The 54197-nt window shown below is 70.7% G+C and carries 58 protein-coding genes and 2 pseudogenes (2 of these 60 cut by a window edge); 34 read left to right on the top strand and 26 right to left on the bottom strand.

Going from position 1 to position 54197, the window contains the following annotated elements; translation table 11 throughout:
* On the top strand, positions 1-250 hold the 3' portion of the coding sequence (locus RCO28_RS19245; RefSeq protein WP_374991196.1) for an MFS transporter. It extends 1103 nt beyond the left edge of the window; 250 of the gene's 1353 nt are visible here — the last part of the coding sequence; the start codon falls outside the window, past its left edge; its stop codon occupies positions 248-250.
* Here the strand turns inward: RCO28_RS19245 and RCO28_RS19240 are convergent.
* The 3 genes from RCO28_RS19240 to RCO28_RS19230 all read right to left on the bottom strand — a co-directional run bounded on the left by RCO28_RS19240 (position 240) and on the right by RCO28_RS19230 (position 4144).
* Complete coding sequence (locus RCO28_RS19240; protein WP_308942387.1) at positions 240-842, bottom strand: flavin reductase family protein; 603 nt, start codon at positions 840-842, stop codon at positions 240-242. The two genes, RCO28_RS19245 and RCO28_RS19240, sit on opposite strands and share 11 nt — an antisense overlap.
* Before the next feature lie 101 nt (positions 843-943).
* Positions 944-1666, bottom strand: coding sequence for an enoyl-CoA hydratase-related protein (locus RCO28_RS19235; protein WP_308942617.1), 723 nt, complete (start codon positions 1664-1666; stop codon positions 944-946).
* A 186-nt stretch (positions 1667-1852) separates the two neighbouring features.
* Positions 1853-4144: an acetate--CoA ligase family protein gene (locus RCO28_RS19230; protein WP_308942386.1), complete on the bottom strand. Its 2292-nt coding sequence runs from the start codon at positions 4142-4144 to the stop codon at positions 1853-1855.
* A 219-nt stretch (positions 4145-4363) separates the two neighbouring features.
* Here RCO28_RS19230 and RCO28_RS19225 point away from each other — a divergent pair, with 219 nt between their 5' ends.
* Genes RCO28_RS19225 through RCO28_RS19215 form a run of 3 tightly spaced genes read left to right on the top strand, consistent with a single transcriptional unit; the run spans position 4364 to position 5807 of the window.
* Complete coding sequence (locus RCO28_RS19225; protein WP_308942385.1) at positions 4364-4816, top strand: DoxX family membrane protein; 453 nt, start codon at positions 4364-4366, stop codon at positions 4814-4816.
* Positions 4813-5238 carry a Zn-ribbon domain-containing OB-fold protein gene (locus RCO28_RS19220; RefSeq protein ID WP_308942384.1) on the top strand — a complete coding sequence of 142 codons (426 nt, stop codon included), beginning with the start codon at positions 4813-4815 and terminating at the stop codon, positions 5236-5238. The genes RCO28_RS19225 and RCO28_RS19220 overlap by 4 nt, the downstream gene beginning before the upstream one ends.
* A gap of 8 nt (positions 5239-5246) precedes the next feature.
* A complete protein-coding gene (locus RCO28_RS19215; RefSeq protein WP_308942383.1) occupies positions 5247-5807 on the top strand; it encodes a GNAT family protein in 561 nt (186 codons plus the stop codon).
* A gap of 27 nt (positions 5808-5834) precedes the next feature.
* On the opposite strand, the gene RCO28_RS19210 is transcribed toward RCO28_RS19215, so the two are convergent.
* From RCO28_RS19210 to RCO28_RS19190, 5 genes and pseudogenes are all read right to left on the bottom strand, one after another.
* The gene (locus RCO28_RS19210) at positions 5835-6509 is read right to left on the bottom strand and encodes a pyridoxal 5'-phosphate synthase (RefSeq protein ID WP_308942382.1); all 675 of its coding nucleotides are present in this window, start codon (positions 6507-6509) and stop codon (positions 5835-5837) included.
* A gap of 190 nt (positions 6510-6699) precedes the next feature.
* The gene (locus RCO28_RS19205) at positions 6700-8364 is read right to left on the bottom strand and encodes a transposase (RefSeq protein ID WP_308942381.1); all 1665 of its coding nucleotides are present in this window, start codon (positions 8362-8364) and stop codon (positions 6700-6702) included.
* A 147-nt stretch (positions 8365-8511) separates the two neighbouring features.
* Positions 8512-8886: a hypothetical protein gene (locus RCO28_RS19200; protein ID WP_308942380.1), complete on the bottom strand. Its 375-nt coding sequence runs from the start codon at positions 8884-8886 to the stop codon at positions 8512-8514.
* Between the two features lie 205 nt (positions 8887-9091).
* Positions 9092-9547 (bottom strand): annotated as a pseudogene (locus tag RCO28_RS19195) (serine hydrolase); the annotation flags it as partial.
* Positions 9519-10073, bottom strand: a pseudogene (locus RCO28_RS19190) (Scr1 family TA system antitoxin-like transcriptional regulator); the annotation flags it as partial. The pseudogenes RCO28_RS19195 and RCO28_RS19190, both read right to left, overlap by 29 nt.
* Positions 10074-10186: 113 nt before the next feature.
* Between RCO28_RS19190 and RCO28_RS19185 the strand changes: the two are divergent.
* Together RCO28_RS19185 and RCO28_RS19180 are read left to right on the top strand one after the other, a co-directional pair.
* On the top strand, positions 10187-10405 hold the full coding sequence (locus RCO28_RS19185) for a hypothetical protein (protein WP_308942379.1): 219 nt from the start codon (positions 10187-10189) through the stop codon (positions 10403-10405).
* Positions 10402-10608: a hypothetical protein gene (locus RCO28_RS19180; protein WP_308942378.1), complete on the top strand. Its 207-nt coding sequence runs from the start codon at positions 10402-10404 to the stop codon at positions 10606-10608. Before RCO28_RS19185 ends, RCO28_RS19180 begins: the two co-directional genes overlap by 4 nt.
* Before the next feature lie 116 nt (positions 10609-10724).
* Here RCO28_RS19180 and RCO28_RS19175 read toward each other — a convergent pair whose 3' ends face one another.
* Positions 10725-11906 (bottom strand): acetyl-CoA acetyltransferase, encoded by a 1182-nt coding sequence (locus RCO28_RS19175; protein ID WP_308942377.1) that lies wholly within the window; start codon positions 11904-11906, stop codon positions 10725-10727.
* Between the two features lie 148 nt (positions 11907-12054).
* Here RCO28_RS19175 and RCO28_RS19170 point away from each other — a divergent pair, with 148 nt between their 5' ends.
* On the top strand, positions 12055-13287 hold the full coding sequence (locus RCO28_RS19170) for an acyl-CoA dehydrogenase family protein (protein WP_308942376.1): 1233 nt from the start codon (positions 12055-12057) through the stop codon (positions 13285-13287).
* Positions 13287-13763, top strand: coding sequence for a nitroreductase family deazaflavin-dependent oxidoreductase (locus RCO28_RS19165; RefSeq protein ID WP_308942375.1), 477 nt, complete (start codon positions 13287-13289; stop codon positions 13761-13763). Before RCO28_RS19170 ends, RCO28_RS19165 begins: the two co-directional genes overlap by 1 nt.
* Positions 13764-14003: 240 nt before the next feature.
* On the opposite strand, the gene RCO28_RS19160 is transcribed toward RCO28_RS19165, so the two are convergent.
* Positions 14004-14651 carry a TetR family transcriptional regulator gene (locus RCO28_RS19160; protein WP_308942374.1) on the bottom strand — a complete coding sequence of 216 codons (648 nt, stop codon included), beginning with the start codon at positions 14649-14651 and terminating at the stop codon, positions 14004-14006.
* Between the two features lie 147 nt (positions 14652-14798).
* Here RCO28_RS19160 and RCO28_RS19155 point away from each other — a divergent pair, with 147 nt between their 5' ends.
* Both RCO28_RS19155 and RCO28_RS19150 read left to right on the top strand, forming a co-directional pair.
* Positions 14799-15599, top strand: coding sequence for a VOC family protein (locus RCO28_RS19155; protein ID WP_308942373.1), 801 nt, complete (start codon positions 14799-14801; stop codon positions 15597-15599).
* Positions 15600-15885: 286 nt separating this feature from the next.
* Positions 15886-18342 (top strand): PQQ-binding-like beta-propeller repeat protein, encoded by a 2457-nt coding sequence (locus RCO28_RS19150; RefSeq protein ID WP_308942372.1) that lies wholly within the window; start codon positions 15886-15888, stop codon positions 18340-18342.
* Here RCO28_RS19150 and RCO28_RS19145 read toward each other — a convergent pair.
* Entirely contained in the window at positions 18317-19129 is an 813-nt protein-coding gene (locus RCO28_RS19145) for a hypothetical protein (RefSeq protein WP_308942371.1), read from the bottom strand. The genes RCO28_RS19150 and RCO28_RS19145 overlap by 26 nt on opposite strands.
* A 291-nt stretch (positions 19130-19420) precedes the next feature.
* On the opposite strand from RCO28_RS19145, the gene RCO28_RS19140 reads away from it, so the two are divergent.
* Entirely contained in the window at positions 19421-19954 is a 534-nt protein-coding gene (locus RCO28_RS19140; protein ID WP_308942370.1) for a hypothetical protein, read from the top strand.
* Positions 19955-19973: 19 nt separating this feature from the next.
* Here the strand turns inward: RCO28_RS19140 and RCO28_RS19135 are convergent, their stop codons facing one another.
* The 3 genes from RCO28_RS19135 to RCO28_RS19125 form a co-directional block, all read right to left on the bottom strand.
* Positions 19974-20753 (bottom strand): enoyl-CoA hydratase/isomerase family protein, encoded by a 780-nt coding sequence (locus RCO28_RS19135; RefSeq protein WP_308942369.1) that lies wholly within the window; start codon positions 20751-20753, stop codon positions 19974-19976.
* On the bottom strand, positions 20750-21208 hold the full coding sequence (locus tag RCO28_RS19130; RefSeq protein WP_308942368.1) for an OB-fold domain-containing protein: 459 nt from the start codon (positions 21206-21208) through the stop codon (positions 20750-20752). The genes RCO28_RS19135 and RCO28_RS19130 overlap by 4 nt, the downstream gene beginning before the upstream one ends.
* A 93-nt stretch (positions 21209-21301) precedes the next feature.
* Complete coding sequence (locus RCO28_RS19125; RefSeq protein WP_308942367.1) at positions 21302-22456, bottom strand: lipid-transfer protein; 1155 nt, start codon at positions 22454-22456, stop codon at positions 21302-21304.
* Positions 22457-22623: 167 nt separating this feature from the next.
* Here RCO28_RS19125 and RCO28_RS19120 point away from each other — a divergent pair, with 167 nt between their 5' ends.
* On the top strand, positions 22624-24231 hold the full coding sequence (locus RCO28_RS19120; RefSeq protein WP_308942366.1) for a FadD3 family acyl-CoA ligase: 1608 nt from the start codon (positions 22624-22626) through the stop codon (positions 24229-24231).
* A gap of 62 nt (positions 24232-24293) precedes the next feature.
* On the opposite strand, the gene RCO28_RS19115 is transcribed toward RCO28_RS19120, so the two are convergent.
* Complete coding sequence (locus tag RCO28_RS19115; RefSeq protein WP_308942365.1) at positions 24294-24911, bottom strand: hypothetical protein; 618 nt, start codon at positions 24909-24911, stop codon at positions 24294-24296.
* Between the two features lie 216 nt (positions 24912-25127).
* On the opposite strand from RCO28_RS19115, the gene RCO28_RS19110 reads away from it, so the two are divergent.
* Positions 25128-25481, top strand: a complete 354-nt coding sequence (locus RCO28_RS19110) for a hypothetical protein (RefSeq protein ID WP_308942364.1) — start codon at positions 25128-25130, stop codon at positions 25479-25481.
* 32 nt (positions 25482-25513) lie between these two features.
* Here RCO28_RS19110 and RCO28_RS19105 read toward each other — a convergent pair whose 3' ends face one another.
* From RCO28_RS19105 to RCO28_RS19090, 4 genes are all read right to left on the bottom strand, one after another.
* Entirely contained in the window at positions 25514-25891 is a 378-nt protein-coding gene (locus RCO28_RS19105) for a VOC family protein (protein WP_308942363.1), read from the bottom strand.
* 49 nt (positions 25892-25940) lie between these two features.
* The gene (locus RCO28_RS19100; RefSeq protein WP_282540048.1) at positions 25941-26132 is read right to left on the bottom strand and encodes a hypothetical protein; all 192 of its coding nucleotides are present in this window, start codon (positions 26130-26132) and stop codon (positions 25941-25943) included.
* 69 nt (positions 26133-26201) lie between these two features.
* On the bottom strand, positions 26202-26393 hold the full coding sequence (locus RCO28_RS19095) for a hypothetical protein (protein ID WP_308942362.1): 192 nt from the start codon (positions 26391-26393) through the stop codon (positions 26202-26204).
* Between the two features lie 10 nt (positions 26394-26403).
* Positions 26404-27255 (bottom strand): helix-turn-helix transcriptional regulator, encoded by an 852-nt coding sequence (locus tag RCO28_RS19090; protein WP_308942361.1) that lies wholly within the window; start codon positions 27253-27255, stop codon positions 26404-26406.
* Positions 27256-27531: 276 nt separating this feature from the next.
* On the opposite strand from RCO28_RS19090, the gene RCO28_RS19085 reads away from it, so the two are divergent.
* Together RCO28_RS19085 and RCO28_RS19080 are read left to right on the top strand one after the other, a co-directional pair.
* A complete protein-coding gene (locus RCO28_RS19085) occupies positions 27532-28035 on the top strand; it encodes an ATP-binding protein (protein ID WP_308942360.1) in 504 nt (167 codons plus the stop codon).
* A gap of 52 nt (positions 28036-28087) precedes the next feature.
* Positions 28088-28342 carry a hypothetical protein gene (locus RCO28_RS19080; protein ID WP_308942359.1) on the top strand — a complete coding sequence of 85 codons (255 nt, stop codon included), beginning with the start codon at positions 28088-28090 and terminating at the stop codon, positions 28340-28342.
* A gap of 113 nt (positions 28343-28455) precedes the next feature.
* Here RCO28_RS19080 and RCO28_RS19075 read toward each other — a convergent pair whose 3' ends face one another.
* Positions 28456-28626 carry a sigma-like protein gene (locus RCO28_RS19075; protein WP_308942358.1) on the bottom strand — a complete coding sequence of 57 codons (171 nt, stop codon included), beginning with the start codon at positions 28624-28626 and terminating at the stop codon, positions 28456-28458.
* A gap of 210 nt (positions 28627-28836) precedes the next feature.
* Entirely contained in the window at positions 28837-31776 is a 2940-nt protein-coding gene (locus RCO28_RS19070; RefSeq protein WP_308942357.1) for a BTAD domain-containing putative transcriptional regulator, read from the bottom strand.
* Positions 31777-32046: 270 nt separating this feature from the next.
* On the opposite strand from RCO28_RS19070, the gene RCO28_RS19065 reads away from it, so the two are divergent.
* From RCO28_RS19065 to RCO28_RS19030, 8 genes are all read left to right on the top strand, one after another.
* Positions 32047-33279 carry an amidohydrolase family protein gene (locus tag RCO28_RS19065; protein ID WP_308942356.1) on the top strand — a complete coding sequence of 411 codons (1233 nt, stop codon included), beginning with the start codon at positions 32047-32049 and terminating at the stop codon, positions 33277-33279.
* Between the two features lie 267 nt (positions 33280-33546).
* On the top strand, positions 33547-34488 hold the full coding sequence (locus tag RCO28_RS19060) for a TIGR03619 family F420-dependent LLM class oxidoreductase (protein WP_308942355.1): 942 nt from the start codon (positions 33547-33549) through the stop codon (positions 34486-34488).
* A gap of 9 nt (positions 34489-34497) precedes the next feature.
* A complete protein-coding gene (locus tag RCO28_RS19055; RefSeq protein WP_308942354.1) occupies positions 34498-35283 on the top strand; it encodes an SDR family NAD(P)-dependent oxidoreductase in 786 nt (261 codons plus the stop codon).
* Positions 35284-35413: 130 nt separating this feature from the next.
* Entirely contained in the window at positions 35414-36532 is a 1119-nt protein-coding gene (locus RCO28_RS19050) for an LLM class flavin-dependent oxidoreductase (RefSeq protein WP_308942353.1), read from the top strand.
* 256 nt (positions 36533-36788) lie between these two features.
* Positions 36789-38528: a D-aminoacylase gene (locus RCO28_RS19045; RefSeq protein ID WP_308942352.1), complete on the top strand. Its 1740-nt coding sequence runs from the start codon at positions 36789-36791 to the stop codon at positions 38526-38528.
* On the top strand, positions 38525-39994 hold the full coding sequence (locus RCO28_RS19040; protein ID WP_308942351.1) for an aldehyde dehydrogenase family protein: 1470 nt from the start codon (positions 38525-38527) through the stop codon (positions 39992-39994). The genes RCO28_RS19045 and RCO28_RS19040 overlap by 4 nt, the downstream gene beginning before the upstream one ends.
* A 242-nt stretch (positions 39995-40236) precedes the next feature.
* Positions 40237-41802: an APC family permease gene (locus RCO28_RS19035; protein WP_308942350.1), complete on the top strand. Its 1566-nt coding sequence runs from the start codon at positions 40237-40239 to the stop codon at positions 41800-41802.
* Positions 41803-41889: 87 nt separating this feature from the next.
* Positions 41890-42396: a hypothetical protein gene (locus RCO28_RS19030; protein ID WP_308942349.1), complete on the top strand. Its 507-nt coding sequence runs from the start codon at positions 41890-41892 to the stop codon at positions 42394-42396.
* 79 nt (positions 42397-42475) lie between these two features.
* Here the strand turns inward: RCO28_RS19030 and RCO28_RS19025 are convergent, their stop codons facing one another.
* Positions 42476-43144, bottom strand: a complete 669-nt coding sequence (locus RCO28_RS19025; protein ID WP_308942348.1) for a YdcF family protein — start codon at positions 43142-43144, stop codon at positions 42476-42478.
* Between the two features lie 163 nt (positions 43145-43307).
* Between RCO28_RS19025 and RCO28_RS19020 the strand changes: the two genes are divergently transcribed.
* The 7 genes from RCO28_RS19020 (at position 43308) to RCO28_RS18990 (ending at position 47498) form a co-directional block, all read left to right on the top strand.
* Positions 43308-44045, top strand: coding sequence for a GntR family transcriptional regulator (locus tag RCO28_RS19020; RefSeq protein ID WP_308942347.1), 738 nt, complete (start codon positions 43308-43310; stop codon positions 44043-44045).
* A gap of 184 nt (positions 44046-44229) precedes the next feature.
* Complete coding sequence (locus RCO28_RS19015) at positions 44230-44463, top strand: hypothetical protein (protein ID WP_308942346.1); 234 nt, start codon at positions 44230-44232, stop codon at positions 44461-44463.
* Positions 44460-44681 carry a hypothetical protein gene (locus RCO28_RS19010; RefSeq protein WP_308942345.1) on the top strand — a complete coding sequence of 74 codons (222 nt, stop codon included), beginning with the start codon at positions 44460-44462 and terminating at the stop codon, positions 44679-44681. Before RCO28_RS19015 ends, RCO28_RS19010 begins: the two co-directional genes overlap by 4 nt.
* Positions 44666-44995 carry a hypothetical protein gene (locus RCO28_RS19005; RefSeq protein ID WP_308942344.1) on the top strand — a complete coding sequence of 110 codons (330 nt, stop codon included), beginning with the start codon at positions 44666-44668 and terminating at the stop codon, positions 44993-44995. Before RCO28_RS19010 ends, RCO28_RS19005 begins: the two co-directional genes overlap by 16 nt.
* 31 nt (positions 44996-45026) lie before the next feature.
* Positions 45027-45308 (top strand): putative ATP-grasp-modified RiPP, encoded by a 282-nt coding sequence (gene tgmA, locus RCO28_RS19000; RefSeq protein ID WP_308942343.1) that lies wholly within the window; start codon positions 45027-45029, stop codon positions 45306-45308.
* Positions 45309-45319: 11 nt separating this feature from the next.
* Positions 45320-46276, top strand: a complete 957-nt coding sequence (tgmB, locus tag RCO28_RS18995; RefSeq protein ID WP_308942342.1) for an ATP-grasp ribosomal peptide maturase — start codon at positions 45320-45322, stop codon at positions 46274-46276.
* Complete coding sequence (locus tag RCO28_RS18990; RefSeq protein WP_308942341.1) at positions 46269-47498, top strand: methyltransferase; 1230 nt, start codon at positions 46269-46271, stop codon at positions 47496-47498. Before tgmB ends, RCO28_RS18990 begins: the two co-directional genes overlap by 8 nt.
* Before the next feature lie 92 nt (positions 47499-47590).
* Here the strand turns inward: RCO28_RS18990 and RCO28_RS18985 are convergent, their stop codons facing one another.
* Positions 47591-48616 (bottom strand): phospholipase, encoded by a 1026-nt coding sequence (locus RCO28_RS18985; RefSeq protein WP_308942339.1) that lies wholly within the window; start codon positions 48614-48616, stop codon positions 47591-47593.
* Between the two features lie 268 nt (positions 48617-48884).
* Between RCO28_RS18985 and RCO28_RS18980 the strand changes: the two genes are divergently transcribed.
* Positions 48885-49961, top strand: coding sequence for a metallophosphoesterase (locus tag RCO28_RS18980; protein ID WP_308942338.1), 1077 nt, complete (start codon positions 48885-48887; stop codon positions 49959-49961).
* A 38-nt stretch (positions 49962-49999) separates the two neighbouring features.
* The gene (locus tag RCO28_RS18975; RefSeq protein WP_308942337.1) at positions 50000-50635 is read left to right on the top strand and encodes a hypothetical protein; all 636 of its coding nucleotides are present in this window, start codon (positions 50000-50002) and stop codon (positions 50633-50635) included.
* Between the two features lie 55 nt (positions 50636-50690).
* Here RCO28_RS18975 and RCO28_RS18970 read toward each other — a convergent pair whose 3' ends face one another.
* Complete coding sequence (locus RCO28_RS18970; protein WP_308942336.1) at positions 50691-51026, bottom strand: putative quinol monooxygenase; 336 nt, start codon at positions 51024-51026, stop codon at positions 50691-50693.
* A gap of 84 nt (positions 51027-51110) precedes the next feature.
* Between RCO28_RS18970 and RCO28_RS18965 the strand changes: the two genes are divergently transcribed.
* A complete protein-coding gene (locus RCO28_RS18965) occupies positions 51111-51341 on the top strand; it encodes an antitoxin (protein ID WP_308942335.1) in 231 nt (76 codons plus the stop codon).
* On the top strand, positions 51338-51736 hold the full coding sequence (locus RCO28_RS18960) for a type II toxin-antitoxin system VapC family toxin (RefSeq protein WP_308942334.1): 399 nt from the start codon (positions 51338-51340) through the stop codon (positions 51734-51736). Before RCO28_RS18965 ends, RCO28_RS18960 begins: the two co-directional genes overlap by 4 nt.
* Before the next feature lie 21 nt (positions 51737-51757).
* On the opposite strand, the gene RCO28_RS18955 is transcribed toward RCO28_RS18960, so the two are convergent.
* Together RCO28_RS18955 and RCO28_RS18950 are read right to left on the bottom strand one after the other, a co-directional pair.
* Complete coding sequence (locus tag RCO28_RS18955) at positions 51758-53260, bottom strand: CehA/McbA family metallohydrolase (protein WP_308942333.1); 1503 nt, start codon at positions 53258-53260, stop codon at positions 51758-51760.
* Between the two features lie 120 nt (positions 53261-53380).
* Positions 53381-54197, bottom strand: the 3' portion of a protein-coding gene (locus tag RCO28_RS18950) for a radical SAM protein (protein WP_308942332.1). It continues 524 nt past the right edge of the window; only the last 817 of its 1341 coding nucleotides appear in the window; its start codon lies beyond the right edge, outside the window; it ends in the stop codon at positions 53381-53383.

Here is a 54197-nt window from a genome sequence, read left to right as displayed (position 1 = left end):
CCTCGACTGGGTCGCCACGGTCCCGCCCACGATCGCCCTGTGCCGCGAGCACTACGGCGACGACTCGGCGATCGTCTTCGGCTGGGTCCTCGCCTCACACCAGATCGGCGCCGCCGTCGTCGCCTTCGCCGGCGGTCTCGTACGGGATCTGACGGGCTCGTACGACGTGGTCTGGTACGCGTCGGGGGCGCTGTGCGCTGCGGCGGCGCTGATGGCGGTGGTGATCAGGAGGGGAGCTCCTACTCGCTGAATCCCCCGAACCGCCCCCGGTGGAACAGCAACGGCTCGCCGCCCTCCGCCACCGCGTCAAGCGCGTCCACCCGCCCCACCACGATCAGGTGATCGCCCCCGGTGTGCACCGCGTGGATCGTGCAGTCCAGCCACGCCGGTACGCCGCTCAGGCGGGGCGCGCCGGAGACCGGGGCCGGGCTGTGGTCGACACCCGCGAACTTGTCGCCACCGCTCACCGCGAAGCCGCGGCACAACTCGCCCTGCTCCGTGCCCAGTACGTTCACGCAGAACGCGCCCGCGCGGGCGATCCGCGGCCAGGTCGTCGACGTACGCGCGACCATGAACGCGATCAGCGGCGGGTCGAGGGAGAGGGAGGCGAACGACTGGCAGGCGAAGCCGGCGGGTCCCTCGGCGTTCTCGGTGGCGCGCGCCGTGATCACGGTGACGCCGGAGGCGAAGTGGCCGAGCACGCGCCGGAATTCGCCCGCGGCGAGCGGCAGCCGCTCGTCGTCGCCGACGGCGCGCAGATCGGGTCGCGGGTGCGCGGGGGCGGGCTCGGCGACCGTGGCGGCGCCGACGGACCTGAGGTATCGGACGGCTGTCTCGGCCATCCCTGCGTGTCCCATCACATCGCCCATTGAAACTGACGATGCGTCAGAAGTGAAGGTGTGTGCGGGCGTACGTACCGAACGTACCGGGCTCACGCATGTCTTCAGCGGCCCCGGTACTCCGGTGTGCGGCGCTCCACGAAGCTCGTCACGCCCTCCTGCGCGTCCGCCGTCGTCATGTTGATCTCCTGCGCCGCCGCCTCCGCCGCGAACGCCGCGCTCCGGTCGACGTCCAGGGAGGCGTTGACCAGCTGCTTGGTCAGAGCGAGGGCGCGAGTGGGGCCCTGCGCGAGGCGCTCGGCCCAGGCGCGCGCCGTCTTCTCCAGCTCGTCCGCCGGTACGACGCGGTTGACGAGCCCGAGCCGCTCCGCCTCCGTGGCGCTCACCGCGTCCCCGAAGAACATCAGCTCCTTGGCGCGCCGGGGGCCGATGAGGCGGGGCAGGAGGTAGGCGCCGCCGCCGTCGGGTACGAGGCCTCGGCGTACGAACACCTCGATGAACCTGGCGTGTTCGGCGGCGATGACGAGGTCGCAGGCGAACGCGAGGTGCGCGCCGATGCCGGCCGCGGTGCCGTTCACTGCGGCGATCACCGGTTTCTCGCAGTCCAGGATCGCGGAGATGAAGCGTTGGGCGCCGTTGCGGATGGTGCGGGCCACGTCGCCGGGCACGCGTTCCTTCGCGGCCGACCCGCCGCCTCGTAGGTCCGCGCCTGCGCAGAAGCCTTTGCCGGTGGCGGTGAGGACGACTGCGCGGACGTCGGGGTCGGCGGAGGCGGCGTCGAGGAGAGCGATGATCTCCTCCCGCTGCTCCCAGGTGACGGCGTTCATCGCTTCGGGGCGGTTCAGGGTGATCCAGCGGATGTTGTCGGTGGTGGTGTGGAGGATGTGGGGTTCTGTCACCGGGGCTCCTGTGAGTTGTCGGGTGCGGGTGGGTGCGCCTGCGGCGGGCTTGTTCCCCTACCCGCCCCTTCCCGAAAGTCCTGCCGGACGGGCCTCCTCAATCGCCGGAGGGGCTCAAATTGAGCCCCTCCGGCGATTGAGGAGCGGGGGGCCGGGGGCGGAGCCCCCTGGGGGGCAGGTGCAGACCGCCAGGGCGTCCAAGGCGACCGCGCCCTGGCCGCGGGGGAGGACCATCAAGGGGTTGATGTCCAACTCGGAGAGATCCTCGCCCAGTTCGAGCGCCATCCGCTGCACCCGGAGCACCACCTCGACGAGGGCGTCGACGTCCACCGGTGGCCCGCCCCGTACGCCGTCGAGCAGCGCGTGCCCCCGCAGTTCCGACAGCATCGCCCGCGCCTGGTCCTCCCCGAAGGGCGGCACCCGTACCGCCGCGTCGTGCAGGACCTCGACCAGGACGCCGCCGAGGCCGACCGTCACCGTCGGGCCGAACAGCTCGTCCCGGGTGACGCCGACGACCATCTCGACGCCCCGCTCCACCATCTGGCAGACCAGCACGCCGTCCAGGTCGATGCCCTCGTAGCGGGCGATGTCGGTCAGCTCGCGGTAGGCGTCGCGGACCTGGCTCGCGGAGGTCAACCCGACCTTGACCAGGCCGAGTTCGGTCTTGTGGGCGATACGCGCGCCGGAGGCCTTCATCACCACCGGGTAGCCGACCTGCCCGGCCGCCCGTACCGCCGCCGCCGCGCTCGTGACGAGCTGCTCGCGCGGCACCCGTATCCCGTACGCCCGCAGCAGCTGCTTCGCCGCGTGCTCGCTGAGCTGCTGCCCGGGCCGCATCAGCGCCTGCGCCTTGCGGTACGAGGGCGACGGGGTGCGGGGCGCGTCCGCGAAGGGGGAGCGGTAGTCGGCGGTGAAGCGGTGGTGGTCCAGGTAGGCGCGTACGGCCGTGATGCAGTTGGCGAACGTGCGGAACGTGGCCACGCGGGACGAGCCGAGCAGGGTCTCGCGGTACGCGGCCTCCGTGCCGACCGGTGAGCCCCAGACCACGCACACCAGCTTGTCGGTGCGCTCGGCCGCGTCCACCAGGTCCTGGGCGAGCTTGTCGCTCATGGGCGGGAAGGGCCCGGTGATGGGGCAGATGAGCACGCCCACGTCCGGGTCGTCGAGGATCGCGTCGATGATCTTCGGGCCGCGCCAGTCGCCGACCGGGTGGCCGCCGTTGTCGACCGGGTTCGCGACGTTGAGATACGACGGGATCCACTCGTGCAGCTCGTCCTGCTTGGCCTGGGAGAGGGTCGGCAGGTGCAGGCCCGCCTCCGTCGCGAGGTCCGAGAAGTGGGCGCCGGTGCCGCCGGAGATGGAGTACACGACGACCCCGTCCGCCTGCGGCTTGCGGGCCCGCGCCAACAGGGTCGCCGTGTCCTGGAGTTCGTCGAGTCCGTCGACCCGGATCACCCCGAACTGCCGCATCGCCGCGTCCACCACGGTGTCGGCGCCGGTGAGCTTGCCCGTGTGCGAGGCGGCCATCCGCGCGCCGGTCTCGGTCCGCCCCACCTTGACCGCCACCACCGGCACCCCGCGCCGCGCCGCGTGATCGGCGGCGAGCAGGAAGGACCGGCCGTCCTTGAGCCCCTCGACGTAACAGGCGATGGCGCCGACCTCGGGCCGGTCCGCGAAGTACGAGAGGAAGTCGGCGGTCTCCAGATCGGCCTCGTTGCCGGTCGGGGCCCAGTGCGAGAGGCGTACGCCCAGCTCCTGGAGGGTGAAGACCGGCCGGCCCTGGTGCCCGGACTGGGTGATCAGGGCGATCGCCGGTCCGTCCAGGTCGTCGCGGAACTCCTCGAAGGCGTTGAGGTTGGTGTTGGGGCCGAGGAGCCGTATCCCGGAGCGCTCGACGGCGGCGGTGAGGCGGGCCTGCGCCTCGGCGCCCTCCTCGCCGGTCTCGGCGAACCCGGAGGCGAAGGCGACCGCGAACTTCACCTTGGCCTCGGCGAGCTGCTCGACCACGGGCAGCGGGTCGCCGACCAGCAGCACGGCCAGGTCGACCTGCTCGGGCAGCTCGGCGACGGACGGTACGCAAGGCAGCCCGAAGACGGTCTCGCGGGTCGGGTGCACGGGGTGGATGCGGGCGCCGACCCGCTCGGCCCAGGCGAGCAGCTGCCGCGTGATGCCGGTGTTCGGCCGCCCCTCGGCATCGGACGCGCCGACGACGGCCACGGACTCGGGCCGGAAGAAGCGGTCCAGGTCGGGTACGTCGGCGTGCAGGGGGCGGCCGCTGACGTCGACGTCGAGGGGGCTGTCGGGGCGCGCGGTGCCGTGCACGGCCGGCGCTGGGCGCTCGCCGCAGGCCACGACGCGGGCCGGGCGGGGGTCGGTGGTGAGGGTGCCGTGAGTCGATCCAAGCATCGCTGAGGCCCGCCTCCTGGGTGCGCGGTGTCGATTCATGAGCTGACGCTCTGTCAGATTACCTAAGTTGACACCGTGTCAGGAACCTCTGTGCGGTGCGTAAATCGGGGGCCGGGGTGGAGCCCCAGTCCGACCTCGCCTCTTGCGCACGTCCCCCGCCGTACGTAGAACTGTCGTACCGAACTGACGTGCCGTCAGAAATTGATGAGGGGACGGGACATGCAGACGATCTGGATCGGTGGCGCCGAATGGCTCGCCGTGCTCCGCATCGGGCTCGGCCTGTGGTGGCTGGAGAGCTGGCGGCACAAGGACAGGAAGGGCTGGTTCGAGCGCGGTACGGGGATCGCCTGGGCCGCCGACGTCGCGGGCAAGCACAAGTGGGGGGCCGTGAAGAGCGGCTTCGAGACCGTCGTCGCGCCCCGGCCCAAGCTGATGGCGTACGTCGTCGTCTACGCCGAACTCGCCCTCGGACTCGGGCTGATCCTCGGCGTGCTCACGCCGATCGCGCTCGTGGGAGGGCTGCTCCTGAACCTGCTCTACCTCGTCCTGATGATCCACGACTGGGCCGAGCAGGGGCAGAACGCGATGATGGCGCTGATCTCCCTCGTCGCCCTCCTCGGCATGTCCTGGCAGACCTGGTCACTCGACTCCGCGATGGGACTGTTCCTGTGACTTCCGAGACGGCACCCGCCCCCCGCTTCGACCTGCCCGAGCCCGACGCCTTCACGCAGGCCTACTGGGACGCGGCCGCCGAGGGGAAGCTGCTGCTCCGGCGCTGCGGGGCGTGCGGGCGTACGCACCACTACCCGCGCGAGTTCTGCCCGTACTGCTGGAACGACACCGAGGTGCGCTGGGTCGAGGCGGAGGGCGCCGCCACGCTCTACACCTGGTCCGTCGTGCACCGCAACGATCTGCCGCCCTTCGGTGGCCGCACGCCGTACGTCGCCGCCGTGGTCGACCTGGCCGAGGGGCCGCGGATGATGACCGAGGTCGTGGAGTGCCCCGAGGAGCGGCTGCGGGTCGGCATGGAGCTCCGGGTGGCCTTCCGTGCCGAGGGGGAAATGGTGGTGCCGGTGTTCCGGCCGCGGGGTTGAATGGCCCGGTGACCTTCCGCCTGAACAGCACCGAACTCCGCGGCGAGGGGCTGCTTTTGCGCCCCTGGGACCCGAGCTCCGACACCGACGTGCCCGCCTATCTGCGGGGTGTCTCCGACCCCGATTTCCGGCTCTTCAACAACCCGCTGCGGCACGTCGACGACCTCGACGCGGCCCGGCTGGCGCTGCGGGAGCGGGCCCGGCAGTGGGAGGCGGGCACGGAGGGCGGGTTCTGCGTCACCGACGCGGACGACGGTACGGTCCTCGGCCACGTCAGCCTCAAGTCCCTGTACTGGCCGTGCCGTTCGGCCGGGGTCGGCTACTGGGTGCTGCCCGAGGCCCGCGGCCACGGCGTCGCCACCCGCGCCCTCACCCTGGTCGCCGACTGGGCCTTCTCCCTCGGCCTGCACCGCCTCGCCCTCGACCACGCCCTCACCAACGCCGCCTCCTGCCGCGTCGCCGAACGCTGCGGCTTCACCTACGAGGGCACCCTCCGCGACGCCCACCGCCACGCGGACGGCACGTACCAGGACGCGCATCTGCATGGGCGGGTGCGGGCGGAGGGGTAGGGGCGTAGCCGCCGGAGGAAGGTGTCGCTAAGGCCACAGCAGCCCCGTGGACCAGACCTCGCCGTCCCGCTCGTACCGCAGGCGTACGTGGCGGCGCCGGGCGTCTCCCTGGAAGAACTCCAGCTCGTTCGCCGTGAGTTCGTACAGCGTCCAGGACGGGACCTCTGCCTCCGGCTGCCGCTGGGCGTGGTCCCAGGCCGCCTCGGACGCGGACGCCAACTCCGCCACGGAGCCCAGGGGTTCGCTCTGGTGGCCGACCAGGGCCGCCGCGAGTGCGCCCGTCGAGCGGGCGTGCAGGTCCGCGGTCGCCTCGGCGGGCGGGGCCGTCGTCACCGTGCCGCGGATGCGGATCTGGCGGCCGAGGGCGGGCCAGTAGAAGTGCAGGGCGGCCCGGGGGTGGGCGGCGAGCTGGCGGCCCTTGCGGCTGCCGGAGTGCGAGGCGAAGTGCCAGAGCCCGCCGGCCGCGCCGTGCAGCATGAGCGTACGGACGTCGGGCAGGCCGTCCTCGTCGACCGTGGCCAGCTGCATGGTGTGCGGCTCGGGCTGACCTGCCGCGCAGGCGTCGGCGAACCAGGCGTGGAAGAGTTCCGTGGGCTCGGCGGGCGCCTGCTCCGGGTCGAAGTGCGGGAGCTCCACGTCCCAGACGCGTTGGGCGCGCAGCAGGGACGGGAAGGCGGCGGAAGCCGGGGTCGCTTCGTTCATACGGTGATTGTCGCCGCCCCGGCCTCCGCGATGGCCGCCGCCCCGGCCTCCGCCCTCAGGCCTCCCCGAGGTACGCCGCCCCGGCCTCCGTGCTCTCAGACCTCCCCGAGGTCCGCCGAGTACCAGTGCTCGGGGCGCAGGTAGAACACCGTGTTCTCGCCCAGGCCGAGTACTGGAGGTACCGTTCCAACTAAGTGATCAGGAGTGAGTCTTGGACCCGTACCTGGTCGCTGCGGACATCCCGAACGGTTTTGGATGTCCGACTGGTCGCCCGCGTTCTCGTTCCCTCCGTCCGGGCGCGCAGCTCTTGGCTACGGTCCGTGACGGGGTGGCGGGTTTCCTCACGCCCCTGTGCTCCCGGTCCGGCCTGGACGGTCCGAGGCCCAGCACCATCACTCTGGTGATGCCGGGGCGGAGCCGTCCGTCGCCGGATCGGGCGCCCGAGGGCGCGTCGCCCGATCGCGATACCAGCGGCATCGTGACAGAACATCTTTCGCTTGTTGCTGATCAGCGGCTTACGCCAGTGCTCATCGCCCCACATCGACGTATACGCCGGGTCCACGGCGACGATCGCGAGACCCTGCTCGGCGGCCATCGACACGATGCGGGCCTTGAGCTTGCCCGTGGGTATGCCGGAGATCAGCTGGCGGAACCGCTTCTTGCGGCCGTGCTGCTCGCGGGTCTTCTCGGCGGCGAAGTCCAGGTCCTCGATCCCGATCGCCTTCGCACCGGTGCTCTTGGTCCAGTGCAGCAACTGGGTGAGGGCGTGCCTCACCTGGGCGTCGCGGTGACCTGCGGTGCCGGACAGGTCGTACCAGAACCGCTTGGGGTCGCCGACCGGATTTCCGTGCCGGTCAAGGTGGTAGGCGGCGAAGTGGTCGGCATTGGTGTCGACGCCGACCATGCCGCCTGCTCGTGCGGCGCCGAGCGGGATGGTCTTAACGACGGGGCGCTGCCAGGATGCGGTGAGGTACCAGCGGCCACGGCCAACGTCCAGGTGGATGCGGTAGGCCACCGCCCGGTTCTGCCCGATGCGGTCGGCCCACTCCTGTCCCCGGTGCTTGAAGGCAACATTGGAGGCGAGGACGTACCGGCCACGCGGGGCGTTCGCCAGATCGGCGAGCGGGGCGGGCAGCTTGATCGACACTTCGCCGTCCGGGGTGACGCGGATCGTCTCGTTCCCGAAACGCTTGCCGGACTCGCCGTCAGCGGCGAGGAACCAGCGCTCGGCCTCCCACTGCTCGCGCCACTCGGTCTCGGTGAGCTGCGCGGCGGCGAGGTTGTGCCGGTTGTTCATCAGCCGCCGGCCGCCGCGCACCACGCGCACCACTCCGGCTTCACGCTCAGTGCGGGCCGCCTCAAGGCGGTGCTCCAGCATGTGCAGGCGCCGGGACTTGTGGAACCACTCGCCCTTGGACCGGTAGCCGCCCGGAGCCCGCTTGGTGCCCTTCTCGCCGATCGGCTGGGACAGCCGGTGCATCAGCGTCCGGACACCGGCCTCAAGGTTCTGTATGTGCGCGAGCTGGCAGCGACGCGAGAGCGCCCACTGATCGTGCGTGGCCTTCGTGAGCGACCCGGCCCAGCGCGAAGAAGACTCGGCGGTCAGGCCCTGTTTCCGGGCCGCCCACGTGTCGCTGCTGTGGTCCAGGCCGTCAGCGCACCGGGCCTTGAGGTCCAGCGACGCTAGGTGTCCGAGGTGTTCGCCGACCAGGCGCAGAACCTTCTCGTCCTCCGCAGTGAGGTACTTGAGACGGTCACGCACAGCGACACCCGACGGCCCTATAGCCACGAACGGATCACCGATCGGCCGAAGCTGCTTCTTCGACGCAGCCAACACCAACACCTCCCATTCCATGAGGACTTGAACCATTCTATCGAGAAACCTACAGGTCACAGCATGAAACCAGATATCAAGACAGCCCTCCGAGGCATCCGAACTCACTCATACGACCTCAAGGACGCTTATGGGCACTCAATCCCAAGCAGTTCCCGGCCCCACGTCTCACGTGGACAGCGTGCAGCCGTGCGCCTTGGCGGAGCGGGCGGCGAACTCCGCGAGCGCGTCCTCGGGCAGGGGAGCCTCGGAGTCCCCCGCCAGCGGGGCCGCCACGAAGAACGCGGACCCGTGCTGTCCGGGACAGGACCCGCTCGTCCAGTGCAGGCCGTTCTCGGCGCCCTCAGGCCGCTCGGCGAACTTGGCGCGGTCGGAGACGCCCGTGTCCGTGTAGCCGTTCTGCACGAACGGGCCGTAGTACGCGGACAGCCGGTAGGAGAAGTCGCCGTCGGACACGACGAAGCAGTCCTCCACGGGGGCCAGCGGGTGGATCGGTCCGTCGTTCGGTGCGGATATCGGACGTACGTCGTCTTGAGAGCTCACCGGCTACCCCCGTGCCTCGTACGGCGTGCGCGGGGCGCGCCGCACTGTGTTCCTCATCGTCGTCGACCGAAAGTGATCGACGCGACGGAGCCGAGTCCTCCGGCGGAGGTGAGTTCCAGGGAGGGCAGCTGGAGCCCATATGACCGCCCGCGCAGGGGAGTTGGTTTCCGAGGGCGGCCACAGGCGGGCGCGCGCGTAAGCCCGCTCAGCCGTACAGGGCCACGCGGTACAGAGCCGCGAGCGCGGCGTCGATGGGGTGCGGCTGCGGCCTGCCCGAGTCGTCGAGCCGGTTCCACCGCTGCAGGTTCACGGCCACCGACAGTTGTCGCTCGCCGTCCGTGCTGGTCATGGACAGGGCACCGGCGCCCCAGGCGGACCCGCCGTGCCCCCAGAAGGCGCGGGAAGCGCTGGCAGCCGCGGAATTCCCGGAATCCTCGGCCGCCCCGGGAAGCACTATCGGGTAGAGGCCGAGCCCGTACTCGATCGTCTTCTGCTCCTGCGAGATCACCGGCACGGTCCGCTGCATCTGCGCCAGCGACGACGGGCTGACGATCTCGCCGGCGAGCAGCAGATCGTAGAAGCGGTTGAGGTCCCCGACGGTCGATATCAGTGAGGCCGAGGGACCCACCCAGGACATGTCGAAGGCGCTGTAGTCGCGCGGCGCCGACCCTTCTGCGGATGCAGCTCTCGTCCATGACACCCATGACCATCGGTGGTCGCCCCCGTTCAAGCGCTGCTTGACGCTCTGCGAGGAACGTGACGCGCTCGACCGCCTGTTCCGGGGAGATGGTGCCGCGCTGCACGGCGCTGTTGGCCAGCACTTGCGCGTACTCCCGTGTCTGCAACAGGCCTGGCACGATTCCGATTTGGTACAGCCGAAGCTCAACCGCCCGCCCCTCGTACCCCACGTACTCCGGAAATCCCTCCAGAAGTGACCCGTTCCGGAGTTCGCTCCACGCGCGTTCGAAGGATTCTGGGGTGGAGGTGTAGCCGAAGACGGAGTCGATGCTGCGCGAAAACCGCAGAGTTGGCGGCTTCAGACCAGTTTCGACGGCGGATATGTGTCTGCCCGAGTAGCCGATCTGCGCTGCGAGTTCGTCCTGCTTCCAGCCGCGCGCCTCACGTGACTTGCGCAGGCGAGCCCCGTAGGCCGCCGCCGGGCTCGCGTCGGGGATCAACTCTTTGATGTTCCAACGTGCCCTCCAGCAAGGAACGTTGAAGACACGTTGGACCCTAGGCCAGGCTGAACCCCTCGGTAGCGGAATCACTACAGAGAGGCAGAATTGTGTGCCCAGACCACATGACCACCCCAGCAATCGGTGCGCTCTTACGGGATATCCGGCGGGATCAGCTCGGCGAATTCCGGGGCGTCTGCAGTGGGCGTTGGTTTCTGCGGCCCGTACGGGGCGGGCGGGAGTGGGACGTCGACCCCGGAGACGTGCAGCCGGCCGAGCCCGCGGAGCGGCTGCGGGCCGAGAACGCGCGGGCCAACGCCCGGAGTCGGGGTGAAGTGCTGTGAACACGACCGGACTTGAGGATGTCGAAGCCGCACGGGACGAACTGGCCGCGGCCCTCGCGAAGGCGGGCATCACCCTGCCTTCACTGGGCCTCGACCCCCTGTCGTACGGGGGTGAACTGGCCGCGCCCCTTGTCGAGTTGGGGCGCTGCAACGCCCCCACCGCCCGCTCCCTCGCTGCCGCGCTTCGGCAAGGGCAACCCTGAGCAAGTGCTCCCCATGGCGACCGAATCGGGTCAGGGTCGCACCCCGCCGTCCTCACCACCCACCCCGCAAAAGTGATGACACACCGAGACATCAAAAATCCGACCCACCGCGCTCCTCAGCGCCCCAGCACCACCGTCCCCGACGAGCAGAACCACCCGCCCGTGCCGGAGGCGACCGCCAGGTGCGGAAGGCTGCCGTCCGGTTTCCTCACCTGGCCGTCGCCCGCCTCACCGCGCAGCTGCCGTACCGCCTCCACCAGCAGGAACAGGCCGCGCATGCCCGGGTGTTGGGCCGAGAGGCCGCCGCCGTCGGTGTTCACGGGCAGCTCGCCGTCCCGGGTGAGCCGTCCCTTCTCCACGAACGAGCCGCCCTCGCCCTTCGCGCAGAAGCCGAGGTCTTCGAGGGTCACGAGGGTCATGTACGTGAAGGCGTCGTAGATCTCCGCCAGGTCGATCTCGTCGGGGCGCACCCCGGCCCGTTCGAAGGCGAGGCGGCCGCTCACCGCCGCAGGGGAGACCGTGAAGTCGTCCCACTCGGACATCGTGGTGTGGGAGACGTGCTCGCCCGAACCCAGCACCCAGATCGGGGGGTTCGCGCAGTCCGCGAGCAGCTCCTCGGCGACGAGCAGCACCGCCGCGCCGCCGTCGCTCCGTATGCAGCAGTGCAGCTTCGTGAACGGGTCCGCGATCATCGGCCCGGCCAGGACGTCGTCCACGGTGATCGGATCGCGGTACAGGGCGTCGGGGTTGTGTGCCGCGTTGGCCCGCGCCTGCACGGCCACCTCGGCGAGCTGCTCGATCGTCGTGCCGTACTGGTGCATGTGGCGGCGCGCGGCCATCGCGTACTTGGAGATCAGCGTGTGCCCGTACGGCACCTCGAACTGGAGGGGGCCGCGGGCGCCGAAGGAGAGGTTGGAGGTGCGCCGCCTGGCCTTGATGTCGGCGCGCGCGGTCGAGCCGTAGACGAGCAGGACGGCGCGGGCGTGCCCGGCGGCGATCGCCTCGGCGGCGTGCGCGGCCATGACTTCCCAGGTGGAGCCGCCGACGGAGGTGGAGTCGACCCAGGTCGGCTTCAGGCCCAGGTACTCGGCGACCTCGACCGGTGCGAGCGTGCCGAGTCCGGCGGAGGCGAAGCCGTCGATGACGGAGCGGTCGAGCCCGGAGTCGGCGAGGGCGCGGCGGGCGGCCTGGGCGTGCAGGGCGTAGGGGGTGGCGTCGTCGACCTTGCCGCAGTCCGAGAGGGCGACGCCGGCGACGGCGACCTTGCGTGGAGAGGAGGCTGAGGGCGTGGATGACATGAATCTGACGGTACATCAGAAAGCGCACGCGGCAGCAGGGGTCCGACTCCCGTGCAAACCCTGTGCATCTCGCCTCGCCCGCCCTAACATGACGGCCCGTCAGATCGGAGGCCGGTGCCGTGCCGCCTCCGAGGGGAGGAGCCCGCCGATGGATGCCGCCTTCACCGCGGAGCAGGACGAGATCCGGCGCACGCTGCGCGAACTCGTCGCCAAGCGCTGCGGACCGGACGAGGTCAAGGCCGCGGTCCGTACGCCCCCGGGACACGACACCGCGCTCTGGCAGACCCTCGCCGAGCAGCTCGGCCTGCCCGGCCTCGCTCTACCCGAGACCTACGGCGGGGTCGGCTGCACGGCCACCGAGCTCGCCCTCGCCTGCGAGGAGACCGGCCGCGCCCTCGTGCCGAGCCCGCTGCTCGCCACGGCCGCGCTCGCCGCCCCGCTCGTCGCCCGACTCGGCACCGAGGAGCAGCGCCGCGCCTGGCTGCCCGACATCGCGGCCGGCCGCACCGCAGCGGCGCTCGCCGTCCCCGGCACCTCCCTGGCCACCGCGCTCGGCCTCGCCGGCGACCTCACCGGCGACTGGGCGGGCGGCGGTCGCGCCGGTGGCGTACAGGCGAGCTGCGACACCGAAGGCTGGCGGCTCTACGGGCAGGCCGAGCAGGTGCTCGACGGGCACAGCGCGGGCCTGCTCGTCGTCGCCGCCCACACCGGCGGCTTCGCCCGCTCCCGGACGCTGCTCTTCCTCGTACGCGCGGACGCCTCCGGGGTCGGCGCCGTACGGCAGACCACGCTCGACGAGACCCGGCCCCAGGCGCGGATCGAACTGCGGGACGCGGACGCGGAGTTGCTGGGGGTGGACGACGCGCAGGCCGTGACCGACGCGCTCGCCGCCACCGGTGACGCGGCGGCGGCCGTGCTCGCCGCCGAGGCCGCGGGGGCCGCCGACGCGGCACTCGCCAAGACCGTCGAGTACGTGCGGCAGCGCGAGCAGTTCGGGCGCGCGATCGGTTCGTTCCAGGCGGTCAAGCACCGGCTCGCGGACGTGTACGTGGCCGTTCAGGCGGCACGCTCGGCGGCGTACTACGCGGCGTGGGCGACGGTCGCCTCCGGCGGTGGCGGTGGCGGTGGCGGTGGCGGTGCGGAACGGGCTGGTGCGCTCGCCCTCGCGCAGGCGTTGGAGGCGCTGCGTACCGCCTCGTCGGAGGCGGTCCAGCTGCACGGCGGCATCGGGTTCACCTGGGAGCACGACGCGCATCTGTACTTCAAGCGGGCCGCGGGCGACGAGCTGCTCTTCGGGCCCGTGCACCGGCTGCGGGCGCAGGCGGCGGAGCGGGCGGGGCTGTTCGCGGCCCCGACCGCGGACGCGGAGGTGGCCGTCTGATGCCGCCCGGGATCCGGCTCGTCCAGAAGATCTCCTCGACGCGTGCCTTCGCGAAGGTCGCACCCCGGTTCATCCCCGCGATGGACCGGGCGGTGCACCGGCTCACCCGGGGGAAGGTGCTGCTCAGCGCGCAGATGCTGCCCGGGGTCGTACTGACGGCGCGCGGCGCGAAGACCGGTCAGTTGCGCCGTACGCCGCTGGCGTGCATGCCGGAGGAGTCCTCCGGCACGTGGCTCCTGATCGGCTCCAACTTCGGCCGTCCCGGGCATCCGGCGTGGACGGCGAACCTGCTGGCGCATCCGGAGGTGTCGATCAGCTGGAAGGGGGTGGACGTGGCGGTGACGGCGCGGCTCCTCGCGGGTGCGGAGCGGGAGGAGGCGTGGGCGGCCGCCCTGCGCTTCTGGCCCCCGTACGCGACGTACCAGGCCCGGGTGGACCGCGAGATCCGCCTCTTCCGCCTGGACCGCAGAGATTGATCCCCTCCCCGCCCCTTCCCGGCTGTGTCCGATATGCGGCTGGCGCCGCGTGGCCTGCCGGACGGGCCTCCTCAATCGCCGGAGGGGCTCAAAAGTGAGCCCCTCCGGCGATTGAGGAGCGGGGGTCCGGGGGCTGGCCCCCGAAAACGCCGAAGGCGACGAGCCGTTGGTCAGACGGCCGTCGCCTTCATGACAGGACTGGACAGGCAGGACGGGGTGGCAAGGGGAAGCCCCTTACCGTTACTTCGTCGGCTTCTTGCCAGTAATTCCCAAATGCACCAACAGCGCCAAGTTCGGCTTGAGTTCGGCCTGCTTCACGCCCCAGCTCTGAAACCCCTTCTGGTGCGAGGCGACCGCCGCGAGCATCGCGACCAGGGAACCCGCCATCGCCGCCGGGCTGACGTCCTTGTCCACCTTGCCCTTGGACTGCAGGTCCTTGACCGTGTCCGTAAGGGAGTTGGTGACGGAGTTCAGGATCTTCATCCTGATTTTGTAGAACCGTTTGTCGCCCTCGGCCGCCCCGAGATCCACCACGCGCAGAATCGCATCGTTCTTGCGCCAGAAATCCAGGAACCCGTCCACCAGTTCCTGCGCGGCCTGCCAGCCGGACTTGCCGACCCAGGACCGCTCCGCGAGGACATCCGTCAACCCCGCGCCCTCGGCGGCCATTTGCTCGGCGATCTCCAGGACCGCGCCCTCGACGTCGGGGAAGTACTGATAGAAGGTCGCGGGCGAAGTCCCGGCCTTGCGGGCGACATCGATGACCTTGACGTCCCGGTACGGCGAAGAACTGAGCATCTCGCTGAGGCAGTCGAGCAACTTCTGCCGCGTCGCCTGACCGCGTCGACCGGCAACACGGCCGTCGACGGTGCGTACTTGTCCTGTCATGCCGTCAGCTTACCGAGGGGTGATCGGAGCGCGATTCGGCCGACTGCAAATGGGGCGGATGGTCAGGAAGGTGCCGATTGGTTTTCCTGCGCGGTTTGCGTCGCACCCTTACTTTGAGGGGGAAAGCTCCCGAGAAAGGGCGGGCTCATGCCAGACACCCCGGTGGCCGGTTTCGCGGAGGGCGTCCCCTGCTGGGTGGACGCCCAGCTGTCCGACGTCGAGGCCGGCAAGCGGTTCTACGGCGAGCTTTTCGGCTGGACCTTCGACGACGCGGGTGCGGGCCAGGAGTACGGGCCCTTCGCGCGGGCGTACAGCGAGGGCCGTGCCGTCGCCGCGCTCGCGCCCAAGCGGGACGGCCGCATGCCGACGGTCTGGAACGTCTACTTCGCGACGCCGGACGCGTACGCCCTCTGCCGCCGGATCCGCGACGAGGGCGGGCAGGTCGTGAGTGAGCCTGCGCCGGCCGGGCCCTTCGGCACCGTGGCGCTCGCGGCCGACCCCGAGGGCGCCGTCTTCGGTCTCTGGCAGGGCGGCACGCACCCTGGCTTCGAGAAGCGGGGCGAGCCGGACTCCTTCTGCTGGACCGAGGTGTATTCGAGGGACAAGGGCGTCGTCGACCCGTTCTACGAGTCGGTCTTCGGGTACGGCGGCACCGACCTGGCCGACGCCGGAGAGGACTTCCGCACCTGGTCGCCGGCCGGCACCGTGCCAGGCCCGGACACCGCGATCGGCGGGCGTTCCATGGTCGCCGGGCAGTTCCCGGCGGAGATGCCCGCCCATTTCCTCGTCTATTTCAACGTCACGGACTGTGATGCCGTCGCCGAGGCCGCCGTGCGCCTCGGCGGGCGGCTGCGCGCCGATCCCTTCGACATCCCGTACGGGAGGATGGCCGCGATCGTGGACGACCAGGGCGCAGGCTTCGCCGTGCTCCAGGACCCGGTGACGTGATCCCGGGGGCGTGGTTACGGTCACGTACGGGCACCGAAGCGGATGGAAGGCCGTCGGAAAAGGCGCCGAGAATGACCTGATATCGCCTTGAATGAGCGAGACATCCCGGTTCGCCCTTGGGTTCGCAACCATCGCCCAGTACCGGAAGAATCGGGGTGCGTGCCGCCGCCGCGGCTCCTTGGTGAGACGCTGACCGGAAGCGGTTTGCACGCTCGGTCGGTTCGTACGCGACTCATGCGACGCATACGCGATACGTCGCGGTCTCGTACGGGGAGGTGGCAGGCAAGTGGTGGAGCAGCTGACGCAGCACGATCCGAGGCGGATCGGGCCGTTCGAGGTGCTTGGCCGGCTCGGTGCCGGTGGCATGGGGCTCGTCTATCTCGCGCGCTCGGCCTCCGGCCGACGTGTCGCGATCAAGACGGTCCGGACGGAGCTCGCCGAGGACCAGCTGTTCCGCGTCCGCTTCACGCGCGAGGTCGAGGCGGCCCGTGCCGTGTCCGGCTTCTACACCGCGGCCGTCGTCGACGCCGACCCGCGCGCGGCCGTGCCCTGGCTCGCCACCGCCTACGTACCGGCCCCCAGCCTCGAAGAGATAGTGAACGAGTGCGGGCCGCTGCCGGCCCAGGCCGTGCGCTGGCTGGCCGCGGGTGTCGCCGAGGCCCTGCAGTCCATCCACGGCGCGGGCCTGGTCCACCGCGACCTGAAGCCGTCCAACGTCCTCGTCGTCGAGGACGGGCCGCGCGTGATCGACTTCGGGATCGCGTCCGGCGTCTCCAACACCCGGCTGACCATGACGAACGTCGCCGTCGGCACGCCCGCGTACATGTCCCCTGAGCAGGCCAAGGACTCGCGCAGCGTCACCGGGGCCAGCGACATCTTCTCGCTCGGCTCGACCCTCGCCTTCGCGGCGACCGGGCACGCGCCCTTCCATGGCGCCAACCCCGTCGAGACGGTCTTCATGCTGCTGCGCGAAGGGCCCGACCTGGAGGGGCTGCCCGAGGAGCTGCGGCCGCTGATCGAGACCTGTATGCACATGGAGGCCGCGATGCGGCCCTCGCCCGCCGACCTCCAGGCCCAGCTCGCCCCGCACCTGTTCTCCTCCGGCTCCGACGACTCCGGCACCGCCTCTGCCTGGCTGCCCGAGCGGGCCGTCGCCCTGATCGAGAGCCGCCGCGGCGGCCGCCCGCCGGTCAAGCCCGCCGCCGGCTCCGGACGCAGCGCGGGCAAGGCCGCCGCCCAGGCGCCGCCCGCCCCCGCCCCGGCCCCCGTGCCCCCGCCGCCTTCGCGCGCGCCCGTGGCCGCGCCGCCCGCACAGGCCGCTCCCGCTCCCGCGCGGGGCGGCTGGGACGCGGGTGCGCCCGGCGCCGCCCCCACCCCCGGCCGCCCCGACTCCGGTCCGGTGCGGCTGCCCGGCGCCCCGGTGCCGATCGGTCCGGGGCCGCGGGTCGCCGACGCCCGCGCCGCCGCCGTAGCGCCTTCGCCCGCCGACGGCCTCGCCGCCTCCTGGGTGCGGGGCGGCGCCGGTGCCCCGGCCGACCAGCAGGAGATGGCCCGTCACGGAGGACTGGCCAACGGCACGCCGCGCCCGCCCGAGGTGCCGCCGCAGCACCAGCCGGACGCGCCCTGGAGGCCCTGGCGGTTCCGGATGTCCAACGACGTGTGGGGCACCCCGCACGTCGCGGGCGACCGGGTCTACGTCACGTCCTTCGAGGTGCACGCCCTCGATGTGTCCACCGGGCGGCGGCAGTTCAAGACCCGCGACGTCGCCTGGTCGATGGCCGTCGCCGACGGCCGCATCCACGCCTCCGACGGCCCCACCCTGTACGCGCTCGACGCCACCGACGGCACCGACCTGTGGCGCCGCCAGACCGACGCCTGGGTGTACGCGCTGCGCGCCGACCGCGGCACCGTCGTCACCGCGACCCGTGGCGGCGGCGTCCAGGCCGTCGAGGCCGCCAACGGCGAGACACTGTGGGAGATCACCGGCGTCCAGACCGACTTCGAGACCCCCGAGGCCGGCCCGGTCATCCATGACGGCACGGTCTTCGTCTGGCAGGAGGGCCGGCTGCGCGCCCTGGAGGCCCGCACGGGCACCGAGCGCTGGTCGTACCCCGTCGGGGACGCCGCGTCCTGCGGCGGAGTGCCGGTGCGGATCACGCCCGCCGAGGACGGGTTCGTGTATGTCGCCGCCGGGACAAGGGTGTTGGCGATCGACATCGACGGCGGGCACGTGCCCTGGCGCTTCGAGGCCCCGGCTGTCTTCCTCTCCCCGCCCGCGTTCGCGCCCGGCCCGGCGGTGACCGGCGGCGGCGTGTACCTCGCGGACTACCTCGGCACGGTGTACGCGGTGGACGCCTCCGACGGCCGCGACCGCTGGCGCATCGCGACCGAGTCCCGCTCGTCCGCCGAGCCGGTCCTGGTCACCGGCGGCCACGTCCACGTGGGCAGCGGCAACGGCCTCTACACCCTCGACGCGGTCACGGGCACGCCCAAGTGGCGCTTCCAGGCGGGCGGCGAGGTGGTCGGCTCCCCGGTCGCCGCCGACGGCCGCATCCACTTCGGCTCGGCCGACCACTGCCTCTACACGCTCGACGCGGTCGGCGGTCAGCTCCGCTGGAAGCTCGCCACGGGCGGCGAGATCACCGGCTCCCCGGTCGCGGAGGCGGGCGTCGTGTACGCGTGCAGCAAGGACCGCTGCGTGTACGCCCTGGACGCGGTCAAGGGGACGGGTTCCTCGAGGTAGGCCCGGAGGTGGGCCCGGACTCCGGCGGGGTGCCGGGCTGCCGGGGGTACGGGGCGGTGTCGCCGTGGGGGTCGGGGGCGTGCGGGCCCTGAGGGCCTGGGGTGTGCGGGCCCTGGGGGTGCGGGCCGCGGTCGTGCGGCTCGCGGTCGTGCGGCTCGCGGTCGTGCGGCTCGCGGTCGTACGCGTCGCGGTCGTACGGGCCGGGATCGTGAGGACCGGTGTCGTGAGGACCGGTGTCGTGAGGACCGGTATCGGGAGGGCCGGTGTCGGGAGGGCCGGTGTCGTGAGGGCCGCCGTCGTGCGGGCCCGAGTCGTACGGCGCCTGCCTGGGCCCGCGTTCCACGCGCCTGCGCCGGCCCGCCATCACGAGGGCGGCGAGCAGCAGGAGCACGCCGCCGACCAGCGCGTATCCCGCACCGGCGCCGAGGCCGTTGCCATCGCCGGCCACGCTCATCGAGCCCTCGGCCTGGCCCACGCGGACCATCCACAGCACGGTGAACGCGAGTGTGAGCAGGCCCGAAGCGGCCACCAGAAGACGTGAGCGCAGCACGACCCCGGCCAGCGCGAGCAGAGCCGCGAACGCGAAGGGCAGGAAGAGCGAGCCGAACAGCTGCGCCCCCGCCTCCGTCACGCCCGTACCGGTGAAGAGCTCGCCGATGCGGTAGTCCCGCCCGTGACGGCCGTCGTACCAGATACGGAAGGGGCTCCAGACGGCGGCCGTCGCTCCGGCGAGAGCGAGGATCGATCCGATCACGTTACGCAGCGTGCCCATCAGCGTGCGCCTCATCGGTGACCTCCAAGCCACGCAAGGGGGCTCTCGGTCCCGACGCTACGCCCGGTAGGCGCCCGGCGCCACGCGGCGACGAGGACCCCGGACGACCGCCTCGCAACAGCCGCGCACGGCACGTCTACAGCCTTGTAACGGACCGGCTCCCAGGGCCGATTGCGAGCCCGGACGGCCGTATAAAGACGGTGTAAGTGCCACTGCTAAGGTGACGTGCGCCCGTCAGAAACGGGCCCTTTCGCGCGCCATCAGTGCGCCGCCAACGTATGCACACACTTCGGGGGAGCAAAAAACATGAAGATGCGTCACGTACGCGCCGTGGCGGTGGCCGCCGTGGTCGTGGTCGCCCTGACGGGAGCCCGTCGCGGCGGTGACGGCGGAGGCTGCGACGACAACTCCTCGTCGAGCTCCAGCTCGTCCGGCGGTTACAGCTCGGGCGGCTCCAGCGACTACGACGACGATGACGACTACCAGTCGTCCACCGGCGACTACGGCAGCACCCCGTCCGCAGGGCCCACCACCGCGGCCGAGTCGGACATCCGCATCACCGACTGCGTGATCAACGGTGTGAGCTCCACCCAGGCCAAGATCACCTGGAAGTACACGATCACCAACGGTGACGCCAGCGGCTCCGCCGACTACAGCGGCACGATGATCTTCAACGACTCGTCCGGCTCGCGCGTCGGCTCCACGTTCTTCAGCCACGACGCCGTCGCCGTGGGCACGCCCTACGAGGGCACCGTCGAGGACGCCGTGTACGACTCCGACGTGGCCCAGCTCCAGGGCCGATGCGAGGTTAGCTCCGTCATCAAGTCGCCGTCCCTGTAAGGCGGTTGGGCCCGGCGGGTCAGCGGAGGCGGAAGTCGCCGCCGCGCCCGCCGAAGAGGCCCGCCTGCTGCTCCGGCGGCAGGTTGCCGAGCGCGACGAGATGCGGCGCGTGCGCGAGAGCCTGCGTGCGCGCCGCCTCCTTCGCCGCCCACACCGCCCGTACGGTGCCCTCCACGGCACCCGGCGGATACCCGGCGACGATCCGCGCGCACTCCACCGCGGCCGCTAACGCCCGGCCGTCCGGGGTCACTTCGCTCACCAGGCCGATCGCGTGCGCCCGCGCCGCCGACATCCGCTCGGCCGTCCCGAGCAGCGACATCCGCGCCACCTCGCCGAACGGCATCCGCTGCGCCATCGCGATCGACTCGTACGCGCTGACCATGCCGTACGTGGTGTGCGGGTCGAAGAACGTGGCGCGCTCGTCCGCCACCAGGAACTCCGCCTCGCCGAGCAGGTAGAACGCCCCGCCGCAGGCCATGCCGTTGACGGCGGCGATCACCGGCTTCCACAGGTCGTTGGCCTTGGGCCCGATCGCCACCAGGGGATCGTCGATGGAGTACGGCGAGGGCGGCTGGGGGACTTCGGCGCCGCGGTCGATGCCGGTGCAGAACGCCCGGTCGCCCGAGCCGGTCAGGACGATCGCCCGTACGGAGTCGTCGTATCTGAACTCCCGCCAGCTCGCGGTGAGTTGGGCTGCCGTGTCGAGGTCGATGGCGTTGTGGCGGGACGGGCGGTCGAGGGTGAGGACGGCGACGCCCGTCTTCTCGTCCCGCTCCACTCGCAGTCCGGGGGTAATCACGGCCGCTCCAGGACCCACTGCGGCAGCACCTGGCCGTCGACCTCACCGAAGACCACCTGCACCCGCGCCCCGATCCGCAGCCGCGCCGGGTCCACCGAGTTCAGCGCGGCCCCCGCCTCGCTCACCAGGTTCCCGACCAGCCGGATCCGCGGCGCGTCCGCCAGTTCGACGACGATCGCGTTGTACGGGGCGAGTTCCGCGTACGCGGGCAGCAGCGGGGGGTGCGGCAGGACGTACGACCAGATGCGGCCCTTGCCGCTCATGCGGCGCCATTCGCTGTCGAAGGACTGGCAGTGCGGGCAGCAGGGCCTGGGGGGAAAGCGGAGCTCTTGGCAATCAGGCCTTGCGCAGGCCTGTACGCGTAGCTCGCCCCTGGCGGCGTACTCCCAGAAGGGTTTTCCGTCGTCGTCCACGTGCGGGGTGAGGAGGTTGCTGGTCCGGGCAGCGTCTGCCATGTCGTTGTCCTTTGCGGAGTGCCGGTCTCGTCGTGGCTGGTCGCGCAGTTCCCCGCGCCCCTGCAGGGGCGCCCCGTGCGGGGGCGGCCCTGATCAGGCTCTGAGCAGTACCGCCGATGTCGGCACGCCCTCGCCTGCTGTGACCAGGCAGGTACCGGCATCGGGAACCTGGGCGGTGCTCACGCCCCGCAGCTGCTTCACGCCCTCGTTGATCAGGTTGAAGCCGTGTACGTACGCCTCGCTGAGGCCGCCGCCGCCGGTGTTCATCGGCAGCCGCCCTCCGATCTCCAGGGCGCCGCCCTCGGTGAACGCGCCGCCCTCGCCGCGGCCGCAGAAGCCGTACCCCTCCAGGGAGAGCGGGATGAGCGGGGTGAACGCGTCGTAGATCTGCGCGACGTCGACGTCCTGGGGCCCGAAGTCGGCCTGTTTCCAGAGGTGTCGGGCCGCGGTCCAGGCGGGACCGGTCAGCGGGTCGTCGTTCCAGTAGTTGACCATCCCGTGGTGCTGGGCGGGCAGGCCCTGGGCGACGGAGTGCACGTACACGGGCTTCTGTCGGCAGTCGCGGGCGCGCTCGGCGGAGACGATCACGCACGCCAACGCGCCGTCCGTCTCCAGGCAGTTGTCGAAGAGGCAGAGCGGCTCGCTGATCCAGCGCGAGGTCATATACATGTCGCGGGTCAGGGGGCGCTCGTACATCATCGCGGCCGGGTTCTGGTTGGCGCGGTTGCGGCAGGCCAGGGCGACGTTGAAGAGGTGGTCGCGGGTGGCGCCGTACTCGTGCATGTAGCGGCGGGCCAGCATGCCGATCTCGTCGGCTGGGCGGAGCAGGCCGAAGGGGCGGGTCCACTGGGCGGGCGTGGGGAGTTGGACGGCGGTGTTCTTCCAGGGGCGCGGTCCTGAGCCGCGCTTGCGGGAGCGCCAGGCCACGCCCACGTTCGCCTGGCCGGTGGCGACGGCCGCGGCGAGGTGCGCGATCGTGGCGCAGGAGCCTCCGCCGCCGTACCCGACCTTGCTGAAGAAGGTGACGTCACCGGCGCCGACGGCCTTGGCTATCTCGACCTCGTCGGTCTCCTCCATCGTGTACGAGGCGAAGGCGTCGACCTCCGACGGGGCGATCCCGGCGTCGTCGAGCGCGGCGACGATGGCGCGGGCCGCCAAGGTCTTCTCGGATTCGGGGAGTTGTTTCGCGAAGGGGGTCTGGCCAATCCCGACGATCGCTGTAGCGTCCTTGAGACTCGACGACGCCATCATCACCTCCGAGGGTTGCGTACGGCTGCCGCAGTGCTGACAGCCGCGAAGGCTACAGCTAATCTGACGGATAGTCAGCTACGAGTCGGCTACGAGTGTGCGGCTATGCGCGGCCACTTCCTTGCTACTCCCTTGCTGGTTCCTTGCTACTTCCTTGGAGGCTTGCGATGCGCGGCGACGACGGGTGGAGCACCGGGGGCACGGTTCCGGAGCTGGTGCGGGCGGCGGCGCGGCGGTACGCGGACCGGGAGGCGGTCGTCGAGGGCCGCACCCGGATCACGTACGCGGAACTCGGCGCACGCGTCGAGCACGCCGCGGCCGCCTGCGTGGCGAACGGCGTCGAACCCGGAGACCGGGTCGCGGTCTGGGCGCCCAACACCCTCGACTGGATCGTCTCGGCCCTCGGCGCCGTCACGGCCGGCGCGGTCCTGGTCCCGCTCAACACCCGCTTCAAGGGCACGGAGGCGGCGTACGTACTGGAGCGGTCGCGCGCGAAGCTGCTGTTCATCACGGGCACGTTCCTCGGCACGTCGTACGTGGCCTCGCTGCGCCGCGCGACGACGGAGGGCACGGGCCCGGGCCCGCTGCCCGCCCTTCCGCACCTGGAGCAGGTGGTGGTCCTCGCGGACGACGCTCCGGAGAACTTCCGTACGTGGAAGGACTTCCTGGCGAGCGGGGCGGAGGTGAGCGCGGACGAGGTCGCCGAGCGGGCGCGTGCCGTGCAGCCGTCGTCCCCCTCCGACATCATCTTCACGTCCGGCACCACCGGCCGCCCCAAGGGCGCCGTCATCACGCACGCGCAGACCCTCCGCTGCTACGACATCTGGAGCGAGCTGGCCGGGCTGCGCGAGGGCGACCGCTACCTCATCGTCAACCCGTTCTTCCACACCTTCGGCTACAAGGCGGGCATCATCGCCTGCCTGATGCGCGGTGCGACGATGGTGCCGCAGCCGGTGTTCAACGTGGACACGGTCCTCGCCAACATCGCCGCAGAACGCATCTCGGTCCTGCCCGGCCCGCCGACCCTGCACCAGTCGTTGCTGGACCACCCGGCCCGGGACGCACACGACCTCTCCGCCCTGCGCCTGGTGGTGACGGGCGCGGCGGTCGTCCCGCTCCAGCTGGTGGAACGTCTGCGCGCCGAACTCCACATCGGCACGGTCCTCACGGCGTACGGGCTCTCCGAGGCCGGCGGCATCGTGACGATGTGCCGCAGAGGCGACCCGGCGGAGGTCATCGCCCAGACCTCGGGCCGCGCGATCCCCGACACGGAGGTACGCGTCGTCTCCCCGGCGGGCGACCCGCTGCCGCCCGGCCGTCCCGGCGAGATCCTGGTCCGCGGCCACAACGTGATGAGCGGCTACTTCGAGGACCCGCAGGAGACGAAGAAGTCCATCACCCCGGACGGCTGGCTGCACACGGGCGACGTGGGCGTCCTGGACGAGGCGGGCAACCTGCGCATCACCGACCGCATCAAGGACATGTTCATCGTCGGCGGCTTCAACGCCTACCCGGCAGAAATAGAGCAACTCCTCGGCCTGCACCCGGACGTGGCCGACGTGGCGGTCATCGGCGTACCGGACGCTCGCCTGGGCGAGGTCGGCAAGGCCTACGTGGTGCGCCACCCGGGCGCCCTCGCCACGGCCGACGACCTGATCGCCTGGTCCCGCCGCGAGATGGCGAACTACAAGGTGCCGCGGGCGGTGGAGTTCGTGGGGGCGCTGCCTCGGAATGCGAGTGGGAAGGTGGTCAAGGGGGAGTTGCGGGGGCGGTGAGGGGGTGTCGCTGAGGGGTGTTGTAGACGGGCGGCGCGCCCCTCTCCCGCTCTTGCCGATGCTCAGCCGAAGTGGCGGACGAGCGTGGGGTGTTGACCTGAGTCCGGCTGCCGGGCCGGCGCGGGGACTGCCGGTGTGCGCACCGGGGCCGCGGGCGGCGCGGCCGTCACGGCAGGGGCGGCAGGCACAGCGGGTGCGGTATCGCGCTGCGGACGGGGCTGCGGGGCGGAGACCTGCTCCTGGTCGACTCCGGGCGGGAGGAAGCAGGGGGTGGTGACGTAGACGGTCATCTCGTCGTACGGGGGCTTCGATGCGCCAACGGACACGAAGTAGTTGGCGTCGCCTCCCTTCGCATAGAGCAGGATGTGCCGCCAGTCGCCCTCGCGGTAGTCGGTGACCTTGTAGCCCTTGGCCTCCAGCTTCTTCCGGAGCTTCTTCAGCCCTGAGTTGTACTCCGCGCGTGGGTGCGGGACAGCTGCCGAATAGCCGAGGTCGAACCGTCCGTCGTTGGCCTCATCGCCCTGCTTGCCCCTGCATTCCCGGAAGTTCTTGTTCACGGTCTCGGTGTCGACCTCGGAACCGAGCTCGTCTGCCAGCAGGTCGATCAGCGCGCGTACCTCGTACTCGGCCCTCGACTGGCTCTTCACGGGGAGAGGGTCGTTCTTTCCGCTGTCGGTCATGCATCCTGCAGTGGCGAGCAGCGCCAAGAGAGCCAGTACGGGCAGGGTTTTGCGGCGGCACTTCATGTGTGTGGGCATGGTTCAGCGGGCTCCCGCCCCGGGTGTGCTCCGGGGCTGTTAGTCGTTCTCTTGGTGCTGTCCCTCGCTGGGCGACTGGCCCGCGATGATCTTCCCCTGGTTGATGAGACTTTCGCTGCCCTGGTCCCAGTAGCCGGTGTGGCCTTCGGTGTCGACCTCGAAGACGCGTGCGCGGAACGCGCCGTCACCGCGGCCCACACCACCCTGGACGCGGCTCGCGGCCGCAAGGCGTACGCGGCGGGCCTGGACGAGGTGTGGGAGGCGGCGACCAGCGGCCGCGTCGAACTCCTCGTCGTGGAGGAGCACTTCCGCGCGACGGTCCGCGCGGGCGAGGGCCATCTCATCCCGGCCGGGGACGACGACCTCGACGCGGTCCAGGACATCGTGGACGACCTCGTGGAAAGCGTCCTGGAGGCGGGCGGCGAGGTCCAGTTCGTACCGGACGAGTCGCTGGCCGACGGGGGGCGGGTGGCGGCGGCGCTGCGGTACTAGGAGGACCTAGGAAGGCCCGGGGGAGTGGCCGCTCAACTCCCCTCCCGTTCCTGCACACTTCGCTCCACGCAGAACTCGTTGCCCTCGGGGTCGGCGAGGGTGACCCAGCCCCGGCCGTCCGCGACACGGTGGTCGGCGACCTGCCGGGCCCCGAGGGCGAGCAGCCGGGCGACCTCTTCGTCACGAGTACGGTCCTGGGGCTGCAGGTCGACGTGCAGCCGGTTCTTGACGGCCTTCGGCTCCGGCACGGTCACGAACAGCATCGGCGTCCCCGCCCACTCGACGAGCGCCTCCGGGTCCCCGGGAACGTCCTCGTCGGACACCTTCCCGCCCAGGGCTTCGGCCCAGAAGACCGCCTGGGCGTAGGCGTCGTGGCTGTCGTAGGTGAGGTGGCGCACGTGGGAGGTCATGGGGGGAGCTTCGTGCGGGTGGTGGGGAAAGTCCAGCGAGTTCCGCGCCTCAGAGCAGGTGATCCGCCTTGCCTGCCTTGATGTCGCGGATGAGGGTGCGGAGGGCTTCGCGGGTGTCGGTGAGGGGGTGGTCCTCCTGGCCTGCGACGGCTATGTAGGCGTTGCCTTGGGTGTCTGTGCCCAGGCGGAAGCAGTTGGCTCCTTCGCCGCAGAAGGGCTCATCCCAGTCGATGGCGGGCACTCTTCGACTCCTAGAGGTCGCGGCGGCGTTCAGCTTGGGTACGGTACTTCCGCTGCCGTGGCGGGGCCTTCAGAGCAGGTGATCCGCCTTGCCTGCCTTGATGTCGCGGATGAGGGTGCGGAGGGCTTCGCGGGTGTCGGTGAGGGGGTGGTCCTCCTGGCCTGCGACGGCTATGTAGGCGTTGCCTTGGGTGTCTGTGCCCAGGCGGAAGCAGTTGTTTCCTTCGCCGCAGAAGGGCTCTTCCCAGTTGATGTCAGTCACGGTGCTTTCCTCAGAGTGAGCGGGCGGTCTTGTGGATGAGGTCCCGGGAGGCGGCGGAGGACAGGCCGACCTGGTCCATCCAGGTCAAGTGGGCCCGGTACTTGGCGAGTTGGGCGTCCGCGTGCGTGAACTCGGGGCCGTGGGCGGAGTCCAGCTGCACGGTGTCCAGTTGTGGCGTCGCTCCGTCCGCGTAGAGAAGTGCATGTCCGGCCCCGGGGAAGCCGTCGGCGTCGAGCGGGACGACCCGTACGTCGACGGTGCTGCGCTCGGACTCCGTGCACAGGTGCTGGAGCTGCCGACGTGTCACCTCGGCGCCGCCGAAACGCATGAGCAGGGCGCTTTCGTGCACGTAGGCAACGTAGGTCAGCGGTTCCGGGCGGGCGAACACCCGCTGCCGGTCCATGCGGTGGGCGACGCGCAGTTCGACTTCGAGGCGAGAGAGGGGCGGGAGTACGGCGTTGAAGACCGCACGCGCGTACTCCTCGGTCTGTAGGAGGCCGGGCGCGTGCATGACCTGTGCCGTGCGTACGCGCTGCGCGTGCCACTCCAGCTCGGCGATGTCCAGAAGGCCGGCGGACAACGTGCCCCGGTGCTTCTCCCACCAGCCGCGTTCCTTGCTGGACGCCGTGGCGATGAGGGCATCGACGTAACGGTCGTCTGCGCAGGCGTAGTTAGCCGCCAGCGTCTGGATCCGGTCCGGTGAGATGGGGCGTACGCCCGACTCCATGTTGGCCAGCCTGGGACGGTCGATGCCGAGCAGGGCGGCCGCGTGCTCAGTGGTGGCTCCGGCCGCCAGGCGCATCTTGCGCAGTTCGGCGCCGATCCTCTTCTGGCGCTCCGTCGGCATGGACCTGGTTCCCATGACGCCCCCTCCCGTGTGCGGTGGCGTTCAGTCTGCCCCGAAGGGGAGGGGTGGTCCACCTTGATAGGGGTAAATATCCCCGAAGCGATAGACACGGTATCCCCTGGGTCCCTACGTTGAGTAACGCAACGCTCACGCAAGAAGTGGGTGGAAGTGCATCGCGCGAGCCTGCCCGCAGCTCCATCCCTGGGAGGGGCGGGCCCGCGCCAGGGAGACAGGCCACCGCCCCCGTAGCGACGTACGACGTCAACACCCCCACCGCACAAGGGAGTAACCATGCCCAGGACCGCCACCCTCGCGGGAGCATGCATCTCGCCGCACGCCGACGAATCCCTCACCGTGACGCCGCCCGCGCCCGACGAGCTCGCGTACAGCCTGACTCTGCCCGCCTCGCTCACCAGCCCGGCGATCGCGCGCGCCGCTGCTCGCTCGATGCTGCATGCCCACGGGTTGAACGACGAGGCCGACGCCGCTCTCCAAGCGGTCGGCGAACTCACGGCCTGCGCCTGCCGGTTCAGCGCGGGCGCCGAGATCTACCTCTCGCTGCGCCACGGCGGCAACACCATCCGCATCGCGGCCTACGACGGCCACCCACGCCACACCAATGCCCGCTTGGCCGCGGCGTGCGACGGTCGGCGGAGGTCGGCGCTGCGGCTGCTTGCCTGTGTCGTACGGGCGGGTGGTGGCGAGTGGGGCTTCGGGGAGTCCCGGGAACCAGGGGGCGGTACGCGGATGTGGGCACATCTGCCTGTGTCCTCGGCGTGTACAGGTCATCGATAGCCTTCTGAGGACGCTGATCAAGCAGAGTCTGCAACCAACGAGAGAGAAGGAAATGCCCCTCACGCCACTGGAACTGCTGCTCATCCTCTTCGTCGGCGGTGGAGTGGTGGTGCTCCTCGCCGTCGTCCTCGCGGTCGTGCTCGTCCGCCGCGCCCGACGAGTCCGTGGGGCTGGTCCGGGGGCAGGACTTCCGGTGGCACCTCAGCAGCAGCCTGGTGCTCCGTACCCGGGCCAGCAGTTCCCGCCTGCGCAGCCGCCGCAGGGGCAGGGGACGCAGTCGCCATTGCCGCCGTTCCAGGGGCAGTAGCCGTCTGACCTCTGTGGCACGAAATCAAGAGGTCGGTCGAGAAGCCGCGGACATGCCTCGGCCGCGACGGCTCCCCCTCCGCGCCGCCGCGGCCGATCCCCGTGGGAGCAGGACTACTTCGCGGGCTCGCTGCCTGCGTGGCTGTCCTGCGTGGTGATGCCGCCCGCGGGCTCGCTGCCCGCGTGGCTGTCCTTGGTCGTGATGCCGTCCACGGGCTCGCTGCCGGCGTGGCTGTCCTGCGTCGTGATGTCGGACTTCTTCTTGGCGGGCTTGTTCTCGCTCATGGTGAACTCCCCTGTTAGAGCGGCTTTGTTGGTGGCGAGGGCCCGCCCGGCAGCTCCCCCGAGGGCCGCCGGACGGGCGCATTTGGAATCGATCACCCTAACGGGGCGACTCCGGGCCAAGCCGTCTGCCCCCCGAGGCGACGGTTCGACGGGGAAGACGATGCCGTACGGCGATAAACGAATGATGAACGCGTCAGCCAGGGCCCTCGGTCAGGCCGCGACGGGCGTGAGGAGGCGACGCACCACTTCGGCCTCGGGTGAACCCGACTGTTCGTAGATCGAGAGGGCCTCGCGCCAGCAGGCCTTCGCGCGGTCCACCTGGGCCAGTTCGGACAGGGCGCAGCCCAGCACCGTCAGGACGTTGCCCTGCGCCCACTCGCCACCGATGCACCCGAGGGCCAGGCCCTGTTCGGCGTGCTGGGCGGCCTGAGCGGGGCGGTGCGCGGAGAGGTGGGCCTCCGCGATGCGGAAGTGTGTGGTGCCCTCCCACAGGCGCTGCCGGTTCTCCGTGAAAATGCCCAGTGCGTCCGAGAGATGACCGAGGGCCTCCGGCTGCCGGCCTGCCTTGGTCAGGGCGATCCCGAGGGCGAGGAGCCCGTTCGCGAGGCGGACCGTCAGGCCCAGCTTGTCGTAGATGCCGATGCCCTGCCGGGCCAGGTCGACGGCCTGGGTCGTACGGCCCATCGCGACGAGGATGCGGGACAGGTTGCACAGGGCGCTGGCCTCGCCCGGCTCGTTGCCGTCCGCGCGGAAGGCGCGGATGGCCTGTTGAAGGTGGGCTTCGCCCTCGGTGTGCTGCTTGCGGTAGATCGCGATGATGCCGCGCTCGTTGGGCGCGTTCCCGCTGGTCCAAGGGTCCTGCGCCACCCGGCCCAGCTCCGTGGCCCGCTCCGCCTCGGCGTCCGCCTCGTCGAAGCGGCCGGCCCGGCTGTGCACCTGGGTGAGCGTGGTGCGCGCCCGGCCCTCCGAGTGCAGGTCCTTGGCGGCGCTGGCGGCGTCGCACGCGGCGATCGTGGCGATCTCGTACCGCCGGGAGCTGACGCCCGACTCGGCGAGGTCCTTGGCCGCCATGAGCAGGTCGACGCCCCGGCGCAGCGAGCCGACGGTCAGGGACTGCTGTACGCAGGCGAGGATGCAGTCGGCTTCGTTGTGCAGCCAGTCCACGGCCTGGGAGTTGTCGCCGAACGCCAGGCCCGGGTACGTGGTGCGCTCCAGGTGGTCGACTGTGCGGTCGCCCGGCCGCTCCAGCGCGTACACCTGCGATGCCGTCGCCAGATAGAAGTCCAACACCCGAGAAAGCGCCAACTCCCGCTCAGTGGGCGGCTGTTCATCCCGTTCGGCGCACGCACGCGCGTAGAGCCGGACCAGGTCGTGGTAGCGGTAGCGGCCCGGGGCCGCTGATTCCAGGAGGGACGTGTCGACCAGGGCCTCCAGGAGGTCCTCCGTGTCCTCGACCGGCAGGTCCAGCATCGCCGCCGCCGCGGCGAGCGACAGATCCGGGCCGTCCGCCAGGCCGAGGAGGCGGAACGCGCGGGCCTGGGCCGGTTCCAGCTGGCCGTACCCGAGTTCGAAGGTCGCCTTGACGGCCAGGTCGCCGGCCTGCAGTTCGTCCAGGCGGCGGCGTTCGTCGGCGAGCTTGGCGGCGAGGGTCGAGACCGTCCACGTACGACGGGAGGCGAGGCGGGACGCCGCGATGCGGATGGCGAGGGGCAGGAAGCCGCAGGCCGCCACCACGTCCAGGGCCGCCTCGCGCTCGGACGCGACCCGCTCCTCGCCGACGATGCGCGTGAAGAGCTGCAGTGCCTCCTCCGGCGACATCACGTCCAGGTCGACCAGATGCGCCCCCGCCAGGTCGACCATCCGCACTCGCGAGGTGATCAGGGCCGCGCAGCCCTCCGTGCCGGGAAGGAGGGGCCTGACCTGGGCCGCGTCGCGGGCGTTGTCCAGGAGCACCAGGACCCGGCGGCCGTCGAGGAGTGAGCGGTACAGCGCCGCGCGCTCCTCAAGGGTGTCCGGGATCGCCGAGTCCGCCGTGCCGAGCGCGCGCAGGAACGCGCCGAGGACCGTCTCCGGCTCGGCGGCGCGCGCGCCCGCGCCCTGGAGGTCGACGTAGAGCTGGCCGTCCGGGAACTGGATACGGGCCGCGTGCGCGACATGCACCGCGAGCGTGGTCTTGCCGACGCCGCCGATGCCCGCGAGCGCGGAGACCGCCATCACCCGGCCCTCGGCGGAGGAGAGGACCTCGCTGAGTTCCTCGACGAAGGTGGAGCGGCCCGTGAAGTCCGGCACTGTGGCCGGAAGTTGGGCCGGGCGGACCGGGGTGGAGGCGGGTTCCGAAGGGGCCGCGGACGGCTCGGCGAGGCCCGGGTCGGCCTGGAGGATCCGCTGCTGCAGCTCGGACAGGCCGGGGCGCGGGTCGACGCCCAGCTCGTCGGCGAGGAGGCGGCGGGTGTCCGCGTACACCGCGAGGGCCTCGGCCTGGCGGCCGGAGCGGTAGAGGGCGAGCATCAGGAGTTCGCGCAGGCGCTCGCGGAGGGGGTGCGCGGCCGTCAGGGCCGTCAGCTCGGAGACGGCCTCGGCGTGGCAGCCCTGCTCCAGGTCCATGTCGAGCCGGGTCTCGACGAGTTGGAGGCGCCACTCCTCCAGGCGGACCCGCTGCGTGTCGGCGTACGGGCCGGGGACGTTGGCGAGGGGCTCGCCGTCCCAGAGGCTGAGCGCCTTGTTGATCAGGGAGCGGGCCTGGCAGAGGTCGCCCGCGCCGCGTGCCTTCTCGGCGTCGGCCCACAGCTCCTCGGCGAGCGCCAGGTCCAGGGCCCCGCCGGAGGCCGGGAGCCGGATCGCGTACCCGCCGGACTCGCTGGCGAGGACGCCGGGGAGTGCCTTGCGCAGGCGCGACGCGTACGTACGGACGGCGGCCAGGGCCTGCGACGGGGGTTCGTCGCCCCAGATCGCGTCGATGAGTTCGGCGGCGGTGGCGGTGCGGCCGCCGCGCAGGAGCAGGGCCACGAGCAGGGCGCGCTGCTGTGGAGATCCGGTGGCCAGCGGCTCCGAGCCGCGCCAGGCTCGGACCGGTCCGAGCACGCTGAAGCGCAGCGGCTGCGGCTGTGCCTCCGGGCGGCGCTGCCCGGGTACGCGCGGTACACCGTCCATCGTTGTCCCACCCGGTCCGAGTACTGGAATTTGCCCCCGCCAGTCTGCCTTGTCCAGGGCCGTTGCGTCAGCCGCCCGGAGCAGCTCTCACAGGGTCCGCACTCCCGCGCACGTGACGCGGACGTGCGGTGGGGCCCTGGCGTGGCCGGTTCTGATCGGTTCACACCAGCGCCTTCAGGCCGACTCCCCGGTCCTCGCTCCCGTCTCCGCTCCCGTTCCGGCGCGCACTACTAGCTGACGGTTCGTCAGATCAGCGCTACCGTGACGTACATGGAGACCCAGGAGACCTTCCCGAAGATCATCTCGGTGGACGACCACACGGTGGAGCCCCCCAACGTCTGGCGGGACCGGCTCCCGTCGAAGTACCGCGACATCGGCCCGCGCATCGTGCGCGCACCCCTGAAGGAAATGACCTTCATGGGCGGCAAGTTCGCACCAATCATGGGCGAGAAGGGCGACGACGGGCCGATAGGTGACTGGTGGGTGTACGAGGATCTGCACCGCCCCCTCACCCGCCTCGACACGGCCGTCGGCTACGACAGGGACGAGATCAAGCTCGAAGTCATCACGTACGAGCAGATGCGCCCGGGGTCGTACGACGTCCCGGCCCGGCTCGCGGACATGGACGTGAACCATGTCCAGTCGGCGGTCTGCTTTCCCACCTTCCCGCGCTTCTGCGGCCAGACCTTCACCGAGGCGAAGGACCGTGAGCTCGGACTGCTCGGGGTGCGCGCGTACAACGACTGGATGGTGGAGGAGTGGTGCGGCCCGCAGGCGAGGGGCCGGCTGATCCCGCTCACCCTCGTCCCGCTGTGGGACGCGCGGCTCGCGGCCGAGGAGGTACGCAGGAACGCCGCGCGCGGCGTACGGGCGGTGGCCTTCTCGGAGATCCCGCCGCACCTGGGCCTGCCGTCCATCCACACCGACGAGTGGGACCCGTTCCTGCAGGCCTGCGACGAGACCGGCACGGTCGTCGCGATGCACATCGGCTCCTCGTCCAGGATGCCGTCGACCTCCGCGGACGCGCCGCCCGCGGTCGGCTCCACGATCACCTTCGCCAACTGCTGCTTCTCGATGGTCGACTGGCTGATGAGCGGCAAGTTCGAGCGCTTCCCCAACTTGAAGATCATGTACGCGGAGGGCCAGATCGGCTGGATCCCGTACATCCTGGAGCGCGCGGACGTCGTCTGGGAGGAGAACCGCGGCTGGGGCGGGGTCGCCGACAAGGTCACGCGCCCGCCGTCCGAGCTCTTCGCGGAGCACGTCTACGGCTGCTTCTTCGACGACGCGTTCGGGCTGCGGAACCTCGACTCCATCGGGGTGGGGAATGTCCTGTACGAGACGGACTACCCGCACTCCGATTCGACGTGGCCGAAGTCCCGGGAGGTGGGGGAGTCGCAGATGGGGCACCTGGCGCCGGACGTGGTGGACCGGCTGGTCCGGGGCAACGCGATCGAGCTGCTCGGGCTGACGGAGTCCGGGTTGTGGGGGCCGTCGGCCTGAGCCCCGCAGGGGCGCGGGGTCGCGACATGTGCGGCTCCGCCGCGGGGCGAGACCTGCCACGGGCGGCCCGCTGCGGCCGGCGAGACAGAACTCGGCAGACGCGTCTGCCTACTCGCGGCTTCGTGGCCGGGTGCAGCGCCGCGTGGGCTGATCGCGCAGTTCCCCGCGCCCCTTTCGGGGCACCCAGACCCTTGCCTGATGGACCGTCAGCCCCGACGATGGGGCCCTCAATTCAGAGCTGACGGTTCGTCAGGAGGGGTCGTGGTCATGGCGCAAGCACCGCAGGGGCTCACGTACGGCATCCAGCTCCCCGTCCAGTCCCAGAGCACCCTCTACGCCGAACCCTGGGAAGCCGAGGCAGGGGCGGCCGACCTCGCCGAGATCGCGAGAACCGCCGACCGCAGCGGCTTCGCCTACATCGCCTGCTGCGAGCACGTCGCGATTCCCCGACGCCTCGCGGCAGCGATGAGCACCGTCTGGTACGACCCCGTCGCCACCCTCTCCTTCCTCGCCGGGGTCACCGAGAACGTACGGCTGCTCAGCCACGTCGCCGTCGTCGGCCTGCGGCACCCGCTCGCGAGCGCCAAGCAGTACGCCACGCTCGACCACCTCAGCGGCGGCCGGCTGATCCTCGGCGTCGGGGCCGGGCATGTGCGCGAGGAGTTCGAGGTGCTCGGGGCGGACTTCGAGGGGCGCGGGGCCGTGCTCGACGAGACGATCGACGCGCTGCGGGTCGCGCTCGGGCCCGAGGAGTATCCCGAACATCGCGGTGAGCGCTACGAGTTCAGTGGGCTCGGGCAGCGGCCCCGGCCCGCGCAGGTGCGGGTGCCGATCTGGGTCGGCGGCTCCTCCGGGCCCGCCGTGCGCCGGGCCGCCGTACGCGGTGACGGTTGGCTGCCGCAGGGCGACCGGCGTACCGAACTGCCCGCGAAGATCGCCCGGATCAGGGAGTTGCGCGAGGCGGCCGGAGTCGAGGCGCCGCTGACCGTCGGGACCATCGCCGAGCCGGTCTACGTGGGCGAGGCGGACTGGGACGTGGGCCGCTGGACCCTGACCGGCAAGGCGGAGGCGATCGCCGAGTCGCTCCGCGAGTACGCGGCGATGGGCGTGCAGCAGATCCAGGTGCGGTTCCGGAGCCGTTCCCGTACCGAACTCACCGACCAGATGGCCGCGTTCGGGGCCGAGGTTGGCCCGTACCTCAACGACTAGGAGTGATCCATGGGCAAGCTGGACGGCCGTGTCGTCATCGTCACCGGCGCCGCGCGCGGCCAGGGCGAGCAGGAGGCGCGGCTCTTCGCGGAGGAGGGCGCCCGCGTCGTGCTCGCGGACGTGCTCGACGAGCAGGGCGAGGCGGTGGCCAAGGAGATAGGGGAGGGGCAGGCGCGGTACGTCCACCTCGACGTGAGCAGGGAAGAGGAGTGGACGGCTGCGGTGGCCGCCGCGAAGGAGGCGTTCGGGAAGGTCGACGGGCTGGTCAACAACGCGGGGATCCTCCGGTTCAACGCCCTGGTCGACACGCCTCTCGACGAGTTCATGCAGGTCGTGAACGTCAATCAGGTGGGGTGTTTTCTGGGGATACGGGCCGTGGCACCGGCGATCGGCGAGGCGGGCGGCGGCACGATCGTGAACACCGCCTCGTACACGGCCGTGACGGGCATGGCCGCCGTCGGCACGTACGCCGCGACCAAGCACGCGATCCTCGGCCTCACCCGGGTCGCCGCGATGGAGCTGGCGGAGTCCGGGATCCGGGTGAACGCGGTCTGTCCGGGTGCCATCGACACCGCCATGTCCAACCCGGCCCAGCTGGACCCGGACGCCGACCCGGAGGCGATGACGGAGGCGCTCGACGAGCTGTACCGGAAGCTCGTGCCGCTCGGCCGCGTCGGGCGGCCGCGTGAGGTGGCCGACCTGGCGCTGTTCCTGTCCAGCGAGGACTCTTCGTACATCACGGGGCAGCCGTTCGTGATCGACGGCGGGTGGCTGGCGGGGGTGAGCATTGTGTGACCCCGCCTCTGTCGCGTTGCTGACGCGGCGTCAGGTATTGACGGTCGCCGTGTGCGGTGGAACAGTCGGGCACGTCACGATCTGACGGTGCGTCAGGAAATTGTCAGGAAACTAGGGGCGGTGAACCTCCTTGGAATTCGGGCTCTTTGTTCAGGGATACGTCGGCAAGCGGGCGGAGACCGACCCCCTCGCCGAGCACAAGGCGCTGATGGAGGAGACCGAGTACGTCATCCAGGCGGACAAGTCCGGCTTCAAGTACGCCTGGGCGTCCGAGCACCACTTCCTGGAGGAGTACTCGCATCTCTCGGCCAACGAGGTGTTCCTCGGCTACCTCGCGCACGCCACCGAGCGGATCCATCTGGGCTCCGGGATCTTCAACCCGCTGGCCCAGGTGAACCACCCGGTGAAGGTCGCCGAGAAGGTCGCCATGCTCGACCATCTCTCGGAGGGGCGGCACGAGTTCGGGTCCGGGCGCGGCGCCGGGTCGCACGAGATCCTCGGGTTCATACCGGGCGTCACGGACATGAACTTCACCAAGGAGGTGTGGGAGGAGACCATCGCCGAGTTCCCCAAGATGTGGCTCCAGGAGGAGTACCAGGGGTTCCAGGGCAAGCACTGGTCGCTGCCGCCCCGCAAGATCCTCCCGAAGCCGTACGGCAAATCCCACCCCGCGATGTGGTACGCCGCCGGCTCCCCGCCCTCGTACGCGATGGCGGCGCGCAAGGGGCTCGGGGTGCTCGGCTTCAGTGTGCAGAAGGTGTCCGACATGGAGTGGGTCCTGGAGCAGTACAAGGGGGCGATCAAGGACGCCGAGCCCGTCGGGGACTACGTCAACGACAACGTGATGGTGACGTCCACGGCCATCTGCGCGCCCACGCACGAGGAGGCCGTGCGGATCGCGGCTCGCGGCGGGCTGAACTATCTGCAGTCGCTCGTCTTCCGCTACCACGACACGTTTCCTCGGCCCGAGGGATTTCCGGTGTGGCCGGAGACGCTGCCCGAGTTCAACGAGGAGATCATCGAACTCCTCATCGCCGAGGAGCTGTTGATCTGCGGCGATCCCGATGAGGTGCTGGCGCAGTGCAGGCGTTGGGAGCGGGCGGGGGCGGATCAGTTGTCGTTCGGGCTGCCGATCGGGGTGTCGAAGGCTGAGACGTTGCAGACGATTCGGCTGGTGGGTGAGCACGTGATTCCCCGGATCGACACGGATCCGGTCCATCGGACGACCCGCTTCCGCCAGGCGGCCTGAATTCTCCCCACCCCGCCCCTTCCCGAAAGCTTGCAGCAGCTTCGGGGGCTCCGCCCCCGGACCCCCGCTCCTCAAACGCCGGAGGGGCTGAATTTTGCGGGCGGAAGGGGCGGGGAGGGAATCCAAGCGCGGGGCCCCGGACATCCCGGACCGGGCACCCCGTACCTGTCCCGGCCGGAGGCCCCCGCGGCGGTCCCCGGCCGGGACAAGCCACGTACGCGTACGAGTACGAGTACCCCAGCGAGAAAGGGACGCCATGCTCGACCACCTCATCAAGGGCGCGACCATCGTCGACGGAACCGGCGCACCCGCGTACCGCGCGGACCTCGGTATCCGGGACGGGCGGATCGCCGTGATCGCGGAGCCCGGCACCGTGACCGAAGAGGCCCGCGGCAGCGAGGACGCCACCGGCAAGGTGCTCGCGCCCGGCTTCGTCGACCCGCACACGCACTACGACGCCCAGCTGTTCTGGGACCCGTACGCCACCCCGTCCCTGAACCACGGCGTGACCACCGTCGCGGGCGGCAACTGCGGGTTCACGCTCGCCCCGCTCAACCCGGAGCGGCCCGGCGACGCCGACTACACGCGCCGGATGATGTCCAAGGTCGAGGGCATGTCGCTGGTCGCCCTGGAGGAGGGGGCGCCCTGGAACTGGTCCGGATTCGGGGAGTACCTGGACCGGCTCGAAGGGCGGATAGCCGTCAACGCCGGGTTCATGGTGGGGCATTGCGCGCTGCGCCGGTACGTGATGGGCGAGGACGCCGTCGGCGGGAAGCCGAGCCCCGAGCAGCTGCAGGCCATGCTCGACCTCTTTCACCGGGCCATGGAGGAAGGCGCCTGGGGGCTGTCCACCACCCAGTCCTCGACCCACTCCGACGGGGACGGGCAGCCCGTCGCCTCCCGGCACGCGGACGCCGCCGAGCTGCTCGCCCTGTCGCGGGCCGTCGCCGAGCACGAGGGGACGCAGCTGGAGGCGATCGTCGCGGGCTGCCTCGACCAGTTCAGCGATGACGAGATCGATCTGTTCGTGGAGATGTCCGCCGCGGCCGGGCGGCCGCTCAACTGGAACGTCCTCACCATCGACGCCGCCGTGCCCGAGCGGGTGCCGCGCCAGCTCGTGGCGAGCGAGCGGGCCCGCAAGGCCGGTGGCCGGATCGTCGCCCTGACCATGCCGATCCTCACGCCGATGAACATGTCCCTCGGCACCTTCTGCGCCCTCAACCTCATCCCCGGCTGGGGCGACATCCTCGCCCTGCCCGTGCCCGAGCGGATCGCGAAGCTCCGCGACCCCGACGTACGGGCGGAGATGCTGCGCCGCGCCGACTCCAAGGAGGCGGGCGTCTTCCGGCGGCTCGCGGACTTCGGGCGGTACGTCATCGGCGACACCTACAGCGCCGAGAACGAGGGCCTTCAGGGGCGCGTCGTGCAGGACATCGCGGCCGAGCGCGGGCAGGACCCGTTCCAGTGCCTGGTCGAGATCTGCGCCAACGACGAGCTGCGTACGGTCCTTTGGCCGATGCCGCCGGACAACGACCCGGCGTCCTGGGAGCTGCGCCGGCAGACCTGGGAGCACGAGGACGTCATGCTCGGCGGCTCGGACGCGGGCGCCCATCTGGACCGCATGTGCGGGGCCCCGTACACGACGCGGTTCATCGGGGACTGTCTGCGCGGCCGGAAGCTGACCTCCCTGGAGCAGGCCGTGAAGATGCTGACCGACGACCCGGCGCGGCTCTTCGGCCTGGTCGACCGCGGCCGGATCACCGAGGGCTACCACGCGGACCTGGTCCTCTTCGACCCGGAGCGGATCGACGCGGGCAAGGCGACCCTCGTCCACGACCTGCCCGGCGACTCCCCGCGCCTCGACTCCAAGGCGATCGGCGTGAACGCGGTGTGGGTCAACGGTGTCGAGGCGATCCGCGAGGACGTGGTGAGCGGCGCGGTGCCCGGCAAGGTGCTCCGCTCGGGCACCGACACCCGGACGGTGAGCACCAAATGACGTCCCAAGTGCCGCTCCAGGAAAGCCTGTTCGTCGGCGGCGAGTGGGTCGAGCCGGACGGCGGGCACTACGAAGTGGTGAACCCGGCGACCGAGGAGGTCGTCGGGCTTGCCCCCGAGGCCTCGCGCGCACAGGTGCACGCGGCGGCGGCCGCGGCCCGCGAGGCCTTCGACGGCTGGTCGCGGACGAGCCCGGAGGAACGGGCCCGGATCCTCGACAAGGCCGCCGACCTGATCCAGCGGGACGCGGGCCCGGCCGCGCGGCTCGCCCAGGCCGAGACCGGCGCGACGACCGGCACGGCCCGCGGCATGCAGGTCGCGGTGGGCGCGGCCCGGTTCCGGCGGTACGCGAAGGGCGCCCTGGAGCCGGTCGAGGAGGCGCTCGCGCCGCAGATCACGGAGGCGGGGCCGATGGGTCCTGCCAGCGTGCTCGGGGCGCTCGCGGTACGGCAGCCGGTCGGCGTGGTCACCTGCGTCACCTCGTACAACAACCCGTGGGCCAACCCGGCGGGCAAGGTCGCGCCCGCGCTCGCGATGGGCAACACGGTGGTCGTGAAGCCGGCGCCGCAGGACCCGCTGTCGGTGTACCGGATGGCGCGGGCCCTTGAGGAGGCGGGCGTGCCGCGCGGGGTGGTCAACGTGGTCTCCGGCACTTCGGTGGACGTCGGCGAGGCGGCCGTGGACTCCCCGGACGTCGACATGGTCAGCTTCACCGGCTCCACGGCCGTCGGGCAGCGCATCGCCGAGGTGTGCGGCCGGGGCATGAAGCGGCAGCTGATGGAGCTGGGCGGCAAGGGGGCGGCGCTGGTCCTGGACGACGCCGACCTCGATTCGGCGGTGCGCGGCATCGGCACGACGTACGCCTTCTACAGCGGGCAGATCTGTACGGCGCCGACGCGGGTCCTTGCGCAGCGCGGGATCTACGAGCGGCTGATCGAGAAGCTGACGGGCTACATCGGCTTCATGAAGGTCGGCGATCCGACGGCGCAGGGCACCGTGGTCGGCCCGGTGATCTCGGCGGCGCACCGGGACCGGGTCGAGTCGTATGTGGAGCTGGGGCGGAAGGAGGGGGCGCGGGTCGTCGCGGGCGGCGAGCGGCCGGTGCTGGACCGCGGTTTCTACGTGGCGCCCACGCTGCTCGCCGACTGCACCAACGACATGCGGGTCGCGCGCGAGGAGATCTTCGGGCCGGTGGTCGTGGTGATCCCCTTCGACGACGAGGAGGAGGGCGTACGCCTCGCCAACGACAGCGACTACGGGCTGATCGACTACGTCTGGTCCGGCGACGTGTCCCGCGCCTTCCGGCTCGCGCGCAGGCTGCGTGCCGGTGGTGTGGGCGTGAACACGGTGGGCCGGAACATGGAGGCGCCGTTCGGCGGGTTCAAGCAGAGCGGGGTGGGCCGGGACGTGGGCTCGTACGCGCTGCACGCCTACAGCGAGCTGCAGTCGCTCGTGTGGCCGGGGTAGTCGGCCGTGCGGTCCGGGTGACGGGAAATTTTGTACGGGAAAATTTTGAAACGGACATTTGGGGCGCTCCTGCGATTCCCGCATCGTGGAATCGCAGGAGCGCGCCTTTGTGTGACAGGTCGCATAGCGATGCAGGCCTGCGAATCAATGATCAACATCCGATTCGTACGGCCTGATTAAAGGACGGTTACCCGGAGTTCAACCTTCCGGACATGGAAACCGCAGCACTTAACGTCCTGTTCATGACGCAGCTGGAAACCCCGCCCAAGGGCGGAGACACGGTACGGGGCGTGACCGAGGCCGGAAGCGGTGTGCGGTCCAAAGGGCTCGGCGGGAACTCCGTCGGCCTCGCCGGCAGTGCCGTCATCGGCATCTCGACCGTCGCCCCGGTCTACTGCCTCACCTCGACGCTCGGCTCCACCGCGGGCGAGGTGGGCGTGCAGATGCCCGCCGTCTTCCTGGCCGGATTCCTGCCGATGCTGCTCGTGGCCTTCGCCTACCGCGAGCTCAACAAGGCGATGCCGGACTGCGGCACCTCCTTCACCTGGACCGTGAAGGCCTTCGGCCCGCGCGTCGGATGGATGTGCGGCTGGGGCCTGGTGATCGCCACGATCATCGTGCTGTCCAACCTCGCGGGCGTCGCCACCTCGTACTTCTGGCTGCTCGCCGGTGAGGTCACGGGCTCCCCGTCCATCGCGGCGCTCGACGACAGCAAACCGGTGCACATCATCACGTGCCTCGCCCTGATCGCCGCCGCCACCGCCATCAGCTACCGGGGCATGACCGCCACGAAGGGCGTGCAGTACGCCCTCGTCGGACTCCAGCTCGTGGTGCTGGCGATCTTCGTGGTCATGGCGTTCCAGAAGGCGGGCAGCGGTGAGTTCGCCACCGGACTCGACTTCTCCTGGTCCTGGCTGAACCCCTTCGCGGTCCAGTCCTTCGCCGCCTTCACCGCGGGCCTCTCGCTCTCCATCTTCATGTTCTGGGGCTGGGACGCCTGTCTCACCGCCAACGAGGAGACCTCCGGCAGCGAGAAGACGCCCGGCCGGGCCGCGCTCATCGCGATGGTCGTGCTCGTCGGCTCCTACCTCGCCACCGGTGTCGCCGCGCAGATGGCGGTCGGCTCGGGCGACAAGGGCCTCGGCCTCGGCAACCCGGACACGTCCGACAACGTCTTCGCCGCGCTCGCCGGCCCGGTCATGGGCCCGATGCTCGGCATCCTGCTCTTCGTCGCCGTCCTCGCCTCGGCTGCGGCCAGCCTGCAGACCACGTTCATCCCGGTCGCGCGTACGGTGCTCGCGATGTCGACGTACGAGGCGCTGCCGCCCTCGTACGCCCGCGTCCACCCCCGCTTCAAGACCCCGGGCCGCGCGACGATCGTGGCCGGTATCGCGACCGGCGTGTTCTATACGGTCATGACGCTGGTCAGCGAGCACGTCCTGGTCGACACGATCTACGCGCTCGGCCTCATGATCTGCTTCTACTACGCCCTGACGGCGTTCGCCTGCGCCTGGTACTTCCGCCGCGAACTCACCCGCTCGGTGCGGGACCTGGTCTACAAGGGCCTGTTCCCGGTCCTCGGCGGCGCGCTCCTGACGGCGGTGTTCGGCAAGACGCTGTACGACATGTGGGACCCGGCGTACGGCAGCGGATCGTCCGTCTTCGGCGTCGGCTCGGTCTTCGTGATCGGGGTGGGGCTGCTGGTGCTCGGCGTGGTCATCATGGTCGTCACGGAGCGGCGGAGCCCGGCGTTCTTCCGGGGGGAGATCCTCACGAAGGACACGCCCGCTCTGGTCGTCGAGGACTGAGCACTCGGGCCACCACCGGAAAGCGCTCGGCCCCGCCGCACCCTGACTGAGGGTGCGGCGGGGCCGCTGATGTGCTGGGAGGCATGGATGCGTACGTTGCTGGACTCCTGCGAGACGACGGCTTCGCCGAGCTACCGGCTGCTCGGACTGCACGACACGACCATGGGCGCGGAGACGTTCCACGACGACGCGGACAGAACGAAGTGGCTGCTTCCGGGGCCGGGACTGGTGTACCTGCAGGCGCCTTCGCAGGTGATCACGGTGGCGATACGTCTGGAGTCGTGGACTACTGAGCCGCCGCTGCCGCCCGGCACGTGGGCGGGTCGGGAGGAGGTCGAGGTGGACCTTCCCGAAGGCGAGCTCTGCCTGCAGACGGTCGACGGCGGGGAGATGGCGGAGCTCCCGCTGGTGCTGCCGTCGGCAGGCACGTACCGGATGCGCTGGCAGTGGGTGTTCAACCCGGACAGGGGCCCCTTCACGTCGCCTCTGGAGGGGCGTGACGGCGTGCTCGACCAGCTTGGTGCCGGTGCGGCTGACCTGGATGGACGAGACCAGTTCTGCCTGGTGCAGGTCTGGCGGACTGCCGGTGCCTGAGCCGGGTCGACCAGGGGGCCGACCGTACTCGCATCGCCGTCATGCCCTCTTCAGCGTCAGCCTGTCCATTGCGGTCGGCTCATCCGAAAGCTGACGGCTCGCTGGTCATGAGGCGGCTGGTGAACCCTTCGCGGCACAGCCGGTCGTACGCTTCCCGGACGTCGTCCGGCACGGGCAGGCTGATCATGAAGCCCTGTTCCGGGTAGATCAGGAGTCGCTGAAGGGCGCCCACGAGCATGTCGATCACCAGTCGGGCGTCCTGGATGGAGTCCACGTACTCATCGAGCGTCATCAGGGTGGACGCGCTGACGAACTCGACCTCGGGCCACAGCTTGCGGGCCGTGGCGTACGCGCGGCGCTCCTCGTACGGCTTGCTGATCAGCAGCACGGAGGTCGGGTGCACGCCCGCCTCTTCGAGGACCTTCTTGGAGAACTCGATGTTCTGGCCGGTGTTGCGGGCGTTGGGCTCCACGAGGACGGCCGAGCTGGGTACGCCGCGTTCAAGGGCTCGCTCGCGGTAGTGGACGGCTTCGCCTCGGGGCATGCGCTCGCGCGTCGTGGGGCTCGTGGCTCCGGTGAACACAAGCAGGGGGGCCAGGCCGCGCTCGTACAGGTCCACCGCCGTGTCGGCCACGCCTAGGTCGTGACTGCCCAGGCCGATCGCCACCGAGCACGGCCTCAGGGGGAGGCCCATCTGGTGGTGGTCCCACAGGCGTCGTGCGTCGGCCCATGCCTGTGTCGAGATCATTGCTGCCCTTCTCGCTTCGCCGATGTCCAGCACCTGGACCTGCCCGTGGGTAGGCACTGAATGTAAGGGTGCACGCACCCAGCGAATTGCCGCACTCCTGCCTTCGCGGCTGTCGGTAGTCGCCGGTACGGTGGAACCACCCTAGGGACCTGGAGGCTGATCGATGCCCGAAACGGCGCGGCAGATCGCCGACGACCTGCGGGCACGGATCGACGATGGTGAGTTCGGGCCTGGCGTCCGCCTCCCCGGGGAACCCGCGCTCGTCAGGGATTACGGCGTAGCCAAGATGACGGCGAGTGGAGCACTGAAGCTGCTGGTAGCGGAAGGGATGGCGGTCTCGCGCCCCGGCTCCGGCACTTACGTCCGGGAGTTCAAGCCGCTCCTCCGGGACGCGACCAAGCGTCTTTCGCGTGCGCGGCGCGACGACGGCCGGTCGATTTGGTCGACCGACGTCGGAGCGCGCCCGATGTCTGTAGCGGATCTTGAGGTCTGCGAAGAGGACGCCCCCCGCTGGGTGGCCCGCCTCCTTCAGGTCGACGAAGGCGCACGCGTCATCGTGCGGAGTCGCCGATACCTGGTGGACGACGAGCCGGTGCAGCGGGCAGTTTCGTACTTGCCTGCCGACCTGGTGCGGAATACGCGCATCGCCCAGCCTGACCCCGGACAGGGCGGCATCTACCAGCGCCTCGCGGAACTCGGCGTCGAGCCGGTCCGCTTCGGTGAGGATCTGCGAGCGCGCATGCCCAGCTCTGAGGAGTCGTCGGCTCTGGCTGTTCTGCCGGGTACGCCAGTGATCGAGATCTATCGAACGGCGTACACGGCCGAAGGGCGCGCAGTAGAGGTCAACCGGATGCTGCTCGATGCCGGTGCTTACGCCCTGCGTTACACCTTCGGCGATTGACGAATCGTCAAAAAGTAACTGAACAAGGAGAAAGGCCCACTTCGGTGGGCCTTTTTGCTGGCCTGAAGGGCTCCGCCGGCGCGGCAGGCCCGCAGGGGTGGTTGACCTCCCTAGGGAGTTTTGTTTTCAACCTCCCTAGGGAGGTTGAGTCCACTCCCGTTGCCGCCTCCATGGGGAGCACTTCATGCCGTCCTTCAGGGTCGACCTCTCGACCGCTTTGGTGTTCGGCGCGACTGCGCCGCAGCCGGAGATGGCGAACGAGCAGACCGGTGAACAGGCGATGGACCGGGAGGCGGACGCGCCGCTGGCGGCGGTCCCGGAGGTCGCCCCCGGGGGCGACCGCCCGGCCACCGCCGCGCAGCGCCTGCGTATCGCGACCGCCCGGGCCAACGCCCGCTCCCGAGGGGAGTTGCTGTGACTGTCGATGCGCTCAAGGAGGCTGAGGCGGCTCGGGTCGAGTTGGGTGCGGCTCTCGCCGCCGCCGGTGTCACCCTGCCGTCCCTCGGCGTCGACCTGGTCGCGTACAGCCACCAACGCCCGTACGCACTGGTCGAGTTGGGGCGTTGCAACGTCGCCACGGCGCGGGCCCTTGCCGCTGCTCTGCGCGCGGGGAGCGCTCCATGCGCACCCTCTTAGCCCGCGCCCTATCCAGGGTCCCCTGGACACGACGCCGTCCCGGACGGCACAGCGCGAAACACCTCGTCGCGCAGCGGGCCGCCGTACCCGAACCCGAACCCGTATCCCCGTGGGGCCGGCCCTGGACCTCCCCCTCCGCCGCCGACGTACGGGCGATCTTCCGGGACCCGCAGACCCTCGCGCTGCCCACGCCGCAGCGCGAACGCGTGTGGGCCGCCGCGTTCGCGGAGATCGGCGTGGACTACGACCACCCCGCAGCGGAACCCCTGGCCAGCCTCGTCAGCCCATCGACCCCCGCCCGCGCCGCTGCGTAACAGCGGGCCAGACCAGAAGGAGCCAGCCACCTTGAGCGTCACCAGCATCGAACCCACCGAACCCACCGAACCCACCGAACCCACCGAACCCACCGAACCCACCGAACCCGCTGAACCCACCCAGCCGTTCGCCATGCGGTTCGCCGCCCGGCAGACCAGCACCCCCGCCGACACCACCGGCGTCACGTACGACAACCACCTGCAGATCGCCCTCACCCGCGAGGGCAACCCGTGGGCGATGACCGCCGCCGGAGAGACCAGCAGCAACACGAACTCCGACAGCCGTAACGACGAAGGCACCGACTTCTACTAGGAGAACCCGAGGTGACGGAAGCTCACGGACCACGCACAGGGGTGGTGCTGGTGCTGACCAACCAGCTCGACTCCACCGCGGACCTGGTCGTCGACCGGCTGAACCACCGGAACGTCCCGGTGTTCCGGTGCGACACCGCCGAGTTCCCCCTGGAACTCACGCTGACGGCGACGCTCGGGGAGCAACGCTGGGGCGGAGTGCTCGACAACGGGCACCGAACCCTCGACCTCGCTGCCGTGCGGTCGGTGTACTTCCGCAGGCCCGAAGAGTTCCGGTTGCCCGACAGCATGTCCGAGGCTGAGCGGCGCTTCGCCGCCGCCCAGTCACGGGCGGGCTTCGTCGGGGTGGCCGTCGCACTGCCGTGCCTGTGGATCAACCACCCCGCGCGGGACCTGGACGCGAACCACAAGCCGTGGCAGCTCGCGGTCGCCCGGCGCCTCGGACTCGAACCACCGCGCAGCATCATCACCAACGACCCTTATGCAGCACGCGAGTTTGCCACGCGCATCTGCGGCCCGGTCATCACCAAGAGCCTCGGCGCCCCGGTGGACACCGTGATCGTGGACCCCGCCGAGCTCGATGACTCCGTGCGGCTGTGCGCCCACCTGTTCCAGGAGTGGATCGACAAGGCGCACGAAGTACGGCTGACCGTGGTCGGCGGCCGGTTCTTCGCCGTGGAGATCCACGCCGACTCCGAACAGACCCGGCTCGACTGGCGCACGGACTACGACAGCCTCTCGTACGAACCGACCACCGTGCCCGACGGCGTACGGCACGCTGTCACCGCGTTCATGCGGCACTTCGGCCTTGTCTTCGGAGCGTTCGACTTCATCGTGACGCCGTCGGGGCGGTGGCGGTTCCTGGAGGTGAACCCCAACGGGCAGTGGTCGTGGATCGAGCACAGGACCGGTGTGCCGATCTCGTACGCCATCGCCGACCTTCTGGAGAAGGGCAGGACACATGACTGAGACCGAGCGGTACGCAGGAGACCTGGACACCTCACGCAGCCTGCGGGCCCGTCTCGCAGACGAGTTGGAGCGGCAGGGAGCCGTGCGCTCGCCGCACTGGCGGGCAGCCGTGGAGGCCGTGCCCCGGGAGGTGTTCCTGCCGTCGTTCTTCACCGACGCGCCCGGCCCCGACGGCATCACCCGGTACACGCGCGTCAGCCGGGACAGTGGTGAGGAGGAGTGGCTGTCCCTCGTCTACCAGGACAGGACGTGGGTGAGCCAGCTCGACCACGGCGCCACGACCGGCGCCGCGACCGGGGACGGCGGCGAACCTGTCCTCGGCGTCCCCACCAGCTCGTCCACCGCCCCGAGCGTCGTACTCCGCATGTTCGAGGACTTCGACGTACCCGCAGGCAAGCGGATCTACGAGGCAGGCAGCGGCACCGGCTACTCTACCGCACTGGCCTGCGTCCGGTACGGCGACGCATGCGTCACGAGCACCGAGCACGACCCGCGCCTCTCCGCCCTCGTCGGCGAGCGCCTCGCGTCCCTCGGGCAGCGTCCGGCCCTCCTGACCGGCGACGCCGCCGAAGGCAGCCCTGCGGGGGCGCCGTACGGCGGGATCATCGCCACGTACTCGCCGAGCGGTGTGCCCGGGGAGTGGGTCGAGCAGGCCGAGACAGGTGGCGTCATCCTTGTGTCGCTCGGCGGTGGGCTGGACGCCTACGGATACGTCCGGCTCGTCAAGACCGGCAACGGCAGGGCGGAGGGCCGATTCCTGGGTGGCGACGTGTCGTTCATGCGCTCCCGCGAGCTGACGCGGCCGGACATCGGGCCGATGATGCGGTCCGCCCTGGCAAGCAAGGACTCCGCCCGGCCCGTGGACGTCGGCGTCGATCCCGTCGTCCTGGAGAGCACCGGGCTGATGTGGTCCGTACAGATCGCCCTGCCCGGGGCGGTACGGGTGGGACTCGCCGCCGGTGAGGTGTCGGGCCCCTGGTTCCTGCACCCCGACGGCTCGTGGGCGGTCCTGGAGACGCCACCGGGCAAGGCACCGCGCGCGTACGAGGGCGGGCCGCAGCGGCTGTGGACTCGGCTGGAGGAGACCGCCTCGCGGTGGCTCGCCGACGGCCGGCCGGGTGTCGAGCGGTACGGGCTGACCGTGACCGGCGGCGAGAACACCGTCTGGCTCGACACCCCCGACCGGCCGCTCGGCGCGCTCCCGGCAGGCCCGGTGGGCTGAGGGCGACTCCGGCGTCGGTGGTCGAGGGCGGCCACCGAAAGGGCCGTCGCCCAGCACCGGTGCTGCCTCCGAACCCCGAAGAGCCAGAAGTTTCAGCCGCCGAACGGAACGTCCCCGCTCCTGGCCATGCGGCGCGTGTCCGGATGCGCCTTGACGTAGTCCTTGATGTACGAGAGTGACTCCCGCACGCCGTCGGCGTCCGTGCCGCAGCCCTTCGGGCCGCGGACGCCGTCGGGATAGCAGGACATCCGGTTGCCGTAGATCAGCGCGTCCACGGCCGCGCCGGTGTCGGAGTCGTCGAGCAAGGTCTCGGCGCGCTTCCGGTCGCCGGGGCCCACGGTCCAGCCGACCGTCCGGGCGAGGTCCCCGCGGTCCCGGGCTGCTGCGCCGGCCCGCAGCTCGTCGCGGATGCCGGCGAACTTCAGCGCCATGCTGAACAACCCGTTGTCCATCACCCGCTGGTTCTGCGCGACGGCGGCCCCGTGCTCCGCGTATCCGGCGCGGACGTCCGCGTAGTCGCCGCTGTAGGCGACGCCTTCCTTGCTGTTCAGGTCGCCTGCCACGTCCTTCCAGCCGCTGCCGCCCTCGGTCCCGTAGAAGCCGTAGAGCACCCGGATGCCCTGGCTCTCCAACTTGCTGCGGGCCAGGTCCCGCAGGGCGGCCGCGGAGCACTGCTTCTGCTCCGGGTCGCCGCTGTCGCACCAGTCGGGGTTCTTCATGTCCAGCCAGACGAACGAGACGTGACGCCCCGTCCGGTGCTCCTTCGCCACCTGGTCGAACATGGCGGCCATCGTGTCGCCATAGCTGGTGAGGGTGCCGTCATGGTCCGCCCACCAGCCTTCCTTCCAGGCCGTGGCGTCGATCTCCAGAGCGTTGGCGCCGTCCCGGAGCGCCGCGGTCACGCCTTCAGTGGTGAGTACGCGGTGGGCGATGGCCCAGGTCGGGCGCTGCTTGCTGTGGCCGGTCCGCTCTGCGGGCGCCTTGTCGGACTTCTGGGCGGACTCCTGGAAGGGTGCGGCGCCCTGGGCGGCGGATGCGGCTGCCGTGCCCAGGGCGGCCGTGACGAAGGCCAGGGTCAGCGGCAGCAGTGTCCTGCGGCGTCTGCGTTCGGCGCTCATGCGGACGGGTCCTCTCGTTCGTTCCGGGCCGCCGTGGGGACGGCCCGCTCGCTGTGCGGCGCCCCGGGTGCGGCCGAGGTGGACAGCAGGCAGAACTCGGAGGAGCCTATGCCCACTTACCGTCCGGTGATCAGTAGGTGTGACGGAAGTAACCGGTCAGTAACCTGGTCGTCGCGGTGCCGCCGGGATTCACTGCATCTCCCCAGCCCGTCCGAGCCCCGTTGGCCTGCCCGGGATGACGTGGCATCCGACGACGAGGAGACGCAGGATGCAAACGCAGGGAATCAGCAGGCGTGCCGTACTCGCGGGCGGCGTCGGCGTCGGCGCCGCTGTCACCCTCGGCACGTTCGGCCGGCAGGCGGTGGCCGCCGAGGGCGGCGTGGCGAAGTTCCCGCTACCGGACAAGCCCGAGTTGAACGTGCTGATCACGGGGGACGCGGGCACCGGCACGCCCGCCCAGTTCGCCGTCGCGGCAGCTGCGCGCAAGCTGTGCGAGCGCCGCGGCGTCGACCTCGCGATCGGGCTCGGCGACAACATCTACGAGAACGGCCCCGAGGACGTCCTGGACGACGAGTTCACGACGAAGTTCGAGGAGCCCAACCAGGGCATCGACGTCCCCTGGCTGATGGTGCTCGGCAACCACGACACCAGCGGCATCATCCCCGGCAGCGGCGGCCGCCCCTCCCGCGGCGACCACGAGATCGCCTACCACCAGCACTCCGCGCGCTGGTACATGCCCGACCGGCACTACTCCGTCGCCGTCCCGCAACAGGACCCCGTCGTCGAGTTCTTCGCCATCGACACGACGCCGCTCTCCTCGTACGTCCTGCAGACCGACCCCGAGTACCACTGGGACGGCCCCTTCGCCCACAAACAGCGCGCCTGGCTGGCCGATTCGCTCGCCGCCTCCCGCGCCCGCTGGAAGTTCGTCTTCGCCCACCACCCGCTGCGGAACAACGGCACGCACGGCAACGCGGGCGCGTACGAGGGCATCACCTGCGGCGACTACATGAGCGGCAAGCACGTCAAGAAGCTGTACGAGGAAGTGGTGTGCGGCAAGGCCGAGTTCATCCTCTCCGGCCACGACCACACCCTCCAGATCCTGGACACCGGCGCCGCCTACCAGGGCACGCAGCAGATCGTCTGCGGCGCCGCCGCCAAGACCAAGGGGAAGGCGGACCGGCCCGAGAGCAAGGAGTTCTGGGCGGCCTACGACACCCTCGGCTTCATGACGCTCTCGATCGACGCCGACCGCGTCGTCACGGACGCGTACACCGTCGACCCCGAGACGTCCGACTACCAGCACGCGTACCGCCACACACGGACGCACCGCATCGGAGACTGAGCGGCCGAGAAGGAGGCCGAGCGGCCGAGGAGTTGTCCGTGGCGCGGCGTACGGTGACGCAGGCACCCAGCACGGGAGGGGAGATCATGGGCGACTGGTTCCAGAGGATTGTCGACACCGAGGCCACGCCGGAGCAGGCGCAGGGTCTCGCGGCGAACGTACTTGACTGGCTGATCGCAGACGGCTTCGTCTCGGCGGAACGTACCGACTGCGTCCTCGGCGCCGACGCCGGGCACGCGCCGGGGGCGCGTTACGGCGAAGCCGTCGAGAACCCGGATCCCGAACTGGTCCGTGTGTGGAGCAACGGCCTGCACGTCACCGTAGGGCGTACGGTCTTCGATGCCGGGCAGGGCGAACCCTCGGCCGTCACCTGCCCGCACTGCGCAGCGGAGACGCCCCTCGTCGACGCGTACTGGTCGCCCATCGAGGAGGGGTGGGACCGGTTCAGCGGCGCGGTGAACTCCTGGGGCGAGGGTGACGACGAGCCCGTCGAGTGCCCGTCCTGCGGCCGGGCAGCTCCCGTGCACACGTGGCTCTGGGCCGACGACTACTTCGTGTTCGGCCATCTCGGCTTCACGTTCTGGAACTGGCCCACACTGCGCCCCGAGTTCGACGCGGACTTCTCACGCCGTCTCGGTGGCCACCGCACCGTCCTGCTCGAGGGCAAGCTCTGACAGGACACCCGAATGGCACCCGACAGGGCGCCTGACGGGGCAGAGGTGGCCGACGTCAGGCCGGACGCTTCGGCGAGAGCTCCGCCATCGCGCCCCAGCCCTGCGCCTCCGGGATCTCGACGTTGATGATCTCGGGCGTCGACGCGATCGCCTCGGCCATCGAGTCCAGGCCCGCCTTGAAGTGGTCCGACTGGACGTGGGCCGCCCCCGCATCCCCATCCGCGAACGCCTCAAGCAGCACGAACTGGTTCGGGTCCTCCACACTGCGCGACCAGTCGAAGAACAGGTTGCCCGGCTCGGCGCGGGTCGCGGCGGTGAAGTCGGCGACGAGATCGAGCCATTCGTCGGCGCGGTCGGCGTGCACGGTGAAACGTACGGCGATGAAGATCATGCCTCTCAGCCTGCCGCGCCCGGGCGGGCGGAGCCAAATCCAGCCGAGCATGCATTTTGCAGCTGACGGCTCTAAACTGCATTCATGCCAGTCCTGACTATTCGAGACGTGCCCGACGAGGAACTGCAGACGCTCAAGGTCCGGGCAGCCCAGGCCGGACAGAGCCTGCAGGCCTATGTGCGAGACCTCCTGGCCCGCGAGACCGCCAAGCCGACGCTGGCCGAGATGATGGAGCGCCTCGACCGTGAGGCGAGCGCTGACGTCAGCGCCAGTGATGTGCTCGGGACCATCGACGAGATGAGGGCCGGGCGGTGATCGTTGTCGACTGCTCGGCCCTGGTTCCCGCCCTGACCTCCGGCTCCGCCGATGCGCACCTCCTGCGCCTACGTATCGCCGAAGCGGGCACCCTCTTCGCCCCCACCCTCCTCGACTACGAGATCCAGTCCGCACTCCTGGGTCTGGAGCGCGGCGGCAAGCTGAACCACAGCCAGGTCACCAAGGCCGTCGGCGACTACCGGCAGATTCCCCTGACGCGCCACGAGACGCTGCCGTTCTTCGACCGCATCCGCACACTGCGCCAGAACCTGTCCGTGTACGACGCCCAATACGTGGCCCTGGCCGAGGTCCTGACCGCCCCGCTGATCACCTGCGACGCACGCATCGCCCGCAGCGGCGCGGCCAAGTGCCCGGTGGAGGTCTTCGGCGCCTGACGCAGGCCCTGCAGCCCGGATCTAGCCCCGCTCGCCCAGGAAGATCGGGTTCGTGAACGCCGCGAGGGGCCCCGGCAGGCCCGGCACCGTCGCCGGGTGCCGTACCTCGGCCCGTACGTACGAGGCGTACGCGGGCGTCGTCCGCCACTCCACGCTGCCCGATGCCGACGTGAGCAGCGTGCCCTGGTCCGTGACGAGGCGGAGCGTGCAGCCGGGTGCGCCCGAGACCTCCAGGCGGACCGTGACCGGGGCGTCGTGGTCGACCGCGAGGCGTTCGCCGATGCCCGCCCGACGGCCCCGGCCGCCCGCCGCCGAGAAGTCGAGGGAGACCGAGGCGGACTCGGCCACGTACGAGCGTCCGGCCCGCAGCCCCGCGAGGATCGCCGTGCGGCTCAACTCGTCGGCGAGGACCACGGTTTGGGGGCCGCCGATCCGGTCCGGGTCGCGGTGGGCGTCGCTGCTGCCCATCGCCGGGGTCCAGTGTCCGCCCCGGCCGGCCGCCTCGAGGCGCGAGTCCCAGTCGGCGAGGGACACCTCGTCGTCGGGCGTGTAGGGGCCGTTCCACACCTCCACCACGTCGGCCTCGCCGAAGCCGAACTTCCAGTTGCAGCCGATGCAGGTGGCGTGCGGGTGGGCGGGGACGACGAGGCCGCCGGCGCGGCGGATCTCGCGGGCGTAGTGGCCGAAGCGGTTGTCGCGGGCCCGGTAGCGCCAGTCGACGAACGTGCCCGGGTCCGTGCCGAGCGCCAGCACGTGGCCGTTGCGCGTGGTGACCTCCTCGCCGAGCAGGATCAGCAGGTCGTCACCCGCGTGCTCGGCCCAATGGGCGTGCGCGGCATGGGTGTTGTGCTCCGAGCTGTTGATGAAGTCCAGGCCTGCGGCGCGGGCCAGCGCGGCGATCTCGACGGGCGTGCGGCGGCCGTCGGAGTGCACGGAGTGCAGATGGCAGTCGCCCCGGTACCAGGCCCGGCCCCGCCCCGCCGCACGCTCCGGGGGATAGCTGGGCCTCGGGGCGGCGCCGGGCGCGCCGTACCGCAGCGTGACCGTGATCTCGTACGCGAGGCCCTCGGGCGCGACCGTGTACGGGCCGAGCGCGATGTGCCAGGTGCCGGGGCGGATGCGGCCGGGCAGATAGCCGGGCGTCGCGGCGTCGGCGCGGACGAAGAACTCGCTGCGGGCGCCGCCGGACCAGCCGCGGAAGCCCCGGCCGCCGAGGTCGGTTCCGCGCTCGTCGAAGAGGCCGATGTCGAGCGCGTTGCCCTGGGTGCCGGGCGGCACGGGCGGCTTGTCGTAGCGGTAGGAGACGTGTAACTCCCGTACGCCGTCCGGGACTTCGACGGGTACGTAGACATAGTCGGGGGAGCCGGTGGGCAGCGTGCCGCGCACGGTTCTCGTGTCGTCCCTGCCGGTGGCGCTCGCGAAGCTCACGCCGTTCAACGTAAGCGCGGTGGCGGCCGAGGTCACGAGCAGCGCGCGTCTGTGGATGTCGGTGCGGCGCGTCGTGGGCTGTTCGTCCTTGCGCATGGTGGCGGCTCCCCAGGGGCGGACGGTGCGAAGTGGCGTACGCAACCCTGGTATTGAGCCGTGAACGGACCGGCAAGGGAAGAGGGCGGTACGGGTACGGGCACCCGTACCGCCGGAGCGTCAGGAGTTGGCCTCGGCCTCCGCGCCCTGCGGGATGCTGTCCATGAACGAGCTGACGGAGAAGACGGCGCGGCCGGGCCCTGCCGGGCCGTATCCGGGCGGGGAGGTCAGGCCGTACTCCTCGAGCGTCGCGCGGTAGGTCTCCAGGAGCCGGATGTGGTACTCCAGCGGCGCGCCCTGGGGGTTGGCCTTGCCGAGCGGGGTGGTCGGCTCCGGGCACCAGGTGGTGAAGCGGGGGACGACACCCTGTGACATGAAGAAGCGAAGGCCTTCGTGGGTGGAGGCGATGGCCTCGTCCACGGTCTGGAAGCCGAACGGCTCGGCCATCTCGACACCCGCGACGAAGTTCGGGATCACGTTCCGCGCGCCGAACACGTCCCGCGAGTCCAGGATCCGCTTGTGCCACTCCTCGCGGCCGACGTAGCGCTCCTTGCCGGGGCAGTACAGCTCGAAGAGCCGCTTGTCCCAGACCTCGAAGTTCGGGTGGTAGATCTGGATGCCGTAGTCGTGGAAACGCTTGACGTCGTCCAGCGGCAGCGCCTGGGCGACGACCTTGCCGATCCAGCGGCGCGGGAAGGTCTCCTCGATGGCCTTGGCGTAGCTGCCGTAGAAGTCGGCCTCGTCCTTGCCGCCGACCTTCGAGGTGATGGAGCCGCCGGTCAGGGTGTACGCGGTGGAGGTCTTGGCGGTGTCGTACTTGTCGATGATCTCAAGCGCTTCGAGGATCTCGTCGGACGGCTTCACGCCCGTGTACGGCCGGCCGGCGGCCTTGTGCTGGCGCCAGTTGTGGTTGATGTCGCAGTACTGGCACTCCTCC

This window comes from Streptomyces sp. LHD-70 (assembly GCF_031157275.1).
Taxonomy (GTDB): Bacteria; Actinomycetota; Actinomycetes; order Streptomycetales; family Streptomycetaceae; genus Streptomyces.
This window is presented reverse-complemented; position numbering and strand designations above follow the sequence as displayed.

Coding starts and splice junctions, on each gene's coding strand:
- RCO28_RS19240 (WP_308942387.1), bottom strand. CDS start 842: ATGGCCGAGACAGCCGTCCGATACCTCAGGTCCGTCGGCGCCGCCACG.
- RCO28_RS19235 (WP_308942617.1), bottom strand. CDS start 1,666: ATGAACGCCGTCACCTGGGAGCAGCGGGAGGAGATCATCGCTCTCCTC.
- RCO28_RS19230 (WP_308942386.1), bottom strand. CDS start 4,144: ATGCTTGGATCGACTCACGGCACCCTCACCACCGACCCCCGCCCGGCC.
- RCO28_RS19225 (WP_308942385.1), top strand. CDS start 4,364: ATGCAGACGATCTGGATCGGTGGCGCCGAATGGCTCGCCGTGCTCCGC.
- RCO28_RS19210 (WP_308942382.1), bottom strand. CDS start 6,509: ATGAACGAAGCGACCCCGGCTTCCGCCGCCTTCCCGTCCCTGCTGCGC.
- RCO28_RS19205 (WP_308942381.1), bottom strand. CDS start 8,364: ATGGAATGGGAGGTGTTGGTGTTGGCTGCGTCGAAGAAGCAGCTTCGG.
- RCO28_RS19185 (WP_308942379.1), top strand. CDS start 10,187: ATGACCACCCCAGCAATCGGTGCGCTCTTACGGGATATCCGGCGGGAT.
- RCO28_RS19175 (WP_308942377.1), bottom strand. CDS start 11,906: ATGTCATCCACGCCCTCAGCCTCCTCTCCACGCAAGGTCGCCGTCGCC.
- RCO28_RS19170 (WP_308942376.1), top strand. CDS start 12,055: ATGGATGCCGCCTTCACCGCGGAGCAGGACGAGATCCGGCGCACGCTG.
- RCO28_RS19165 (WP_308942375.1), top strand. CDS start 13,287: ATGCCGCCCGGGATCCGGCTCGTCCAGAAGATCTCCTCGACGCGTGCC.
- RCO28_RS19160 (WP_308942374.1), bottom strand. CDS start 14,651: ATGACAGGACAAGTACGCACCGTCGACGGCCGTGTTGCCGGTCGACGC.
- RCO28_RS19155 (WP_308942373.1), top strand. CDS start 14,799: ATGCCAGACACCCCGGTGGCCGGTTTCGCGGAGGGCGTCCCCTGCTGG.
- RCO28_RS19145 (WP_308942371.1), bottom strand. CDS start 19,129: ATGAGGCGCACGCTGATGGGCACGCTGCGTAACGTGATCGGATCGATC.
- RCO28_RS19140 (WP_308942370.1), top strand. CDS start 19,421: ATGAAGATGCGTCACGTACGCGCCGTGGCGGTGGCCGCCGTGGTCGTG.
- RCO28_RS19130 (WP_308942368.1), bottom strand. CDS start 21,208: ATGGCAGACGCTGCCCGGACCAGCAACCTCCTCACCCCGCACGTGGAC.
- RCO28_RS19125 (WP_308942367.1), bottom strand. CDS start 22,456: ATGGCGTCGTCGAGTCTCAAGGACGCTACAGCGATCGTCGGGATTGGC.
- RCO28_RS19120 (WP_308942366.1), top strand. CDS start 22,624: ATGCGCGGCGACGACGGGTGGAGCACCGGGGGCACGGTTCCGGAGCTG.
- RCO28_RS19115 (WP_308942365.1), bottom strand. CDS start 24,911: ATGACCGACAGCGGAAAGAACGACCCTCTCCCCGTGAAGAGCCAGTCG.
- RCO28_RS19105 (WP_308942363.1), bottom strand. CDS start 25,891: ATGACCTCCCACGTGCGCCACCTCACCTACGACAGCCACGACGCCTAC.
- RCO28_RS19090 (WP_308942361.1), bottom strand. CDS start 27,255: ATGGGAACCAGGTCCATGCCGACGGAGCGCCAGAAGAGGATCGGCGCC.
- RCO28_RS19085 (WP_308942360.1), top strand. CDS start 27,532: ATGCCCAGGACCGCCACCCTCGCGGGAGCATGCATCTCGCCGCACGCC.
- RCO28_RS19080 (WP_308942359.1), top strand. CDS start 28,088: ATGCCCCTCACGCCACTGGAACTGCTGCTCATCCTCTTCGTCGGCGGT.
- RCO28_RS19075 (WP_308942358.1), bottom strand. CDS start 28,626: ATGAGCGAGAACAAGCCCGCCAAGAAGAAGTCCGACATCACGACGCAG.
- RCO28_RS19070 (WP_308942357.1), bottom strand. CDS start 31,776: ATGGACGGTGTACCGCGCGTACCCGGGCAGCGCCGCCCGGAGGCACAG.
- RCO28_RS19065 (WP_308942356.1), top strand. CDS start 32,047: ATGGAGACCCAGGAGACCTTCCCGAAGATCATCTCGGTGGACGACCAC.
- RCO28_RS19060 (WP_308942355.1), top strand. CDS start 33,547: ATGGCGCAAGCACCGCAGGGGCTCACGTACGGCATCCAGCTCCCCGTC.
- RCO28_RS19055 (WP_308942354.1), top strand. CDS start 34,498: ATGGGCAAGCTGGACGGCCGTGTCGTCATCGTCACCGGCGCCGCGCGC.
- RCO28_RS19045 (WP_308942352.1), top strand. CDS start 36,789: ATGCTCGACCACCTCATCAAGGGCGCGACCATCGTCGACGGAACCGGC.
- RCO28_RS19040 (WP_308942351.1), top strand. CDS start 38,525: ATGACGTCCCAAGTGCCGCTCCAGGAAAGCCTGTTCGTCGGCGGCGAG.
- RCO28_RS19035 (WP_308942350.1), top strand. CDS start 40,237: ATGACGCAGCTGGAAACCCCGCCCAAGGGCGGAGACACGGTACGGGGC.
- RCO28_RS19030 (WP_308942349.1), top strand. CDS start 41,890: ATGCGTACGTTGCTGGACTCCTGCGAGACGACGGCTTCGCCGAGCTAC.
- RCO28_RS19025 (WP_308942348.1), bottom strand. CDS start 43,144: ATGATCTCGACACAGGCATGGGCCGACGCACGACGCCTGTGGGACCAC.
- RCO28_RS19020 (WP_308942347.1), top strand. CDS start 43,308: ATGCCCGAAACGGCGCGGCAGATCGCCGACGACCTGCGGGCACGGATC.
- RCO28_RS19015 (WP_308942346.1), top strand. CDS start 44,230: ATGCCGTCCTTCAGGGTCGACCTCTCGACCGCTTTGGTGTTCGGCGCG.
- RCO28_RS19005 (WP_308942344.1), top strand. CDS start 44,666: ATGCGCACCCTCTTAGCCCGCGCCCTATCCAGGGTCCCCTGGACACGA.
- RCO28_RS18990 (WP_308942341.1), top strand. CDS start 46,269: ATGACTGAGACCGAGCGGTACGCAGGAGACCTGGACACCTCACGCAGC.
- RCO28_RS18985 (WP_308942339.1), bottom strand. CDS start 48,616: ATGAGCGCCGAACGCAGACGCCGCAGGACACTGCTGCCGCTGACCCTG.
- RCO28_RS18980 (WP_308942338.1), top strand. CDS start 48,885: ATGCAAACGCAGGGAATCAGCAGGCGTGCCGTACTCGCGGGCGGCGTC.
- RCO28_RS18970 (WP_308942336.1), bottom strand. CDS start 51,026: ATGATCTTCATCGCCGTACGTTTCACCGTGCACGCCGACCGCGCCGAC.
- RCO28_RS18965 (WP_308942335.1), top strand. CDS start 51,111: ATGCCAGTCCTGACTATTCGAGACGTGCCCGACGAGGAACTGCAGACG.
- RCO28_RS18955 (WP_308942333.1), bottom strand. CDS start 53,260: ATGCGCAAGGACGAACAGCCCACGACGCGCCGCACCGACATCCACAGA.